The 57,671-nt window shown below is 36.5% G+C and carries 58 protein-coding genes, 1 tRNA gene and 4 pseudogenes (2 of these 63 running past the window's edge); 14 read left to right on the top strand and 49 right to left on the bottom strand.

The features are described from left to right. Both colA and AC1Q8N_RS22425 read right to left on the bottom strand, forming a co-directional pair. A protein-coding gene (gene colA / locus AC1Q8N_RS22430; RefSeq protein WP_493521386.1) for a collagenase ColA crosses the window boundary here: on the bottom strand, positions 1-340 show its 5' end (the start). Its footprint begins 2,576 nt before the window's first position; only the first 340 of its 2,916 coding nucleotides appear in the window; its start codon is at positions 338-340; its stop codon lies beyond the left edge, outside the window. A gap of 203 nt (positions 341-543) precedes the next feature. Beyond that, on the bottom strand, positions 544-1,221 hold the full coding sequence (locus AC1Q8N_RS22425; protein ID WP_098068282.1) for an MgtC/SapB family protein: 678 nt from the start codon (positions 1,219-1,221) through the stop codon (positions 544-546). A 289-nt stretch (positions 1,222-1,510) separates the two neighbouring features. Here AC1Q8N_RS22425 and AC1Q8N_RS22420 point away from each other — a divergent pair, with 289 nt between their 5' ends. Both AC1Q8N_RS22420 and AC1Q8N_RS22415 read left to right on the top strand, forming a co-directional pair. Further along, on the top strand, positions 1,511-2,029 hold the full coding sequence (locus tag AC1Q8N_RS22420; protein ID WP_048543912.1) for a GNAT family N-acetyltransferase: 519 nt from the start codon (positions 1,511-1,513) through the stop codon (positions 2,027-2,029). Next, positions 2,026-2,943 carry a hypothetical protein gene (locus AC1Q8N_RS22415; RefSeq protein WP_048543914.1) on the top strand — a complete coding sequence of 306 codons (918 nt, stop codon included), beginning with the start codon at positions 2,026-2,028 and terminating at the stop codon, positions 2,941-2,943. Before AC1Q8N_RS22420 ends, AC1Q8N_RS22415 begins: the two co-directional genes overlap by 4 nt. 21 nt (positions 2,944-2,964) lie before the next feature. Here AC1Q8N_RS22415 and AC1Q8N_RS22410 read toward each other — a convergent pair whose 3' ends face one another. Both AC1Q8N_RS22410 and AC1Q8N_RS22405 read right to left on the bottom strand, forming a co-directional pair. After that, positions 2,965-3,873 carry a VOC family protein gene (locus AC1Q8N_RS22410; protein WP_048543916.1) on the bottom strand — a complete coding sequence of 303 codons (909 nt, stop codon included), beginning with the start codon at positions 3,871-3,873 and terminating at the stop codon, positions 2,965-2,967. 188 nt (positions 3,874-4,061) lie between these two features. Then, on the bottom strand, positions 4,062-4,973 hold the full coding sequence (locus AC1Q8N_RS22405; protein WP_000488987.1) for a VanW family protein: 912 nt from the start codon (positions 4,971-4,973) through the stop codon (positions 4,062-4,064). Between the two features lie 361 nt (positions 4,974-5,334). Between AC1Q8N_RS22405 and AC1Q8N_RS22400 the strand changes: the two genes are divergently transcribed. Next, a complete protein-coding gene (locus AC1Q8N_RS22400; protein ID WP_001997954.1) occupies positions 5,335-5,676 on the top strand; it encodes a hypothetical protein in 342 nt (113 codons plus the stop codon). A gap of 117 nt (positions 5,677-5,793) precedes the next feature. Beyond that, on the top strand, positions 5,794-6,885 hold the full coding sequence (locus AC1Q8N_RS22395; RefSeq protein ID WP_098077988.1) for a DUF3900 domain-containing protein: 1,092 nt from the start codon (positions 5,794-5,796) through the stop codon (positions 6,883-6,885). 392 nt (positions 6,886-7,277) lie between these two features. Here the strand turns inward: AC1Q8N_RS22395 and AC1Q8N_RS22390 are convergent, their stop codons facing one another. From AC1Q8N_RS22390 to AC1Q8N_RS22350, 9 genes are all read right to left on the bottom strand, one after another. Next, the gene (locus AC1Q8N_RS22390) at positions 7,278-7,625 is read right to left on the bottom strand and encodes a hypothetical protein (RefSeq protein WP_048543919.1); all 348 of its coding nucleotides are present in this window, start codon (positions 7,623-7,625) and stop codon (positions 7,278-7,280) included. Positions 7,626-7,649: 24 nt separating this feature from the next. After that, positions 7,650-7,805 carry a hypothetical protein gene (locus tag AC1Q8N_RS22385; protein WP_048543922.1) on the bottom strand — a complete coding sequence of 52 codons (156 nt, stop codon included), beginning with the start codon at positions 7,803-7,805 and terminating at the stop codon, positions 7,650-7,652. 192 nt (positions 7,806-7,997) lie between these two features. Next, positions 7,998-8,843: an exonuclease gene (locus AC1Q8N_RS22380; RefSeq protein ID WP_048543924.1), complete on the bottom strand. Its 846-nt coding sequence runs from the start codon at positions 8,841-8,843 to the stop codon at positions 7,998-8,000. Between the two features lie 192 nt (positions 8,844-9,035). Beyond that, positions 9,036-9,236 carry a cold shock-like protein CspB gene (gene cspB / locus AC1Q8N_RS22375; RefSeq protein WP_001179147.1) on the bottom strand — a complete coding sequence of 67 codons (201 nt, stop codon included), beginning with the start codon at positions 9,234-9,236 and terminating at the stop codon, positions 9,036-9,038. Positions 9,237-9,452: 216 nt separating this feature from the next. Further along, entirely contained in the window at positions 9,453-10,352 is a 900-nt protein-coding gene (locus AC1Q8N_RS22370; protein WP_048543926.1) for a WD40/YVTN/BNR-like repeat-containing protein, read from the bottom strand. A 16-nt stretch (positions 10,353-10,368) separates the two neighbouring features. Then, the gene (locus AC1Q8N_RS22365; protein WP_001062763.1) at positions 10,369-10,812 is read right to left on the bottom strand and encodes a flavodoxin; all 444 of its coding nucleotides are present in this window, start codon (positions 10,810-10,812) and stop codon (positions 10,369-10,371) included. Between the two features lie 139 nt (positions 10,813-10,951). Continuing rightward, complete coding sequence (locus AC1Q8N_RS22360) at positions 10,952-11,572, bottom strand: acetate uptake transporter (protein ID WP_000070936.1); 621 nt, start codon at positions 11,570-11,572, stop codon at positions 10,952-10,954. Between the two features lie 86 nt (positions 11,573-11,658). Further along, positions 11,659-12,054, bottom strand: coding sequence for an NUDIX hydrolase (locus tag AC1Q8N_RS22355; protein ID WP_493521385.1), 396 nt, complete (start codon positions 12,052-12,054; stop codon positions 11,659-11,661). After that, a complete protein-coding gene (locus AC1Q8N_RS22350; RefSeq protein ID WP_048543930.1) occupies positions 12,051-12,392 on the bottom strand; it encodes an ASCH domain-containing protein in 342 nt (113 codons plus the stop codon). Before AC1Q8N_RS22350 ends, AC1Q8N_RS22355 begins: the two co-directional genes overlap by 4 nt. A gap of 139 nt (positions 12,393-12,531) precedes the next feature. Between AC1Q8N_RS22350 and AC1Q8N_RS22345 the strand changes: the two genes are divergently transcribed. Together AC1Q8N_RS22345 and AC1Q8N_RS22340 are read left to right on the top strand one after the other, a co-directional pair. Beyond that, positions 12,532-13,089: a CatB-related O-acetyltransferase gene (locus tag AC1Q8N_RS22345; protein ID WP_000898178.1), complete on the top strand. Its 558-nt coding sequence runs from the start codon at positions 12,532-12,534 to the stop codon at positions 13,087-13,089. 81 nt (positions 13,090-13,170) lie between these two features. Further along, positions 13,171-14,278: pseudogene (locus tag AC1Q8N_RS22340) on the top strand (IS3 family transposase). A 71-nt stretch (positions 14,279-14,349) separates the two neighbouring features. Here the strand turns inward: AC1Q8N_RS22340 and AC1Q8N_RS22335 are convergent. From AC1Q8N_RS22335 to AC1Q8N_RS22295, 9 genes and pseudogenes are all read right to left on the bottom strand, one after another. Continuing rightward, a pseudogene (locus AC1Q8N_RS22335) lies at positions 14,350-14,436 on the bottom strand (5-deoxy-glucuronate isomerase); the annotation flags it as partial. A 13-nt stretch (positions 14,437-14,449) separates the two neighbouring features. Next, a complete protein-coding gene (locus AC1Q8N_RS22330) occupies positions 14,450-14,689 on the bottom strand; it encodes a hypothetical protein (protein ID WP_048543932.1) in 240 nt (79 codons plus the stop codon). Then, the gene (locus AC1Q8N_RS22325) at positions 14,689-14,925 is read right to left on the bottom strand and encodes a hemolysin XhlA family protein (protein WP_048543933.1); all 237 of its coding nucleotides are present in this window, start codon (positions 14,923-14,925) and stop codon (positions 14,689-14,691) included. The genes AC1Q8N_RS22330 and AC1Q8N_RS22325 overlap by 1 nt, the downstream gene beginning before the upstream one ends. Before the next feature lie 78 nt (positions 14,926-15,003). Then, a pseudogene (locus tag AC1Q8N_RS22320) lies at positions 15,004-15,290 on the bottom strand (hypothetical protein). A 383-nt stretch (positions 15,291-15,673) separates the two neighbouring features. Further along, positions 15,674-16,636 carry a M23 family metallopeptidase gene (locus tag AC1Q8N_RS22315; protein ID WP_048543936.1) on the bottom strand — a complete coding sequence of 321 codons (963 nt, stop codon included), beginning with the start codon at positions 16,634-16,636 and terminating at the stop codon, positions 15,674-15,676. Positions 16,637-16,742: 106 nt separating this feature from the next. Next, entirely contained in the window at positions 16,743-17,861 is a 1,119-nt protein-coding gene (locus AC1Q8N_RS22310) for a lysozyme family protein (RefSeq protein ID WP_098048273.1), read from the bottom strand. A 237-nt stretch (positions 17,862-18,098) separates the two neighbouring features. After that, positions 18,099-18,485, bottom strand: a complete 387-nt coding sequence (locus tag AC1Q8N_RS22305; protein WP_098048271.1) for a hypothetical protein — start codon at positions 18,483-18,485, stop codon at positions 18,099-18,101. A 104-nt stretch (positions 18,486-18,589) separates the two neighbouring features. Next, positions 18,590-19,486, bottom strand: a complete 897-nt coding sequence (locus AC1Q8N_RS22300; protein WP_098077980.1) for a DnaD domain-containing protein — start codon at positions 19,484-19,486, stop codon at positions 18,590-18,592. A gap of 86 nt (positions 19,487-19,572) precedes the next feature. Continuing rightward, on the bottom strand, positions 19,573-19,809 hold the full coding sequence (locus AC1Q8N_RS22295; protein ID WP_098642783.1) for a helix-turn-helix transcriptional regulator: 237 nt from the start codon (positions 19,807-19,809) through the stop codon (positions 19,573-19,575). A 136-nt stretch (positions 19,810-19,945) separates the two neighbouring features. Here AC1Q8N_RS22295 and AC1Q8N_RS22290 point away from each other — a divergent pair, with 136 nt between their 5' ends. Then, positions 19,946-20,374, top strand: a complete 429-nt coding sequence (locus AC1Q8N_RS22290) for a helix-turn-helix domain-containing protein (protein ID WP_048543952.1) — start codon at positions 19,946-19,948, stop codon at positions 20,372-20,374. Positions 20,375-20,396: 22 nt separating this feature from the next. Beyond that, positions 20,397-20,825, top strand: coding sequence for an ImmA/IrrE family metallo-endopeptidase (locus tag AC1Q8N_RS22285; protein WP_000673783.1), 429 nt, complete (start codon positions 20,397-20,399; stop codon positions 20,823-20,825). 75 nt (positions 20,826-20,900) lie between these two features. Here the strand turns inward: AC1Q8N_RS22285 and AC1Q8N_RS22280 are convergent. Both AC1Q8N_RS22280 and AC1Q8N_RS22275 read right to left on the bottom strand, forming a co-directional pair. After that, a tRNA-Ile gene (locus AC1Q8N_RS22280) sits at positions 20,901-20,974 on the bottom strand. Between the two features lie 28 nt (positions 20,975-21,002). Next, positions 21,003-21,182, bottom strand: a pseudogene (locus AC1Q8N_RS22275) (M4 family metallopeptidase); the annotation flags it as partial. Positions 21,183-21,611: 429 nt separating this feature from the next. On the opposite strand from AC1Q8N_RS22275, the gene AC1Q8N_RS22270 reads away from it, so the two are divergent. After that, on the top strand, positions 21,612-21,800 hold the full coding sequence (locus AC1Q8N_RS22270; protein WP_098077977.1) for a hypothetical protein: 189 nt from the start codon (positions 21,612-21,614) through the stop codon (positions 21,798-21,800). Between the two features lie 30 nt (positions 21,801-21,830). On the opposite strand, the gene AC1Q8N_RS22265 is transcribed toward AC1Q8N_RS22270, so the two are convergent. Beyond that, positions 21,831-29,303 carry a DUF7507 domain-containing protein gene (locus AC1Q8N_RS22265; RefSeq protein WP_493521384.1) on the bottom strand — a complete coding sequence of 2,491 codons (7,473 nt, stop codon included), beginning with the start codon at positions 29,301-29,303 and terminating at the stop codon, positions 21,831-21,833. Between the two features lie 117 nt (positions 29,304-29,420). On the opposite strand from AC1Q8N_RS22265, the gene AC1Q8N_RS22260 reads away from it, so the two are divergent. Continuing rightward, positions 29,421-30,170 (top strand): (S)-benzoin forming benzil reductase, encoded by a 750-nt coding sequence (locus AC1Q8N_RS22260; protein WP_493521383.1) that lies wholly within the window; start codon positions 29,421-29,423, stop codon positions 30,168-30,170. A 35-nt stretch (positions 30,171-30,205) separates the two neighbouring features. Here AC1Q8N_RS22260 and AC1Q8N_RS22255 read toward each other — a convergent pair whose 3' ends face one another. The 6 genes from AC1Q8N_RS22255 to AC1Q8N_RS22230 form a co-directional block, all read right to left on the bottom strand. Then, entirely contained in the window at positions 30,206-31,039 is an 834-nt protein-coding gene (locus AC1Q8N_RS22255; RefSeq protein WP_098048266.1) for a GNAT family N-acetyltransferase, read from the bottom strand. A gap of 66 nt (positions 31,040-31,105) precedes the next feature. Beyond that, positions 31,106-32,614 carry an argininosuccinate lyase gene (gene argH / locus AC1Q8N_RS22250; protein WP_098090568.1) on the bottom strand — a complete coding sequence of 503 codons (1,509 nt, stop codon included), beginning with the start codon at positions 32,612-32,614 and terminating at the stop codon, positions 31,106-31,108. 253 nt (positions 32,615-32,867) lie between these two features. Next, on the bottom strand, positions 32,868-33,977 hold the full coding sequence (locus tag AC1Q8N_RS22245; protein WP_098048265.1) for a serine hydrolase: 1,110 nt from the start codon (positions 33,975-33,977) through the stop codon (positions 32,868-32,870). Positions 33,978-34,094: 117 nt separating this feature from the next. After that, complete coding sequence (locus AC1Q8N_RS22240) at positions 34,095-35,027, bottom strand: nucleoside hydrolase (RefSeq protein ID WP_000756434.1); 933 nt, start codon at positions 35,025-35,027, stop codon at positions 34,095-34,097. A gap of 119 nt (positions 35,028-35,146) precedes the next feature. Continuing rightward, positions 35,147-36,586: a sodium/pantothenate symporter gene (gene panF, locus AC1Q8N_RS22235; RefSeq protein ID WP_001104842.1), complete on the bottom strand. Its 1,440-nt coding sequence runs from the start codon at positions 36,584-36,586 to the stop codon at positions 35,147-35,149. Between the two features lie 3 nt (positions 36,587-36,589). Beyond that, positions 36,590-36,868 (bottom strand): YhdT family protein, encoded by a 279-nt coding sequence (locus tag AC1Q8N_RS22230; RefSeq protein WP_000800717.1) that lies wholly within the window; start codon positions 36,866-36,868, stop codon positions 36,590-36,592. Between the two features lie 272 nt (positions 36,869-37,140). Here AC1Q8N_RS22230 and dhaS point away from each other — a divergent pair, with 272 nt between their 5' ends. Continuing rightward, complete coding sequence (gene dhaS / locus AC1Q8N_RS22225) at positions 37,141-38,625, top strand: aldehyde dehydrogenase DhaS (protein WP_000080277.1); 1,485 nt, start codon at positions 37,141-37,143, stop codon at positions 38,623-38,625. A 51-nt stretch (positions 38,626-38,676) separates the two neighbouring features. Here the strand turns inward: dhaS and fabG are convergent, their stop codons facing one another. Further along, a complete protein-coding gene (gene fabG, locus AC1Q8N_RS22220) occupies positions 38,677-39,417 on the bottom strand; it encodes a 3-oxoacyl-ACP reductase FabG (RefSeq protein WP_000395031.1) in 741 nt (246 codons plus the stop codon). 133 nt (positions 39,418-39,550) lie between these two features. Between fabG and AC1Q8N_RS22215 the strand changes: the two genes are divergently transcribed. Beyond that, on the top strand, positions 39,551-39,700 hold the full coding sequence (locus AC1Q8N_RS22215) for a YfhD family protein (RefSeq protein ID WP_001035806.1): 150 nt from the start codon (positions 39,551-39,553) through the stop codon (positions 39,698-39,700). A 73-nt stretch (positions 39,701-39,773) separates the two neighbouring features. Here the strand turns inward: AC1Q8N_RS22215 and AC1Q8N_RS22210 are convergent, their stop codons facing one another. The 17 genes from AC1Q8N_RS22210 to fdhF form a co-directional block, all read right to left on the bottom strand. Then, the gene (locus tag AC1Q8N_RS22210) at positions 39,774-41,627 is read right to left on the bottom strand and encodes a terpene cyclase/mutase family protein (RefSeq protein WP_000928142.1); all 1,854 of its coding nucleotides are present in this window, start codon (positions 41,625-41,627) and stop codon (positions 39,774-39,776) included. A gap of 99 nt (positions 41,628-41,726) precedes the next feature. After that, positions 41,727-42,152: a divergent PAP2 family protein gene (locus AC1Q8N_RS22205; protein ID WP_000447816.1), complete on the bottom strand. Its 426-nt coding sequence runs from the start codon at positions 42,150-42,152 to the stop codon at positions 41,727-41,729. Positions 42,153-42,230: 78 nt separating this feature from the next. Then, positions 42,231-43,172, bottom strand: a complete 942-nt coding sequence (rarD, locus tag AC1Q8N_RS22200) for an EamA family transporter RarD (RefSeq protein ID WP_000535553.1) — start codon at positions 43,170-43,172, stop codon at positions 42,231-42,233. A 91-nt stretch (positions 43,173-43,263) separates the two neighbouring features. Beyond that, the gene (locus AC1Q8N_RS22195; protein WP_000871331.1) at positions 43,264-43,512 is read right to left on the bottom strand and encodes a DUF1294 domain-containing protein; all 249 of its coding nucleotides are present in this window, start codon (positions 43,510-43,512) and stop codon (positions 43,264-43,266) included. A gap of 158 nt (positions 43,513-43,670) precedes the next feature. After that, positions 43,671-44,069: a nucleoside triphosphate pyrophosphohydrolase family protein gene (locus AC1Q8N_RS22190; protein ID WP_000367292.1), complete on the bottom strand. Its 399-nt coding sequence runs from the start codon at positions 44,067-44,069 to the stop codon at positions 43,671-43,673. 42 nt (positions 44,070-44,111) lie between these two features. Then, on the bottom strand, positions 44,112-44,336 hold the full coding sequence (locus tag AC1Q8N_RS22185; protein ID WP_000752391.1) for a hypothetical protein: 225 nt from the start codon (positions 44,334-44,336) through the stop codon (positions 44,112-44,114). A 15-nt stretch (positions 44,337-44,351) separates the two neighbouring features. After that, the gene (locus tag AC1Q8N_RS22180; RefSeq protein ID WP_000632629.1) at positions 44,352-45,401 is read right to left on the bottom strand and encodes a P-loop NTPase; all 1,050 of its coding nucleotides are present in this window, start codon (positions 45,399-45,401) and stop codon (positions 44,352-44,354) included. A gap of 60 nt (positions 45,402-45,461) precedes the next feature. Continuing rightward, a complete protein-coding gene (gene moaD / locus AC1Q8N_RS22175; RefSeq protein WP_000628495.1) occupies positions 45,462-45,698 on the bottom strand; it encodes a molybdopterin converting factor subunit 1 in 237 nt (78 codons plus the stop codon). 4 nt (positions 45,699-45,702) lie between these two features. Beyond that, entirely contained in the window at positions 45,703-46,167 is a 465-nt protein-coding gene (gene moaE / locus AC1Q8N_RS22170) for a molybdopterin synthase catalytic subunit MoaE (RefSeq protein WP_000529379.1), read from the bottom strand. After that, positions 46,148-47,455, bottom strand: coding sequence for a molybdopterin molybdotransferase MoeA (gene moeA / locus AC1Q8N_RS22165; protein ID WP_098642781.1), 1,308 nt, complete (start codon positions 47,453-47,455; stop codon positions 46,148-46,150). Before moeA ends, moaE begins: the two co-directional genes overlap by 20 nt. An 18-nt stretch (positions 47,456-47,473) precedes the next feature. Continuing rightward, on the bottom strand, positions 47,474-48,490 hold the full coding sequence (locus tag AC1Q8N_RS22160; RefSeq protein ID WP_000840959.1) for a molybdopterin-synthase adenylyltransferase MoeB: 1,017 nt from the start codon (positions 48,488-48,490) through the stop codon (positions 47,474-47,476). 24 nt (positions 48,491-48,514) lie between these two features. Beyond that, on the bottom strand, positions 48,515-49,294 hold the full coding sequence (locus tag AC1Q8N_RS22155; RefSeq protein WP_033656377.1) for a formate channel: 780 nt from the start codon (positions 49,292-49,294) through the stop codon (positions 48,515-48,517). 200 nt (positions 49,295-49,494) lie between these two features. After that, positions 49,495-50,511: a GTP 3',8-cyclase MoaA gene (gene moaA, locus AC1Q8N_RS22150; protein ID WP_098077955.1), complete on the bottom strand. Its 1,017-nt coding sequence runs from the start codon at positions 50,509-50,511 to the stop codon at positions 49,495-49,497. A gap of 20 nt (positions 50,512-50,531) precedes the next feature. Next, positions 50,532-51,329, bottom strand: a complete 798-nt coding sequence (gene fdhD / locus AC1Q8N_RS22145) for a formate dehydrogenase accessory sulfurtransferase FdhD (RefSeq protein ID WP_098068969.1) — start codon at positions 51,327-51,329, stop codon at positions 50,532-50,534. Between the two features lie 16 nt (positions 51,330-51,345). Then, positions 51,346-51,690 carry a Na-translocating system protein MpsC family protein gene (locus AC1Q8N_RS22140; RefSeq protein WP_000039582.1) on the bottom strand — a complete coding sequence of 115 codons (345 nt, stop codon included), beginning with the start codon at positions 51,688-51,690 and terminating at the stop codon, positions 51,346-51,348. Positions 51,691-51,806: 116 nt separating this feature from the next. Further along, positions 51,807-52,289, bottom strand: coding sequence for a helical membrane plugin domain-containing protein (locus AC1Q8N_RS22135; RefSeq protein ID WP_000729894.1), 483 nt, complete (start codon positions 52,287-52,289; stop codon positions 51,807-51,809). Positions 52,290-52,301: 12 nt separating this feature from the next. Next, positions 52,302-55,241: a formate dehydrogenase subunit alpha gene (fdhF, locus tag AC1Q8N_RS22130; protein ID WP_098077952.1), complete on the bottom strand. Its 2,940-nt coding sequence runs from the start codon at positions 55,239-55,241 to the stop codon at positions 52,302-52,304. Between the two features lie 297 nt (positions 55,242-55,538). On the opposite strand from fdhF, the gene AC1Q8N_RS22125 reads away from it, so the two are divergent. Beyond that, on the top strand, positions 55,539-57,077 hold the full coding sequence (locus tag AC1Q8N_RS22125) for a spore germination protein (RefSeq protein WP_048544000.1): 1,539 nt from the start codon (positions 55,539-55,541) through the stop codon (positions 57,075-57,077). Then, on the top strand, positions 57,074-57,671 hold the 5' portion of the coding sequence (locus tag AC1Q8N_RS22120; protein ID WP_048544002.1) for an endospore germination permease. Its footprint extends 500 nt past the window's final position; only the first 598 of its 1,098 coding nucleotides appear in the window; its start codon is at positions 57,074-57,076; its stop codon lies off the right edge, out of view. Before AC1Q8N_RS22125 ends, AC1Q8N_RS22120 begins: the two co-directional genes overlap by 4 nt.

Genomic DNA, 57,671 nt, shown 5'->3' with positions numbered 1-57,671 from the left:
GTAGATCTACTAATTGCTGATTGTTTAATTGATTTAATTCAGCAATTGTATAAGTTTTCGCTGCAGCTAATTGCTTACTTTCTTTTTTTACTTCAGGTGGCCTTTGCGACAAATCAGCAAATTGTAGCCTTTTCTCAAAAGACTTATTTTCAAGCACTTTTGATGAATGAGCTAATTCTTGCATTGGCAGTTGTACACCAACTGGCTCCATTTTGAGCACATTCCGATAAGAAACTTGCTCTCCCTTTTTACTTTCTGCCAATGTGCTCCCTTGAAAACTCCCTAACATTAAACTAGCAAAACTTACCCCTACTAACACTTTTTTTGAATAGCCTTTCATGCTCTCCCCTACCTTACATTTTTTAGTGTCCCGCACCATTATTTTACTATTCTTACTTTTTATTCTGTATTGAGAAAAAAATAAGGGAACGTTCACATATGTATCCATACCGCGCAAAATTAACACTTGACTTTATGTGAATTTTATATCAAAAAAGATAGATAATAGCGAAATTCCTGCTATATCTATCCTCGTTTTGAACGCTATGATTTTAACTTTATAAACGTAACTTCCGGTAATGTTTGCATACGCTGAATAAATTCATTCTTTTCTTCTGACGATATATTTTTCAGCTGCATCCCTACCTTATAAACTATTTCTGTACCTCGCTGTAGAGCTTCCACTTCATATGACAGTATTGGAATACCTTTCACTTGTAGAGTTTCTATTATTTGTTGTACCGCCTCATGTTTATTTATACACATTTGCACTGTTATATTTTTCGGAAATAAAAATTGCACCTTAAAAATACGACTCACAATCTCTAAACCAATTAAAACTAGAATCGTCGCTCCAATGCCTACTACATACATGCCAGCGCCAATTGCTAATCCAATTCCTGCTGTAGCCCATAAACCAGCCGCTGTCGTTAACCCTTTCACCGCCTGCTTTTGAATAATAATTGTACCTGCACCTAAAAACCCTACTCCACTTACAACTTGTGCTGCAATACGGCTCGGATCAAGAGCCATATGTTCCTCATTCATAATATCTGAAAAAGCATATTTCGAAACGACCATTATTAATGCACTTCCTACCGCTACTAGGAAATGTGTTTTTAATCCCGCTTCTTTTGATCGAATTTCCCTTTCAATACCGATTATTGCTCCTAACAAACCCGCAACACCGATTCGTATAATCAAATCAAAATTTACACTCACGAGCCTTCCCCCTTTCATTCATTATAGATAGATAAAACAAAAATTATCACACACATCCTTTTATCGATATGAAGGAATTTTGCTAAAATACACTTAATACCCCGCCCGTTTTATGTTAATATTTTAAATATTAACATAAAATAAATAACTTCTAATTTTAAAACTCCACTAATTTTCTAAAAAAACAAAGGTGGATTCCATGAAATGAGGTTGAGAAATTTCGGAAAACGCTTACATTTTAAGCCGTATTTTTTTATACATACTAAATAAATAAAGGAGCTTACTAACAATGAACGTCTCTTTACTTACACCTACTATCGATTTACAAGAAGAATACTTAGATTTTTATAACGAATGGAAAGATAGCGGTGAAACAATGATTCCATGGGTTATCTCAAAAGATCCCTCTAATTTCACGGCAATGATTCAAGAACTTCACGATGCTCATAACGGAATAAACCTCCCTGAATCTTGGGTACCAGATTCTACGTATTGGCTCGTTACAGATCATAATAGAATTGTAGGCGCTGTTAATATACGTCATAGTTTAACCGAACATTTATTTAACGCTGGCGGTCATATCGGTTATGGCATTCGCCCTTCTGAAAGAAGAAAAGGTTATGCCACGAAGTTATTAAAATTATCTCTAGAAAAAACGAAGGAATTAAACATCGAGAAAGTACTTGTCGTTTGTGACGAAGTGAATACAGCTTCTGAAAAAACAATTTTACATAATGGTGGGCTTCGTGATGATGATTTCACTGAGGAAGATGGGAATGTAGTAAGAAGGTTTTGGATTGAGCTATGAAGAAGTCCACCAATAAACATACTCTTGTTATAGAGAAGTATAGTAGAAGTAATGAGCTACAAGTAAAACAACTTATTGATTTATATAATGAAGACTCTTATCTATTTCACTTATTACGAGAGAATAAAACAAAATGTGCGTATATTGCCTACTATAAAAAAGATGTAGTAGGCGTCTTTTTCACGTGGAACAGTAACTTCCATCCATACTGCACATACTTTCGAATGTATACAAATCCGTTCTATTCAGAGCTACACATTGAACAATTTTTATTAAACGAGATTTCAAAAAGAGAAAACTTCAAACTACCATTACAAACCTCTATATGGGAAACATCAGCTCATTTAAAAGCGTTTTTTGAGGAACATAATTTTACGGAAATCCGAAGAACATATATGCCAATATTAGACGTACGAAAAATCATAACTATCGATACAATGCTTCATTCAAATTATGCTGTACAAAGTTTATCAAACATTTTATCCAATAATAGCTTCTTTGAAAAACTAGCCTACGTAGTAAAAACGAATTATGAAGAGACTCACTTAGCAAACCCAGTTGCCTCATTCCCGCTCGAAGCTTGGAAAGAACAGATCTTAGCTGATGATGTGTTACTAGATGGGAGCTTTGTAATAATAGATGAAGAGACTGAAATTATTGCGTACTCTTTCCTCCATACATCAGAAAAGGATAATACGGTAGAACTAGGATGGTGCGGGACTCACAATACAGAAAATGCATCCTTACTGAAACTTCTCGTTTTCAAACAAGCTATGTATGCAAATACACACGGTTATTCTTTCATTCAAGGTGAATTCGATTCAACGAGTATATATGCAATGGAGATATTAAAATCCTTTCCTTTCAATCCTTGTGCTACCTGGATTACGTATCAAAAAGAAATCGGAAGGTAATTATACACCTTCCGACTTCTTTTATGCTGTTTCTATTTCAAACTGTACTGTAATACCACTCGGGTCTACTACAGTAAATCCATTTAAAATCTCATTTATTCCATGTTGTTTTTCTATTAATCTTTCTTTCACTTCATCTAACGCTTCTTTATGCGGCAGTACTATCGTATACACTTTTAATCCAGTTGCATATGCCGGTGGGTGCGGATTATTTACTCCGTTCCACGTATTTGCACCGATATGGTGATGATATCCTCCTGCAGAAATAAATAAGCAGTCATCTTCACGCTGTTGTACTTCAAATCCTACTGTCTCTACATAAAACTCGTGTGACTTCTCTACATCTGCTATTCGTAAATGTACGTGCCCAACGACAGTATTAGCAGGTAATCCATCAACCTCATAATCAACGAGCGTTGCCAGTTCTTTTAAATCTAGCGGCGTACTTCCTCCTGGTCCTTCTCCCCATTGATCACGCGGGCGGTCTGCATAAATTTCTATACCATTTCCCTCTAAGTCCTGTAAATAAAACGCTTCGCTATACGTATGATCACTTGCACTATTAAACCTTGAAATTGGTAAAATTTCATTTGAATATGTATAACGTCCCTCTTGCTCAGCCGGACTATCAATTACATTCTTATTACGAATCACACCAAATAATGCCGACGCAAAAGCCTCACGAGTCGGAACTAAAAAGGCTATATGATATATACCAGTCGTACGCGGCTCTTGCAGTACCCCGTCCTCTAACTTTTCAAGAACAAGTAACGTGTTCTTTCCACCTTTTCCAGATAAATACGCTTTATTCCCCTCTTGCTTAATTACTTCTAAACCTACAACATTCTCGTAAAAAGCAATTTGACGTTCTAAATCTAACACCTTAAATTCAACATGACCAATACGTGTTTTTGGATGAATTTGTACCATGAGTAACTTCATCTCCTTATCCAAATATTTTCCCATTACATATAACCGTTACTATGAAGGATACAACTAAAATCATCCTATGTAAATAAGAAAAGTCAGAATTTACACTTTTTTATATTCATAATAAAAAAGTCACCTCTTCTAACTTTCAGAAAAGGTGACTTTACAAAAACAGTCTGTTCTAATTCTTATCGCATTTTATGTACTTCAGCAACTAACTTTCCGCCCTGAATGCCCATATAAAGTTTCACAGGTGCATCATTCGTGTTTTCAAACACTAAATCTAAGTATGGATATGCAATTGTAGCATCTCTTCCTTGTGGAACGTAACCTACCGTTTTAGAATGTGTCGTTCTCTCTACCATTTTCAAACCAGCTTGATCTGCTGCATTGTATAATGTTGATGATGTTTGACAAACACCACCGCCATATCCATCTACTAACTTACCATCTACAATTTCTTTTCCTAATTGATATCCTTTATCTGGCGTTGTATCACCAATTAATGCATTGAAAGAGAAACTGTCCCCTTTCGCTAATACAACTCCATTTATGCTCGCTGCTGACAAACGAATATTTTCAATACGTCCACCTGTTGAGCCACCTAAATTCGTTTCATATCTACCAATTACCGTGCCACTTCCTTGCGCATCACTTAATGTAGCGGTAGGTTTTTTCTCAACAATAGGTAATTGATATGAAGAATCCCACATACCTACGTTTAATAATTTATTTACTAATTCTTTTTCCATTAATTCATAAGAAGGTTTTCCTTCTTGCCAACTTCCATCAGGTCCTAGACGTGAAGGGACCATCTTTTTGTCAACATTTTTCCCAACTTCCCTAGCAACCTTCTCAACTGATTTTTTAAATTTCGCTTCATCTTCAAAATAACCTAGACTCGACAAATCTAGCTTTTTCACTTCCGTACCTGTACGACCATCTACTAAACTAATAGAATCCTGTACTTCTGCTTTAGCCTCTACCGTGTGGCCACCAATATCACTTACTAATGCAACATCACTTACTTTTGTACCACAGCCACTCACTACAGCTACACATAACACCCCAACTAATATACCCTTTACTTTACGGAACAATATACTCTCCCCTTTTCCCCAATACTACTTTTATGTATTATTTCATTTTTATGTATGTTTTGTTACAATCATTTTACAATATATTTATAAATTGTTACAAGTTATTTTTTACTCTATATAAATTACTCTTTTCTTTTCCAAATGTCTATACATATTTACATAAAAGTTTGAGTTTGATAGAATTGTAACTTTTATGTAACCTCTCCCTATTATCCAGTATATACCATAAAACGAACGAAATTCAAATGTAAAACTCCATATTCGTATTTATAAAAAACATCCTGTGAACATAAATAGGTATTTGCCGTGCCACACTCCGCTTTTACACATACATTATGGTGAATTAACCTATTTTAAAGAAATGGAGGATGTTTTTATGTACCCCTACAATCCATACGATCCATATAACCAAACTGGTTATCAACCTCAATATGATTTACAAGCACAATACCAACAATATATAGATCCAGTAGAACAAGTTAATCCATATGATCAAACTCGACAATTCCAACTTCCAATCTCTTTTCCTGGTGCTGGAAACCGTCAATTAGAAAGACGAGTAAATGAGCTTGAACAAAGAGTACGTCAATTAGAAAACACGGTTGAGCGTCATACACGTAGATTAAACCGCTTAAACCAACGTTTACGTACAGTAGAAAACAGACTGAACATTCCATTTTCAGCATTAGAAGACGGATTTTAATTTCGAAAATAAAAAATATATGAAGGAAGGGGGCTTCCCCTTCCTTATATAAATTGACGAAAGTTTTTTCCATCTCTATACTGATAAGAGTTAATGAAATGAAACAAGGTGATAAATATGGATTTTGAAATAAATTATCTTTCCTTTTATGTTGTACAAGTAGAAGGAAAAGGTGAAGCTGTTGATAAACGCTACAAACATTTTCAAACGTTAGACGCTGAAGAGTATGAAGATAGCTCCTTAAAAGAATTTTTGAATGGTGAATTATTAAAAATTTCAAAGCGAAAAGTAGAACGTCATGCGAAAACAGAACAAGCTCCGACAAAGATCGGTCGCTTCATTGTAGAAGAAGGGCACGAACTTGATTCAAACCCTCATTACAACCTCTTTAATCGCATTCGCTTTGCGGAAACAAAAGAAAACTTCAAAGATATGAGTGAACCTCTCGTTTATACATATCTGGACACAAGCGCTGTACGCGGTGGTGTATTTTTAATTGCGCAAGCAAAACTACGCAAATACTTTGATGATCCATTCGTTTTCGTTATGAAATGTGACTTCGAACCGAAAGTCGCTTCTATTTCAGATGAATCCACACTGATTCGTAACGTTGAAATGGCCATCACAACAAAAAATATGAAATCTATCCAATATCCGTACATGCCTGAAGAAGGTATCGTTGAAGTGGGCGAACTAAAAATTCACCAAGCATCACACGCCCGCTACTTTGAAGACTTCTTAAAATTCGTCGAGTACGAACGCTCTATGCCTGAAATTATGAAAACGCAAGTAATGGACATGGTATACGACCAAATCGAAGATGTATTTGAAGAAGGTACGGAAGAACGCGAACAATTCGACCAAGCAATGGAAGTATGGGCTGCCAGTCCGAAACGCGAAATTATGGAACAATTTTCAACCGAAGAAGTAATGGAAGCTACCGCTCAAATCGTCGAGCATGCTCCTGAAGTGGAATTAAAGCTAAAAGCAGACCATATCTCCGTAAAGGCCCTGCTTGCTGATTTCGGGGATCAAATACATATCGCAAAGGTAAATGACCGGTACGTATTAATGATTGAGGCTGATACACTTACGTTTGAGAAAGGCTTCTCTCCAATTGAGTTTCTGAAGCCAGATGAATTGCAAGATGTGATTGAGCGGATTGAGAATAAGCAACAGTATTCTTATGATCCGAACGGGATTGGATAAAGTGAAACTTTAATCAGTGGGGGTTTTGTTCATCCCCACTGATTATTAGTTGAACCAATCGGGCTTTTACGGGCAGTTGATCCCCCACCTAACTTCGTTGCTTCAGCTGAATTTTAAGGGGGGTCTTACTGCCCGTTAATGCGGGATAAATGCTTCCATATATCTATTTTTACTGAGCGCTGTTAATAAGCGCTCTTTTATTTGGGACATAGTTGACAGTTATATAAAAAAACCGATTCTTCTAAGAATCGGTTTTTCTGCTTTAAAACAAAATATGCTTATTTTTAATCCAAGATGACATTTTTCGCAGGATCCACCAGTAAATGCGTTTCTTGTTGTACAAGTGTATTTCCATTAGAGTAGTCACTATGTATATCGGTAAAATGAAAATTTCACTTCACTACCTCAAATTTATTGTACTCGTAAAAAGATAGTTGAAAACGATATTCTGGATGCTCTCTCACCCAATCGTAAGCTTCTTCTAAAATATCCATTTTGTTTTGTAAGTCATTAAGTTCACTACATTCGTCCCTTTTCTGTTTACACAGAGGGCAGAATCCATTCACTATTTCGGCACTCGTCACCCTAATAGTTTTACTTTCTAAGTCAACTACTAGACGAAGAAGAAGAGAATGCTCTTCTCTTGTAGTCACGGTCATTTCAGCAATCCCATGCTCATCCCAAAAGACTCCGTTTAATTCCATCTGTACGGCGACGTCTTTAATATCCAAGTCTATCACTATCACACCTCCCCTGTATAAAACTCATATTTTACTCTTTAATACACCACGCTTTAAAGATATATTAAGCTTTTCCCAATTCTTCTTCTTTGCTATGGAAGGAAGTGTAATTACTGCTAATAGCGTGGTAAATATTATCCCAAAAACTAAAACTGTTACAATGTTAAAGATTGCTTCCATTTAACTCTACCCTCTTTTATTTCTATGGGCTCTAATTTTATGAATGTATTTAAAAATCCTTACCACACCTTAATTTTCAAAGCAATTATAATGGCCCAATCACAACAAATCAATTCCTATTTAATATGAATACTTTATTCATCCATCAATACAATGACGTTAAATTTATGTAGCTAGAAATAGAGGAGAATGTCATTTAACCTCTACATTCTCCTCCATCTCAGCCAAATATCTAATCTGTCTTTCCGCTTTTCTCACCGCCGTACGAAAATGCTTTTTCAGAAGTTCTACTGTAGCTTCACTTATATAATATCTTTCCGTTATACTTTCCCACGTGTCACTATTTTCAAATGCACTCCAAACGAAAGGACGCTCTGTATTTTTTCTCATTTCTTTAAATACCCATTTTCGCATCTTTTTTTTCGCTTTTTCTGTTAGTTTTCCGTTCTCTACAAGTTCAAGCTCACCATGTCTTTTGTACCGTTTATGAATGTCTCTCTCGCTATATACTTTAAGAAGTATATTCGCTGTATTCTCAGCATCCGCTAAAGCTCGGTGCTGCTTCCCTTCCCACGTTAAACCGAGCTGTTCTACTGCAAATTGTAAACTTGGTGTATGCTCAAATAACTCTTCATACGCTTGGAAAACAAACTTCTGCAAATCAAATTTACTCTCTTTTTCCATACATGGGCATTCTACACCGTATAACGTGCAATCATGAGATAGAAAACGATAATCTTCTCTACCCCATGAAACAAATACAGAGTCTTCTCCGATAAATTGAATAAATTTCTCTATAATTTGCGGGAATTTCTCCACACCAATTAAATCTTCCTTTGTAATTCCCGTTAATTTTGTCGTATGCCGAGTGAGTCGTGCACTCGGCTTTACTAACTCCGAAAATTCTCCAATTACCTTCATTGTACTTGCTTCTATTTTTACAGCTCCAATATCAACTATCTCTGACGGATCTTCTGATTTATACGGCCTGAAATTTCTCTCTATATCGAACACAATAAAATGTGTAGCGTTTTCCAATTTATTTACCTCTTTCTAAATTCCTTTTCACACACATACTCTATTTTCAGTATTTATTTATTCATTCATACACTTTATGCATGAAATACTTCGTCTAATAAACGAAAATTTAATCTCATTATTATATGTACATAGGAGGTTATTCAATAAAAATGCAAAAAAAAGAAGGGCAAGCCCTTCTTTTTTCCGTAATTACTTCTTGTTTACGTTTGTAGCTTGAGGTCCACGGTTACCTTGTTCTACTTCGAAAGTAACTTCTTGACCTTCTTCTAAAGATTTGAAGCCGTCGCCTTGGATAGCTGAGAAATGAACGAATACGTCTTCTCCGCCTTCAACTTCGATGAAACCGAAACCTTTTTCTGCGTTAAACCATTTTACTTTACCGTTTTGCATTTAAAAAATCCTCCTACAATGTACCTATATGTACATATTCATTTTCAACCACTTTACAATAATACTTCAAACATTAAAAAACTGCAACCCCAGAGGAGATTTAACATTGCTATCCTCCTCGGAAGTTACAGCTCATTTAAATCTCTATATTATTAAAAGTAAAATGGTTTAAAGTAACTATATCATATCAATATAATAAAAGTAAAGTTTTTTTTGCTATATAATTTTTTTCTTCCATTGCATCGCTTTTGATTCACCTGATCCAGCTACAACATAACCCTCTTTTTGGTTAACGATGCGCCAGCCATGCCCTTTAACTGAGTCACACACTGTAACAAGTCTTTCTTCTAGAAGTACACGACAAACCGTACTAATCCCCGCCTTATTTTGCGTTGACGTTGTATATAGCACATGTTGATCTACACTCAAGGCTAAATAGCTACTTGCTTTCTGCTCACTTTGACATGTGTGCCAATATGTTTTTTCACTCTCAATACTTTCATCTATTTTACAAAAAGAAATATTCCCGCTAATCCCCTTGCACGATCCACTCGCTGCTACTATATAAGAATTGTGTACAGTCAACGCTGAGATCATCTGATTCATCACGATTTTAATCCTCTTTAATTTACGTGTCTCCAAATTAAAGAGCCAAACACCACCATATTTAGCATGTATTTTCGTACCGATAAATAAGTAATGTTTATATAAAAATAACGATCGAATAGATGGTGCCCCGCCACCATACTCAAGAAATGGATGAATGGTTTCCCATGTCGAACCAAAATCATTAGAACGATACAACGTTTTATCTCCATGAGCAATGACTGTTCCTTGTACATTACTACACACATTCCAACTCGTTGCTTTTGTTGGAAAACGCTGAACCGTCCAGTTCTCTCCGCCATTCATACTACGAATAAAAATCCCTTCGTCACCTACACCATACACTACATTATCTTCGCTATGTAAATCCCTAATTCGTTTTTGAAAACCTTTTAATATTTGTTTCCATTCTCCGTCTCGTTCAATAAATAAGCCATCATATGTAGTAGCTAACATAAGTTTTCCATCTCTTAACTTTGTAATAGCGGTCGCACTTAACATTGTCTCCACGTTGACACTCCCATTCTTAGAACTTCTCAGCAAATGCAATTGCAAAATTACTGCATTTTTCAACATCCTCTTCGTCTTCTGGAGCTAGTTCGATTTTCAATCCTTCTTGCACAAGCTCTGCACCGCGTTCTACAAGTCTTTCTTCAAATATCGTTACCGCTTCACAAAATAGTTCATACGCCGTATCACCTGATCCGAATACCGCTACTTTCTTTCCTGATAAATCTATATTTTCTAAGTCCTCATGGAAATCTTCCGCCTCAAACGGTAATTCACCATCGCCCCACGTATAAGATCCTAAAATGATTCCATCATAGGCTAATAATTCTTCAGCATCCATGCCTTCCATTTCTTGCAATACTACTTCATGATCAAAAGCATCTAAACTAACTTTTATTAAATCAGCAATACTCTCTGTATTTCCTGACATACTTGCATAAGCTATTAAAATTTTTGCCACTTCGGCATCCCCCTCTTACAATAAATGATTCTCATTCTCATTATATTAATAATGAGAATCAATTTCAATTATATTTTTCATTTTTATTTATTCCATACAAAAAAGCACAGATGACTATACAATCACCTGTGCTTTTTTATTACTTTTTAAAAATACCAAACGGCTTTCCAACTGGTAATACAACTTTACCGAAGTGTGTATTTAACACTGCTGCTGCTGAACCATAGAAAGATAATAATGAAATACATAGTTCAGAATACGCTGCTAAATTATGCATTGCATGCGGCATAACACCTAAAGTACTTAATGAAAGACCAATAAATAAGAAATCAATAAGGACGAAAATCATAAATAATACTTTATGTGTTTCCATTGCACCAATTGTCATAAAGATTGTGAAAATCAAATATCCAATAAAGGCTACACCCAGCTGTTTTGAATCTGCAGCTTGTGCTAATTTTTCGCCAAATACTCCAAGTTGAATTAACCAAGTCATTCCAACACCTAACCAAAATAGGCCGTATGCACCGAATGCTGTTGTACCGAACGTATTGTTATGCTTTGCATCGTGAATGCACGCAAAAATTTGTGCAAATCCTCCTAAAAAGATTGCCCACGGTAATACAAGTGAAACGCCATCTGTTAAGCCTAACTTTTGAGATGATGCTACAAGTGTTACCATCGCTAATCCAAATAGACCAATTCCAGATGGATCTGCTGTTGTCATTTTCACATGATGTGTAGTTGTTTGATTGCTCATATAAACCTCCTGATTATAAACATACTCGAATACAATACTTAAATCAGAAGACTATGTCAATGGTTTTTTTTGTATGTTGTCAGACCTTAATTTTTATAATGATTACATATACTTCCGACCACTTCATACGGTTTTATATTCACTTTTTCCAACTCGTGTATCGGCAACCACAACGGAATATAACTCCCTCTATCTTTCAGTTTGAATTCTTCAGCTTTACCACTTCCGAAAACTCCATCTATAATATGGGCATTAAAATAATACTCCGTACCTTTATACTCCACCTTTGCAATCAGATGCTCCACTTCTATATGTACCCCTAATTCTTCATAAATTTCTCGCTTCGTTGCTTCTTCAGCTGTTTCTCCTTCTTCAATTCCTCCGCCTGGAAAAACATAATATGTTTCCCCTTCTCGAGTACGTTTTATAAGAGCAATTTTCCCTTCCTGCACAATGATAGCCCCGCCGCGATTTCTTATCATTTTATTACCTCAATACGAATCGCAACTGTTCCCCACTTTTTTTCTTGTTCTTTCGTATATATTTTGTATGTACTTTCTAGCATTTCCTCTAAACTATCATTTTCACAATCCAATAATTTGTGATCAATTTGTTCGTACATTGTTTTAAAGCTTGCGTATCGTTTTATTTCCGTTACTTTTACAGTCATCATTTCCTCTGTCGTAAGGTTCGTAAATACAATATGATCGCCTTGTTTAATAAGTTGACGTTTTGCATCGTATAAACGTACTTCATATACTTTTTTTCCTAATTGAATTGATTGAAAAGGTTTATTATATAATCCCATTTCGTATATCATTCATTCCACTCCTTTTTATGCATTGCGCCTACTACTATTTTTGTGCATTACCAATTCATACAACACAGTTCGACTTATTCCAAGTTGCATATAATGTTCCATATCCATTACTTGCTTTAGAGAGGATGCTAAATTGGTTATGTTATTTTTAAATCAAAAACCTGAATATAATAAATATGATATTGGTGATTATACTTATAGTAAAGTAGGTCCAACCATTTTTTCTTGGAATGATGAAACAAAATTAAAAATAGGTAAGTTTTGTTCATTAGGAGAAGAAGTCGTTTTTATACTTGGCGGTGAACATCGCGCAGACTGGATAACGACATACCCATTTAATGCATTTTTTAATGAAGGAGCACATATTACGGGTCATCCTTCTTCAAAAGGTGACATCGTAGTCGGCAACGATGTATGGATTGGTTATCAATCCTGCATTTTATCTGGTGTTACAATTGGTAACGGAGCCATTATTGGGGCAAAGAGTGTTGTCACAAAAGACGTACCTCCATATGCAATTGTAGCTGGTAATCCTGCAAAATTTATTCGATATCGTTTCCCGCAAGAAACGATTGACAAACTAGAGAATCTTGCATGGTGGGATTGGGATATTTCTGTAATAAAAGGAGCCATTCCATTTCTACTTTCCAACAAAATCAACGAGTTTTTTACCTCGCCCGAAAATGAATCTATGTGATTAATACAAAAAGAGCATCCTATTCTGAACTGCACCTCCAATTGTTAGACACAGTCTAACAATTGGAGGTGCAGTTTTTCTATGGCTAAATTTACAGCTGATGAAAAAATACAAATCGTTCTACGGTATTTGAACGGAAATGAAAGTTATCGAAAAATGGGTAGAGCGATCGGTATAAGTAACACAATTATTTTGAATTGGGTAAACCAGTATAAACAGAATGGTGTGGAAGCTTTTCTAAAACGTTGTACAAATTACACACAACAATTTAAACTAGACGTACTAAACTTTATGATTGAAAACGGTATGTCCTTATTTGAGACGGCAGCTATTTTTAACATTCCTGCCCCTTCAACGATTTCTGTTTGGAAAAATCACGAGACCAGACGAAGCGCAAGTAGTTTATGAATTAAGGCATAAATATTCGGTGAAGGCACTCGTGGAGCTAGCTAATATTCCACGAAGCACGTATTATAATTTAGTAAAGAAAATGAATCGTCCAGATGTAGATGCCGATTTGAAAGCTGAGATGAAAGCGATTTATGAGGAAAATGAAGGTCGTTATGGTTACCGTCGCATTCGTGATGAATTAACGAATCGTGGTCAGAAAGTGAATCACAAAAAGGTGCAACGCATTATGAAAGAGCTTGGATTAAAGTGTGTTGTGCATATGAAGAAATATAAATCCTATAAAGGAAAAGTCGGTAGAATTGCACCTAATATTTTAGAGCGTAATTTTTATACAGATGCACCGAATCAAAAATAGGTAACGGACATCACAGAGTTTACATTGTTTAGAGAGAAACTGTATGTATCACCTGTATTAGACTTGTATAATGGTGAAATTATTACCTATACAATTGGTTCTAGACCGACGTATTCACTTGTTTCAAAGATGTTAGAGAATGCATTAGAACATTTGCCTGAAAATCACCAACTACTGATGGATTCTGATCAAGAATGACATTATCAAATGAGACAATACGTCCGTACACTTGAATCAAGAGCTATTGTACAGAGCATGTCTCGAAAAGGTAACTGTTACGACAACGCAGTAATAGAGAATTTCTTCAGAATTATGAAGTCGGAGTTCCTCTACATAAAAGAATTTGAAAGTGTAGAGCATTTTAAAATAGAATTAGAAAAATATATAGATTATTATAATACAAAACGGATTAAGGCAGCTTGATAAAATAACCGTGTCTAACTTTTAGGGGTCACTTCATCACTATAAATAGGAGTGCTCGTTTTTATTTTCGTCTATTCCTTTTCGGGCCAAATTTTCGCGTTTGGTTCTAATAACCACTTGTGTTCTTCTTCCATGATACGATCATTCCATGGGTTAATTTGGATTTTTTTTTCAGTTCCTATTGTCATCCTTTTTCATAATTTTCGTATGGTCAAACAATCCACTTGCTGACAAACCGATAATCATTCCTTGAAATATGTTCATTTTGATATCTTGAGACAACAATAAAACACCTAGCATAATGCCAAGCGTCAAATTAAATATTGGAATATATTTTGTTTGCAATCCATTTATTTTTACAATTTGTGATAACCCTACAACAACCCCAATCATGGCCGTAATTTCAATCATTACATACCGCCACCTTTCAAGAGGAAGGTCAGAGCTGCTCCAATTAATCCACCAATAATAAGGCGTAAGATCCATGTTGTATTAGCACTAATCTTATCTAATTGCTTATTGATATTAATAATGTCTTTTTCATTACCTGCTGTCCTCATTTCTAGACCTCTAATCTCTAATCGTATATCTTTAATATCTTGTCTTATTTCCTGAACATCACCTTTCATCTCTTGCAAACCATCCATTATTTCCACCTCTTTCCTACTTCGTATTTAATTAAAAATTAAAAATCTTAATATGCATATACTTGTCTTTTCATCTCATTATTTAATCCCTTCTGGTTTAACGTCCACCTCAATTTGTCCCTCAATAATATCCTCGGTAACTACTTTTGTAGGAACCTCTGTTGCTGGGTTTCCCGTTTTTACAATGGAAACAGTAATTGGACTTCCTCTAAACAGCTCCACGTTGACGTTAAAATTGCTAGCGGTAATAATCCCAAATTATCCACAACGTCATCAATTTCCATAAATTTATTGTCATCACTTGGCATGATTTGATTTAGAATTTGGTTCTGAAATTGATTTTCCTCTGGATGTGTATTTGTCATATCTTCCTCTCCCGTTTTAATTTTGTTTATTGATTTTCTAACAATCTCATTTAGTACGTAAATTTTGCTATGTAGTTTGAAAAATAATATCTTAATTTAATTAAAGGAGTAATATTTACTCTCCGACCCGAAAGAATATTCAGACATTTAATGAGTGCAGTATTTAACAGAAAAACTACCAATTCGGATCACTTACGTCGTAACCTAATATCAAAAATATGTTTCTAGTAAACATATACTATTTTTAAAACACAACGTAGATTGTATACACTTAGTTCAGCTACACTAAAAACAAACGATTTGTGAATTTAAATCTTCTAATTATAAATTTTAATCCCTGTCTATTAGACAGGGATTAGTAGAATAAGAATCAAGCTTTTTATTTAATTAAATACTCCATTATTCGCACATCGTTGTAGAATGTGCACTAAAATTTCCTCTGTCACTTTTCCATGTGGATGTGAGTTCTCATCAATAATTCCTCTTTCTAATCCCCATTTCCATGCATCTCTCGCCCATTCTGATGGCTCTCCATTTTGGTAGCTCACATTAGAGGCGATTGACACTGTACTTCTAGTATCTGAGAATACTTTGTTATTGTATATACGTTGCAGCATGTGTACCAGGATTTCTTCCGTCACTTCTCCATGTGGATGAGAATTTCCATCTACAATTCCTTTTTCTAGTCCCCATTTCCATGCATCTCTCGCCCATTCCGATGGTTGCCCATTTCTATAACTTGTATCAATAGAAACCGATACTACGCTTCCAGTACCTAAGAATACTTTGTTATTGTATACACGCTGTAACATGTGTACTATAATTTCTTCTAAAACTGTTCCATGCGGATGAGAATTTCCATCTACAATTCCTTTTTCTAATCCCCATTTCCATGCATCTTTTGCCCAATCTGATGGCTCTTTATTTTCAGAAGGATCAGGTCCTTTTCCTAAATGGTCTAATGGGTTCACAGCATTACTCTTATTAATATTCCAGCCGCCTTTATGCAGTTCAAAATGTAAGTGTTGGCCACTAGAATCCCCAGTGTTCCCCATAACTCCAATAGTTTGTCCTTGGGTAACAGAATCTCCTACGTTCACCGTTCGAGAACCACTACGCATATGAGCGTATACAGTCTCCCATGTAACTCCATCAATAGTATGCACGATCATAATACATTCACCGTAACTAGATGAAAAATACGAGCGACTAACTTTTCCATTAGCCGCTGCATAAATCGGATGATACCCTGCTTCAGCAAGGTCTATCCCATGGTGATTTGGTCTGCTGCCTCTAAAACCACTTGTTACTCTCGTTGTATCTGTTGGATAAATAAACTTTGCCATACTAATCTTCCTTTCTTTTTTGCACAGTATAATCAAGGTACTTAAATGAGTACCTTCGTTTACTTTTTTATTTGACAAGAATCTTTATAATATGAAAGTCTTATAATTACTTAAATACCCCATTATTTGTACATCGTTGTAGTATGTGTACTAAAATTTCCTCTGTTACTTTTCCATGTGGATGTGAATTCCCATCTATAATTCCTTTTTCTAATCCCCATTTCCATGCATCTCTCGCCCATTCTGATGGCTCTCCATTTTGATAACTTACATTAGTGACAAATGCTCCTGAGCTTCCAGTACCTGAGAATACTTTGTTGTTGTATACACGTTGCAACATGTGTACCAGAATTTCTTCTGTCACTTCTCCATGTGGATGTGAATTTCCATCTACAATCCCTTTTTCTAGACCCCACTTCCATGCGTCTCTCGCCCATTCTGACGGTTCTCCATTCCGGTAACTTGTATCAATAGCGAAGGATACTGCACTTCCAATACCTAAAAATACTTTGTTGTTGTATACACGTTGTAACATGTGTACCAAGATTTCTTCTACTACCGTTCCATGTGGATGTGAATTCCCATCTACAATTCCTTTTTCTAATCCCCACTTCCATGCACTTCTCGCCCACTCTGATGGTTCTTTATTTTCAGAAGGATTAGTTCCCCCATCAAAATCAACATATTGCTTAACAATTTCAGCGTAGAAGAAATTCCCTCCGTTTTTATATCGGTAGCCACCATTGTATGCCACAGCAATAGGATGACTATATCGAATCATTGCGCCAGTGCTATTTCCAAGAGATGGTGCAACAACCGTTTTAGAATACAGATCCGCCACCGGTAATGAATGTTGTTTCTTGTTTGAAGCTAACCAGCGAAGGTAAGCTCGTCCAAAATTATATGATTGAACAATGGCACTTAAATCTGTAATACCATTTTTTTTCGCATCATCAAAAGCTCCTTTTAGATGCTTTACTCCATAATAAATTGAATCTTTAGGATTTTTAATTGTATTCATTGGCCACCCTTGTGATTCACTTGATTGCATAATATCAGGTGTTTTTTCAGAATTCCCGTCACTTTCCACCATAATGATTCCAAGTACGTAAGGAATTAACTCAGGTACTCCTTGTGCAGAACATTCACTTTCTACCATTGATTGCCAACGTAACACTTGTTGTGGCAGATTCTTTGTCGTAACTGAAGCAGCTAATATACTCATTACTAAACATCTCCTTATTTTCCTATTATTTTTGACTAAAAAACTACTGCTTTACTAAATATGACTCTCAGTCAAATACCCATTAATCTATAAGATTACTTCATGTTGCTCACCTTCTTTCACAACAAAAAGAGCAACCATAAAATAGTTGCTCTTTCGTCGAAATCTTATATTACTACTATAAATCACTTTTTCAATACTTTCTGTACACTGCATGTAGCCTACAAAAAGGTAACATTAAACCCCCTCTAAAAACTTGACAATCTTTCTTATTTCAGCATGTTTTCGTCGGATATAGCCTGTACTATAATGCAAGTCAAACGCTATTTGTTCTAAAGTCATTCCATCAACATACTTCATTTTAAGTATTTGATGATCTAATCCAGTAAACTTATTAATTAAAATCTTTAAATCGAACATTTCATTCATCTTATGTCCTAATTCATATTCAATAGCTTCAACACGACCTTCTACCTTAGCACCTTCTGATTCAGTAGTTAATCGTACATGTTGCAAGTCACCACTAGTCCAGCGCTTTAACTCTGCTTTTGATTTGTCTAAGTTAAATTCTATATACGTAATTTCTTCTTCCAGTTTCTGATAATCTTTCATCCAGTCAAGCATCTAATAATCCCCCTACTTTTCTTTAATTAAATTCTGTTTCTTATTAATATCACCAAAGGTAAAGTAACCTTTATTATCCTTTTAATCGAATTCACGAATATTAATTATGATTTATATTTTCTTAGTAAAGCTTTTAATCTCTCACGCTCTTCTTCAATAGTTAACTCATTATTTTGTATAGGCTGCTCTTCTGGAACTTCTTCTTTTTCACGTAGCCATTCTGGTACCAGTTCTTTTCGTTTGGTATACCCTGACCTAGATTGCTTCTTATTCTTACAAAGATCAAACTGTGCATCTAACACAACTACATCATTAATTGTTTTTACTTTTTGACTTTCCCAATTTTTAAGAATTCCACGTACATACCTCCACTTTGGTATATTCTCATCAATTGATCTCTTTACTGCTTCCAAAATTAGTTCACTACCTAATGCTTCGCAAAATTCACCCAGCTCTGCAATAGCTATTTCACTTAACAATATTCCATTCTTCAGCAAAAATTTATAACTTATTTTGAAATCTTCATTTATCAATCTTTGTGGGAGTGATTTTTCCTTATTATCATGATGATGATCCTTATTTTGTGTATCAGTGTTTAGTTTTTTAGTACTTTTTAAATCAGTATTTAGTAGCTTGCGATTTTCCACCAGTAGATTCCCAGCAACAGGATTATCAACAGGTGGGTTTTCCACTGGTGGAAAATCCTCCAATGGGATTTCGTAAATAATAGTCTCCCACCTAACAATTTTGTTTTTTACATCTTTAATAGGAAATCTCTTAATATATCCGTACTCTTTTAATTCTTGCATTCCAGCTCTTAAGCTATTAATACCATCTTTGGCGTGCTGCGATAATTCTTCCCTATAAAACACCCAATCATCTGGAAGTGTAAGTATGTATGCTAATATCCCCTTCGCCTTCCAAGAAAGCCTTTTATCTTTTAAACCCGTATTATTAATAACGGAATAATTATTATCCTTTTTAACTCTAAAAATCCCCATACTATCTACCTCTTCACTATTGTTAAGATCAAATACCTACATTCGAGATTCTGTACTCACTATCAATAACTTCCCCATGATGAAACCTACTTTTTATTCCTTTCAAACCAACACAATATTAAAAAGAACTTTAAGTTCGATTTATTACTAAAAAAAAGAGCATCTATACTCATATCAAAATACTTAGCAATCTTCTTAGCTGTTCCCATTGATGGAGTTCTTTCTTTTTGATCAATCATTCGAATATATCGTTCCGTAACCCCACAATAACCAGCAAGTTCTTTATATAACTTCTTTTCCGGTTCATACATTTTGTTACCAATTAATCCACCTCCGTAAGAACAATTAGTTCTAAATATAGATTAAAGAACTAATTGTTCATTGTCAATGCAAAAAGGAACTTTTTGTGCTAAAATAAATCCAAAGAGAACAATTAGTTTAATTAGAGAGGTGAACAATGTGATAGGAGTTAGAATAAAATCCTTACGAAAAAAAGAAAATTTAACACAAAAACAATTGGCTGAAAAAATTGGAGTATCCCAAAGAATGATAGGCTACTACGAATCAGAAGAAAGATTCCCTCCACATGATGTTCTAACTAAATTAGCGGATTGTTTTTCAGTTTCAGCTGACTATTTACTAGGACGAGCTGTTACGGACGAAACTAAGAAGCAATTAACGCCAAAAGATGAGAAAGACATAGCAAAAAGAATGGAAGAAATAAAAAAAGACCTTCAAGGAGAAGATGGCTTAATGTTCTCTGGTGAACCTATGAGTCAAGAAGCTGTAGAATCACTATTAGATGCAATGGAGTATATTGTAAAACAAACGAAAGTAATCAATAAAAAATACGTGCCTAAGAAATATCGTAAACCAGACGATAACTGATGCGAGCTTAGGAGGGAATACATTGAAATTCGTCATTAGAGATCTAGTCCAACAACTTAGCAACAAATACAACACGACAAACCCCTATGAGCTTGCAGATTACTTAAAAATACATGTACTAACATGGGATTTACATGAAGAAATAAATGGTTTTTATAAATATGAAAAAAGAAATCGTTTCATTGTTATTAATACTAATTTATCTCCATCTATGCAGAGAACTGTTTGTGCTCATGAATTAGGACATGCAGTCCTACATACTCATGCAAATACACCTTTTCTGCGTAAGAATACATTCTTTTCCGTTGACAAATTAGAGATAGAAGCAAATACGTTTGCTGCGCTTTTGTTAATTGACCAAAAGACCATTCAGCCTGGTGATACAAAAGCATGTATAGCATACAAAAATAATATTCCAGTTGAACTCTTAGAATTTTATAAACCTTGCTAAAGGAAAAAAGACATTTTATTTATTAAAAACAAGGAGAAAGCCCCCATTTGAGTGCTTTCTCCTTGTTTTTATAAGTGGACCTTGTAGGACTCGAACCTACGACCGAACGGTTATGAGCCGTTTGCTCTAACCAGCTGAGCTAAAGATCCAGAGCATAAATTTTACTTTATAGGACGTATTCACATATACTACTTCTTTGATCTCAGGTTCCTCAACAAATTTAAGATCGTTCCCGTATAGATTAAAAATCTGGTTCTTTGCATCCTCTTTTGATAGAGTACTAGACTGATTTAAGTCTCCCTGTTGCTGTAAATCTTGAGCACTATCTCCTGAAATGCTTGTAAGTACACCTTCATCAAAATTATTAAGTACTCTTAATATGTTTAAGTTAAAAACAAATCAAGCTATTTATAGCGTAACAAAACATTGAACTCAAGTCATTGAATTTGTATTTCTATATAATAATTGAGTTGCTTATGATATTGAAATTAAATTATTATAGTTATGTTTCAAAAGAATTGGACAAACTAATTCTTAAACTAAATACGGTAAAAGTAGAGGCTTATTTCAATTGCCTAATAGCCTCTTTCCTAAGATCTGTTTCTATATGCTATACTGACTCTTAATTACTTGTAGAAGAAATGATAAAAATAAAGGTTTTTTTATCTATTATTTTGTTTAGTTCTCCTTCAATTAAGTATCTTTCTTTACATTATATTGACTGCTAATCATTATATTATATATTGTAAATATAATGATATAAATAATACCAAGGAGGTTTACAACATGAAAAACATAATGGAACTCCTCAACAATCCATATATTAAATATCCATTAATTGTGATTTCAGCTATAGCTATAATAAAAACAGGTTATGATTTAGGTTCCTTTATTAAAAAATTAAAAATGAGCCCGGTACATACCGGACTCACTTTTATCAAGCTGCCTAATGAAATAACCGTGTCTAACTTTTAGGGGGCACTTCACAAAATGCTCTTTTTGTTTTTATTTCTTATGTTCGTGCAAATGATTACACGGAGAACATTGAAATGGAATTTTCTCTAAGCAATTAAAGTTTGTTTCACAAATTTGTTCGATCGTCGGGACGAACGGTATGACCACAATATTACTTTCTATTATTTGTGTAACAGGCGGTAACACTGTACCTACTTGATGTTCGAAGCGAATACTCGCTTGATTTATATAATTTCCTGAACCACTTGGCGCGCTCTGAACTACTACTTGGAACGAGACTGTGCGTGCTTCACCTGGATTTAAACTTCCTATAAGAAATCCTGATATTGGGTTTACATTTGGCACTGGCGTATTATCAACCGTTACACTTCCAAGGACAAATTGAACACTACTATCTAACATATCTTGAAAACGAATATTTTGTATCGCTGTATCTCCCGTATTTGTAATAACTGTCGTAAACGTAATAACATCTCCTATTGTTGCTGTTTGATGGTCTGCCACTTTTACAACAGTCGTTGAGACATTTTGAGGAATAAACGGGATAACAACTGTATTGCTATCGCCTTCAACTACTACAGGCGGTTCATTTGGATTCACAATTGCAAGCCCACTCGCCGTAGCTGTATTTGTAACTAAGTTATTTATTTGCCCTCCTGTTATTACAACTTGGAAATTAATAATTGCTGCATCATTTGGCTGAAAATCACCTAACGGAATACCTGTATTCGGGTTGGCAAATGGAAAAGGTACATCATTTACCGTTACCGAGCCATTTATAAATAACGTATTCGGATCAATGATATCTGTTAAAACAATATTCGTCACAGGAACTGTACTATCATTTATAACAGCAATTCCGTAAGTGACAACATCTCCTACCATCGCTACTTCAAAATCCGCTCCTTTTGCAACAAATAAGATTGCAGTATTTACCGTTACAATAACTGTATTGCTCGTATCCATCACTGTAACTGGCGGTTCTCCTGGTACTAAAATATATTCTGCTAACGCCCCAGCAAGGTTCACTACTGTACCACCATCTGGAAAACTTGTAATCGTAGCTTCATATGTTACAAGTGCCGTCTCACCCACTGGGATGTCTGGTATCGTAAATCCAGCCTGTGGATTTAACCCTGGTTGCGGAACTCCATTTATCGTTACACTATTTGGAACAAACTCAGCTTCCTGAGATAACACGTCTATAAATTGAACATTCATCGCATCAGCCGTACCAGTATTTAATATACGAACAGTATACGTTACCGTTTCTCCCACTCCAACAATCGGATGATCTACTTCTTTCAGCATATCTAAACTACCTCGATTTACTGGTGTGACTGTCGTATTACTTGAGTTCGTAATTGTAAACGGTGGTTCTCCTGGAATCAATTCGAAATCACCAGCTACTCTCGCTGTATTCATAATGCTACTAGAAGGCGGAATTGCGATTACATTTACTTCAAATGTAATTAATATACTGTCCCCTACTGCAAGATCTGGTAATGAAAAGCCTACAAATGGATCTAAACCTACTTGCGAAATTCCATTTATTTGTACACTTCCAGGAATGAATTCTAAACTAGGTGACGGAACATCGATAAACTGAACATTCGTCGCTAATACCGTTCCCGTATTTGTAACTTGCACACTATAAGTTAACGTATCCCCTAATCGTGTTGCTTGCTTATTTACGGTTTTTATAACATTAAATCTCCCTCTATTTACCCTTGTTATTGTCGTATTACTCGGTTCAGTTACTACAACCGGCGGCTCTCCTGGTACTAAAGTAAAGCTTCCTGTTATATTTGCAACGTTCGTAATGGTTCCTGATGACGGGATGTTTGTAACTGTCGCTTGAAACGTCACGATAACCGTTTCACCAACGGGTATATCTCCAACTCCAAAGCCAGTGATCGGATTTAAATTCGGTTGCGAAATTCCATTTATCGTTACACTATTTGGGACAAATGACGCTCCTACTGAAATCGTATCAATAAACTGAACATCATTTGCTGTTACTGTTCCCGTATTCGTTATTTGAACTGTATACGTTAATACATCTCCAACGAGAGTAGCTGCTCTATTTACTTGTTTAATAACATTAAATCGTCCTCTATTTACAGTTGTGAGCGTCGTGTTACTTGGCTGATTCACTACAATTGGTGGTTCTCCTGGTACTAATATAAAACTTCCTGTAACATTTGCCGTATTGACAATTGTTCCGTTTGATGGAACATTGACAACTGTTACTTGGAATGTAACTTCTACACTTTCACCTGGATTTATATCTGGAAGTGGGAATCCATTATTAGGATTGAATCCAGGTTGTAGCACACCATCTATCGTTACACTATCTGGTACAAATGTAATCGAGGACGGCAATACATCACTATATTGAACATTCGTCGCTACCACTGTACCTGTATTTTGAACTACTGTTGTATATGTGATTGTATCGCCTACTGCAACAACCGGCTGACTTACTGATTTTAAAACATTTAAACCGGGTTCATTAATTTCTGTTAATGTCGTATTACTTGTTATTGTTTCTGTAATAGGCGGCTCTGTTTCACTTACAGCAAATGTAGCTGTAACGTCTACAAAGTTAACAATCGTTCCCCCCTCAGGTATGCTCGTAACCACTTCCTGATATGTGACAAGTACAAAATCATCTACAGGGATATCTGGAACTGTAAAGCCAATGAAAGGATCTAATCCTGGTGCCGGCACCCCATTTATGCTCACACTTCCCGGTACAAATGCTACACCGGCGGAAGTTGTATCTATAAATTTAACATTCGTTGCTGCCACTGTACCGAAATTAAAGATTAATACATCATACGTTAATATTTCTCCAACCGTCGCTACCTCTTTATCGACTAGTTTTAATGGAAATATAGACGCTATATTAATTGTCGTAACTACTAAATTCGTTAATATCGTTTCCGTAATTGGTGGTTCCTGCGGATTTGGTTGTGAAGTAAATGTAACATCTGCATCATTTAATATGACTTCATTATCTGGAATCTCCGTAATCGTCACTTGGAACGTCACAGCAATATTTGCACCTGCATTTAATAACGGACTAACTGGAAATCCTGTTTCTGGATTTAAGCCAAGTTGCTGCCCCCCACCTATCGTTACACTATTTGCTACAAATATCGTTCCTTCTGGTATGACATCTTGAAAGAACACATCTGTAACTGGTATAATTCCTACGTTTGAAATTAGCACAGTATACGTTAATACATCCCCAACCGCTCCAGCAGCAACATCAACTGTTTTTGTTGCTGTTACTTCACCAGGAGGAGGTAACGGTATCGTAACTACTGTCGTATTACTTGAATTGGTTGTTGTTACAGGGGGCTGTAAAGGATTTAATAAAAAAGTGGCTGTTGCAGATGCCGTGTTTAATACGGCTCCGCGCGTGGATGGCGCAACTACTGTTACTTGGAACGTTGCAGTCAATGATGTTCCAGCAGCGATATTAGGAAGCGTAAAACCTATATTTGGATCAAATCCAGGTTGAGGCGTTCCATTTATCGTTACGCTATTTGCTACAAATGTTGTTTCTGGAGCAATTGGATCAATGAAGGAAACATTCGTTGCTGTTACTGTGCCGTTATTTCGAATGACTACAGAATACGTGTAAGTCTCTCCAAGTGCAGCTTGTTGTACAGATGAAGATTTTTGTATATTTAATCGAGCAGTGTTTACTTGTGTCACAACGAAATTACTATTCGTAACAGTCGTTATTGGAGGGTTTGCTGGATTTATAAGAAAACTTGCAGTAACGTTCGATTGGTTTCTTATATTTCCACCGCTCGGAACACTCGTCACTGTAACTTGAAACGTAATCGTAGATGTTTGCCCGACCGGAATATTTGGTACTGGGAAACCTACCATTGGATTCGCGCCTTGCTGAACGACTCCGTTTATCGTCACACTATTTGCTACAAACGCAGCACCAGACGGAATTGGATCTTGAAAAATAATATTCGTTGCAGGAACAGTTCCTGTATTTTGAATGCGAATCGTATACGTTAGCGTATCTCCTATACCTGCTTGGGGTGTATTTACACTCTTCATTACATTAAGTGATCCTACATTCACTCGCGTCACAACAATGTTACTAATCGTTACAATTGTAACTGGTGGCTGGAGAGGACTTACTTGGAAATCAGCAGTTACATTCGCATTATTCGGAAGAACTCTATTTGGTGGTACACTCGTAATCGTCACTTGAAAAGTAACTGTTACCATCCCTCCTACCGGAATGTTAGCAAGTGGAAATCCAATTGTTGGGCTTAAACCTGGCTGAGGTGTTCCATTTATCGTTACACTATTTGCTACAAACGTTGTTCCAGATGGAATTGGATCAACGAATGATACATTTGTCGCTGCTACTGTTCCACTATTTTGTATACGAACTGTATACGTTAACGTATCTCCTACACCTGCTTCAGCAGCGCTTACACTTTTTATTACATTTAATCCTGAAGAATTCACCACTGTCATAACAGTATTACTTGGTACTGTTACAGTTATCGGTGGCTCTGTTGGATTTACAAGAAAATCTCCAGTTACATTCGCATTATTTACGACATTATTTCCTTGGGGAATTTCATCAATTAATACTTCAAACCCAACAATTACACTCGCACCAGTAGGCAAATTATTTAATGGAAATCCAAGTTCTGGATCTGCCCCTTCTTGTAAAACCCCATTAACAACTACACTGTTTTCAATAAATAATGTCCCTTGTGGAATTGAATCTTGAAAAAACACATTTGTAGCTATTACACTACCTGCATTTATGATTTCAATTGTATATACTAAAACATCCCCTACCGTTGCAATATTCGTATTGACTGATTTCACAACTTCAAAGTTCCCTGATTGTACTGTTGTATTCACAACATTACTCGGAACATTGATTGTTACTGGTGGTTCACTCGGATTCACTTGAAAACTCGCTGTTACATTTGCTTGATTTAAAATATCTTCATTTTCTGGATCCTGTACAATTAATACGTCAAATGTGACTACAACTGTTTGAGCCGCAGGAATATTCGGAAGAGAGAATCCTGTATTCGGATTCAATCCACTTTGTGGTACTCCATTAATTGTTACAGAATTTGCAACGAATGAAACAGCGGAAGGAATAGGGTCTTGGAAAAATACATTTGTTAACAGTACGTTTCCTGTATTTTGGACGGCAATTGTGTATGTTAAAGTATCCCCTACCGCCGCTTGCATTGTATTCACTTCTTTTATTACATTTAAACCGCCTGTATTAACTTGTGTCACAACTGTATTCGTTTGTCTATTAATCGTTATCGGTGGCTGATTCGGAATAACGACGAAATTAGCAGACACATTTCCACGATTTGCAATCGTACCTCCTGATGGTGTAGATGTCACTCGTACTTGAAAAGTCACTGTCCTACTTCCGCCAGGAGATATATTCGCTACGGTAAACCCAGTCGCAGGATTTGCCCCAGGTTGTGAAACCCCATCTACAGTCACACTATTTAGGATAAAAGTCGTTCCAATTGGGATTGGATCTTGAAAAATAACATTCGTCGCAAGTACATTCCCAGTATTCTCAATTGTAACGGTGTACGTAAGAACGTCATTAACTGTCGCAAAAGCTCTATCTACTGTTTTTCTCGTTCTTATATCAGCTATATTAATTGTAGTAAATACAGTATTACTTGTCGCTTGGCCTGAAATTGGTTGTTGACCAGGTACTGGAGTAAAGTTAAATGTTACACTCGCACGATTTGGAATTGGATTTACAAGCGGATTAGATGTTACTCGAACTTGAAAACGCACTACCGTCGTTTGCGAAGCATTAATACTTCCTAGATTAATACTACTTGCTGGATTTGCTCCTGGACGTGCTACCCCATTTACCGTGACACTATTTGTTATAAACGTTGTTCCAGCAGGTATACTATCAACAAAAATAACATTATTTGCAGCGACATTCCCATCGTTCGTGACATTCACTGTGTACGTTAATACATCATTAATTGTTGCCGTCTGTAGATCTACAGATTTTTGTAAACTTACATTTGCACGATTTACCGTCGTCTGTACTGTATTTGAAGAAGCTGTACTTGTGATAGGAGGACTTCCAACAAAAGGACGGAATTGGTATGACACCATCGCACGATTTGAAATTGGATTCGGATTCGGGAATGACGTAACTCTCACTTGAAACGTGACAACTCTTTGAGCATTATTCGGTATCGTTCCTAAATTAATTCCACTAGCTGGATTGGCGCTCGGCTGAGTTACTCCACCTACTGTAACACTGCCTGCTATAAACGTAGTTCCATTCGGAATACTATCTTGTAATACAACGTTTTCTGCACTTCCTGTCCCTGTATTCGGAACAGTAATCGTATAGGTAAGAATATCACCTACTGCTGCAACGGTTTTATCAACAGATTTAACAGGATTTATAATTGGCCCTGTCGCATCAATTTGAACACCAAAACCAGCTGCAGCATATCCATCTCCATTTGTAACGAAGCGAACAGTCGCTGACGTTTGATTATTTACTAATGATGACGAGGCATCTACATTCGTAATATCCCATCCTTGTCTTCGGACGGCTAAAGCTATCCCTAACGGCTGATTCAAATTTCCAAAGGTGCCAGTTGTATCTAAATTCCCACTATCATTACAAATTTGTGACTGAAAGAAATTATTTGCAGGATTTCTCGGTCCGAATACAGCAACTGTAGCATTCGCATTCGGCCCAAAGCGAAGTTGATCTCCAACAATGTTAGAATCACCTTCTTGAGCAGTTACGAGCACCCGTCCTGTTACAGCTCCTGTGGCTGGAGTAGCAAATCCTGAAATAGTAGCATCCACTGGTGGTGATGAAGCATCGATAATTTCTTGACCTGCATAAACTGATAAATTCCGAAGTGGCAAACTAGCATTTTGATACACAACCTCAAGTGTCCAACCAGCCGAACGACTAATAGTTGGATCAAATGAAGTTCTTGCAGCTGGCACTGCACCTGTAGTATAAGTTCCTGCCCCACCTGCACTAACAAGATTCGTTACATTGGCAGAGCGCGCATAATAAAACTGGTTCCCTACTGAACCTTGCTGCGCAGTTGCAGGATCTGGTGTAACAGAAAACGTTCCTGCCGGTGTTGTAAATGTAATGTTATCATTTAAAAAAGCTGAAACATCCTCTGTATCGGTCCGGTATGTGCCGGCCCATACTAGTTCTGCGTATAAAATACTACTCCCTGCCGGAAGATTCAAAATTGCACTTGAAGAATTTAATGGCCAGTCATTCGTCGTTCCTGCTGGGAATCCAGGTACTTGGAGCGATGTATTTACCGTTGTAAATACATCAATCGTACCGAAGTTATTATTTGGTGCAGGCGATGTAGGACTTAGTCCTAACGTGTTCCCAGTGAACGTGACGGCACCAGTTACTGTTGTTGTAAAGCGATTCATAAAAGGCACACAATCATCTCATTTCAATTATAGTAAAAAGTGCTCTATACTATAAAATGTAGACAAACTATACAATGTACGTTGTCCAACAAAATTCCACATATATGGAGAGGAGTTTACTACACTATGCGCTACGTTATCATAACAGGAACTTCACAAGGTTTAGGTGAGGCAATCGCCACACAATTATTAGAAGAAAATACAACCGTCATCTCTATTTCTAGAAGAGAAAATAAAGAGCTTACTAAACTCGCAGAACAATATAACAGTCATTGCATTTTTCATTCCTTAGATCTTCAAGATGTACATAAATTAGAAACTAACTTTAACGAAATCATTTCATCCATTCAAGAAGATACTGTATCATCTATTCATTTAATTAATAACGCAGGTACGCTCGCACCCATGAAACCAATAGAAAAAGCTGAGAGCGAGCTTTTCATTACAAACGTTCAAATTAATTTACTTGCACCGATGATTCTTACCTCTACTTTCATGAGATATACGAAAGACTGGAAAGTAGATAAACGTGTTATAAACATTTCATCTGGTGCAGGAAAAAATCCTTATTTTGGATGGGGCGCTTATTGTACAACGAAAGCTGGTGTAAATATGTTTACACAGTGCGTAGCAACCGAAGAAGCAGAAAAAGAATATCCAGTAAAAATCGTCGCTTTTGCACCTGGTGTTGTTGATACAAGTATGCAAGCACAAATTCGTGAAACAAATAAAGAAGACTTCATAAATTTAGACCGCTTCATCGCACTAAAAGAAGAAGGAAAACTACTGTCACCTGAATACGTTGCGAAAGCAATTCGTAGCTTACTAGAAACTGAGAGTTTCCCGCAAGGTGAAGTCATTCGAATTGATGAATAACAAAAAGGCACGCTCTAATAGCGTGCCTTTTCATTTTATTTCTCTAAAAATATAAGTACAGACTCCGCAATTTTTTCATAACCAATTTCTTGATAAATTTTATTAGACGTAGGGTTTGCTAGATCAGTATATAACGTAGTCGTCTTATATCCTTCATCTAACATACGTTGACTAAGTGCAGCGACACAACTAGATGCGTACCCTTTTTTCCGCGCTTCTTTCGGTGTATATACGAAATTAACTGTTATATTGTTTGTAGTTGGTCTCGTTTTTGCAGCTACAGAAACAAGCTTCCCATCTACTTCTAAACCAAATAGACGACGGTTCGTAATTAATGTATGAGCGGTTTGTTTCGCTTCTTCTTTCGTAGTAGGAAGCCTTACATCTTCGCAAAATTGATAAATCCACTGTTCTATTAATGTTAGCTCATCACTACTTACTTCTCGAAATACTCCATCTCCGTTCCACTTTTTCTTCACTTGTTTTAATTCATATATACCTTGCTCCATTGCAACAGTAGTTTTCTTATTTTCTAACACTGCAATCTCTTCCGCTAATTTCTGTACAATTTTCTTATTACCAATTAATCCAGGAACATTTGAATATACTTTCGTTAATTTTTTTGCAAGTTCCACGATATCCTCTTCCGCAATTTCAGACGTAGCAACAATGATTTGTTTCTTTTCTTCTGTTTGAAGAAATACAACTGCAATTTCTTCCTCTTGTTTTGCTACCCCCATAAATATCGGTTGTTGGACCATTTGTAATACACCTAATATGAGATTATTTTCCTGCTCATTCTTTTCTAAAAATGGTGTAACCTCTTCTTTAAAATTAAGAATCTCTTCATATACATGTAATTGAATCATCGACAATCTCTTCCCTCTATTTATAGTTTCATTAAGTATTGGCGATTAATTCATTAAATCCTTCTTTTACGATTCAATACTATGCGAAGTTAACATATTCAAATCAGTTTCAGCTTGTAAAATTCTCTGTTTTTCTTTTTCAAATACCTCTTCTTCTTTTTGAAATGACTCTTTTCGATTTTTAATCATACGCTCCATTTCTTTTTTACTCGGTCCACCGTATACATTTCTTTTTTGAATAAATGCTTCTGGCGATATAATTTCATTCCACTCTTTTTCTAATAAATTCACTTTCAAATTTTCTTGTAAGTATACATTTATGTCTTTGAAATTTAATTCATGTAACTCCTTTTTCTGCTCCAATGACATATTCGCAATCGCACTTGCTGCATGATGTGCATGCCGAAATGGAATGCTATAGTTTTTTGTTAAAACATCTGCGAAATCAGTTATCGTAATTGCATGTTTATAAGAACGACTCTTCAACGTTTCTTCTTCTACTTTCATCGTTCGAATCACTGCATTCATAATACAAAAAACACGAATGGTCTTTTCAATCCCTTTATATAAATACGGCTGCAAATCATCTTCTGTATCGACAATATCACCAAATGGTGTATTATGGATCATTTGAAATACTGTAAATGCTTCTCCTAAAGCGCTACTTGTAATCGCACGGGCATGTTCAATGGAAACTGGATTTCGCTTTTGCGGCATAATGCTACTTATTTGTACATATGGCTTTGCAACAGTAATACCATCATATTCTTTCGTCGCTAATAATAAAAAGTCATGAATCCATCTGCTCGTATTCGTCATAATTACCATAAGTAACGAGCTAACTTCTAATAAATAATCCGCTCCAGCAACAGCATCATATGAGTTCTCAATTACATTTGTAAACCCAAGTAAATTGGCAACTCGCTCTCGTTTAATTGGGAAACTTGTTGTAGAAAGAGCTGCGGCTCCCATTGGAGACTGATTTAAAAGTTTGTACGTTCGTTTCATTCGTTCTAAATCTCTCTGCATCGTATCATAAATCGCTAACGTATAATGACCAAATGTTGTGGGCTGCGCTGGTTGTGTATGTGTATAAGCTGGCATAATCGTTTCTTTATGATCAGCAGCAAGTTGTAGTATACTTTCTTGCAATAATAAATGATGTTCCATTAATCGTAATACATATCGTCTTAAACTCATACGATACATCGTTACACCCATATCATTTCTACTTCTACCAATATGCATATTACTTACAAAATCGCTTTTCGCTTCTTGAGAAATTAAATGCTCCACTAAAAAAAAGAGATCTTCATGCCGCTCTGTATAGAGCAATTGCTCTTCTGGAATTCCTTCTACCTTTTTTAATGCGTGTAGTATAACTTTAGCTTCTTCCTTTTTCATTAAATTTTCTTCAGTCAGCATCGTGATATGCGCTTTATGCACTTGAAACATATCTTTCAATAAGTAATTTCGCTGAAAATGAAATACATGTTGTAATACGCAATCTACATATGTTTTTCCAGGGAAATCAGCGCCTTCACTCTTTATAAACTCTTCTTTACTTTGTTTCATCACCTTTTCCCCTCTCACCTAAGTATTACTACCCATCATACCCAGAGATAGGAAAAAAGTGCTTGTACATAAAGTGAAACTTTAATCAGTGGGGGTTTTCTTCATCCCCACTGATTATCAGCCCTCACCAATCGGACTTTTAGGGGCAGCCCGACCCCCACCTAACTTCTTTGCTTTCGCTGAATTTTGAGGTGGGGGTCTTACTGCCCATTAAAGCGGGATAAAAATAAACTCGATGCTCTCTACACCGAGTTTACTTAATAAAAGTCGCATCATACTTATCACTTTGCAACACTTGGAAATGTAAGTTTGCTAAATGTTTCCGTATTTCTGCACTGTCGTCCTCATTTAAATTATTGGCTAAAAACACTATTTCTGTACAGTTCCCACGTTTATCCATCGCATAAACTGCTTTTGTAACTGTCCATGGTGTATAACCATTCTTTTGCCCTGCATGTCTAAATGTTTTACGATATTTTTTAGCACTCATATCCGTTTCAACGATATTAGCCCACACTTTTTCTTCTGCGTCTGTTAGGCCACCTTTATGATTTGCCTTTTGAAGCAGTACCATATAATCGTTTGCAGAAGCTGCTGGTAATCGATCTGACCAAATTTTATCGTAACGTTCCTCTAAATAAAGAGGTATGTCCTTCTGTAATAATGGTCCCTTCTTTTTTAAGCGCTCATGAATAATCATCGCATATTCACGATATTGCTCTTGAGACATTTCTTTTAATTTTTTCTCTATTTTATATTTCGGAACATGTAATTCTTTATGCAAATATCCAGGGATGTATAAAGATGAAACAATCGGAAATAGCGGCTGATGTGCTGGAAGGGATAAACTTTGTAAATTTCGATTAATATTATCTAACCCTAACACTTCCATTAAATATTCAGCATTCGCATTCGAACTAAACTTAACCATTCCTTTTGCCACTTCTTCTAAAGAAACTGCCCCTTCTGTTATCTTGTCTGTCTTTTGCAAATACCTTTGCCATCTATCTTGTGCACCGCCATCTGTATTCGGCACATAATAACGATTTATATCATTAATAGAAATGAAACTAGACGGATCAATTTTCCCTTCCGTAACTTGTTTCGTATATTCAAGCGCCACAATTAACTTCATCGTACTAGCAACTGGCAATACAACATTTGGATTTACAGAATAAACAACTTTATCGTTTCTCTTCACGAGAAGCGCACTATTTTTTTCATCTTTATGTTCTTCAATAAAGGATGCGATATACTGGGCATCATCATTATTTGAACTCCACACTTTTTTCACTAAAAAATTACCCGATATTAGCAAAACGAAAATACCCACAATCACTGCGCATACTATAGTTTTTTTCAAGTAAAATTCCTCTCCTATTGTATAACTCTTCTCTATCTATCTCTTTCAAACAAAATAATGGAGATGATTATTTTAGTAATCATCTCCATTATTTTAACTTGTATTCTCCTATTATGTCTACGTCATAATTTTCACGAAGTCTTCGAGAAATTTTTTATAGTGCAATGACCAACCAATTCGCACCCAATTCTTTAAGGATTTTGCATCAGGTTGTGGACGGAAATCAGCAATACTTTCTCCCTTTGCAATCCCCACTGTATCTACATCGACACGACGGTACACATAATCCAAAATAGACGGATTCGCCGCAACCATCATTGTAACAACATCATGTACTGGGCTACCTGTTATTTTCGGATTTAACTTTTTATACGCTTTATAATAATACGTAAATATTGGTTCAATTAATTTATTAAAATTCGTTTTAGAGTGTTTCGTAATATATTTCACCATTTCTGGTGTAATAATTGCTTCAGATGTAACGTTAAGTGGCACTAATGTCAAATTCTTGGCATTTTGCATAACTAATTGTGACGCAATCGGATCACCATGAAAATTCGCCTCTGCGACTGGTGTCACATTGCCGGGCATTAAAAAAGCACCACCCATTATATAATATTCTTTCACATACTTCATCATCGGCTTTTCTAAAATAAATGCTGTTGCTAGTGTCGTTGACCTACCAGCATCAACAATGATTAATTCTCCTTTATACTTTTCAAGAATATCAAAAAAAGCACAAAAAGGTTTTATATTTGGCGAAAAAGCTTTTGGAGGTTTAATTGGCCCTAAACCGTCTGCCCCATGAATTTCTGGATAATACGTTGTAACATCTCCGGATAAAGGAATTTTCGCACCATTAATAACAGGTATATCTTCCCGCCCTGCCATTTGCAGCAAATATGCTGCATTACTTGTCGCCTTTTCTTGTGTTACATTTCCATATCCGGTTACAACACCAACAATATCTATATCAGGATGCATAATTCCATACATGATGGCTAAAGAGTCATCAATTCCTGGGTCTCCCAAAAATAACACTTTTTTCATCGACCTCAACTCCATCCCCTCAATTGTTATTAATTTATGAATAACCTTACATATACAGAATAAAAAAGAATAAATTCACACAAAAAAACGTAGTCCTCTATAAGGACTACGTTCTTCCTCTAACCTATACTGTTTTTCTTCACAGCACTCATACTTCCAATGATATAAGCGATAAACGCAAAACAAATTGGGAAGACAACTGTATGTATACCGAACGGATTTGGATAGAAAAGATGAATACACATATATGAGCCTACCCCAACTAAAATAGAGGCAAGCGCTCCTGTTGCATTTCCTTTTCTCCAATATAACCCTAATACGATTGGCCAAATGAATGCTGCTTCTAACCCACCGAAAGAAAATAAATTTAACCATATTAAAAAATCTGGTGGTTTAATTGCTGCTGCATAAACGAGCAGCCCTACGATACCAGTAATCCACAAACTTCCTTTTCTAATCGTACTGTCTGCTGCATCTTTATTTATGTAATTTACGTATATGTCTTTAATAATTGATGAACTTACAAGTAACAATAACGAGTTTACTGTAGACATAATTGCTGCCATTGGCGCAGCTAAGAAAACTCCAGCTAGCCAAGGTGGCAACACTTCCATCGCGAGTAGCGGCATGACTTTATCCGGTACCGTTATCCCCGGAAGTACGACTCGCGCAAATACACCTGTTAAATGCATACCAATCATGATTGTACCTACAACAACCGTTCCAATTATTAACGCTTGGTGCATAGCTTTTGAATTTTTATAAGACATGGCACGCACGCTAATTTGCGGTAACCCAACAACACCAATTCCAATTAAAATCCAAAATGATGTCACATATGATTTCGTTAAACTACCATCCGCTCCGAATGGTGTAATTAAATTTGGATTGATTTGAATAAGCTCCTGCATAATCTTTTCAATTCCACCACCAGCAATGACAGTAGCAATTAAAATGATTGTCGTTCCAACTAACATAATGATTCCTAATAACGTATCTGATAAAGCAACTGCACGAAATCCACCAATTAATACGTACACAAGTACAGAAAAAGTAAATAAAAATAGTGCTGTTGTATAAGATAGACCCGTTAGCGATTCAATTAATCGGCCACCGCCGACCCATTGAGCTACTGTTGCTGAAAATAAGAAGATAATAATACATAACGCAGAAAGTATAACAACTGCTTTATTATTGTATCTTCCCTTTAAATAGTCGATAAGAGTAATGGCTTCCATCTTCCTAGCGATAATTGCAAATTTTTTACCGATAACCGTTAAAACGATATACCCTGTTACAACTTGAATCGCAGATAATAATACCCATCCGAGGCCCATATTGTACGCAATACCTGGACCACCAATAAAGCTACTAGCACTACCGTACGTAGCAATCATTGTCATCGCTAATAATAAACCGCCAAGTTCACGCCCACCAAGAAAATATTCTTGTAAAAATTTATTATTAGCAGTCGCTTGTACGCGTCTTGAAGCATATACACCAATTAAAAATACAACGATAAACGAAATTATCATTGGAATGATTACATACCAATTCATCTATTATTCCTCACTTTTTTCTTCCTCATCGAGTGAAATATCTTGAAATACAAAACGAACAACTAAACTAAGTAAAATAACCATAACGATAAATCCAACGATACAGCTATAAAAAAACCATGCTGGAAAACCGAATACATATGTATATTCACTTGGATTTTCACTACCAAGCCCATAAGCAAATCCGTACCATATTATAAAATTGATAATAGCAAGTCCAAGACCAATTAACGCTTCTCTATGGGCAATTCGAAAGCGTGGATCATCATGATAATTCTTCATTTTCTCCCTCCTCTCACGATGTATTATTGTACCATTGTTCTTCTAGTTTTTCCTACTAGAAAGCAAAAACAAGCAGGATTTTTTATAATCATATAGAAGTTTCTCTTACATTACATATTTTTTACAATTGTAACACAAATGAAATTTGAATTTTCAGTATTTGTTAATTATGATTAAAATTAGAGGCTTTCCATCTAGTTCCCACATCCTTGATTTCGGAATAAACGCCGTCTCGTACTGCGTTTACATTATATTTTCAAGGGGGTTATACAATGAGTCAACTAGCTGTAAATCTTCATGAAAAGGTAGAAAAGTTTCTTCAAGGTACAAAAAAGTTATATGTGAATGGATCTTTTATCGAAAGCGCTTCCGGAAAAACATTTAAAACACCTAACCCAGCAACCGGCGAAACACTTGCCGTCGTTTCTGAAGCTGGTCGAGAAGATATTCATAAAGCTGTCGTTGCAGCTCGCATGGCTTTCGACGAAGGTCCTTGGTCTCGCATGAGCACTGCTGAGCGAAGCCGTCTTATGTACAAGTTAGCTGATTTAATGGAAGAACATAAAGAAGAGCTTGCACAGCTCGAAACGTTAGATAACGGAAAGCCAATCCGTGAAACAATGGCAGCAGACATACCACTTGCAATTGAACATATGCGCTATTATGCTGGCTGGGCTACGAAAATCGTTGGTCAAACAATTCCTGTTTCCGGTGATTATTTTAACTATACACGCCATGAAGCTGTTGGTGTCGTTGGTCAAATTATTCCTTGGAACTTCCCACTTCTTATGGCAATGTGGAAAATGGGAGCGGCGCTTGCTACAGGATGTACAATCGTTTTAAAACCTGCAGAGCAAACTCCACTATCCGCTCTATACTTAGCTGAATTAATTGAAGAAGCTGGGTTCCCGAAAGGTGTTATTAATATCGTTCCTGGATTCGGTGAATCAGCTGGACAGGCTCTTGTTAATCATCCACTCGTTGATAAAATTGCATTTACTGGTTCTACTCCAGTTGGTAAACAAATTATGCGACAAGCATCTGAATCATTAAAACGCGTTACACTTGAGTTAGGCGGTAAATCACCAAATATCATCTTGCCAGATGCTGATTTATCTCGCGCGATTCCTGGTGCACTTTCTGGTGTTATGTTTAACCAAGGACAAGTATGCTCTGCTGGATCACGCTTATTTGTTCCGAAGAAAATGTATGATAATGTCATGGCTGACCTTGTCCTTTACTCTAAAAAATTAAATCAAGGTGCTGGCTTAAGTCCAGAAACTACAATCGGTCCTCTCGTTTCTGAAGAACAACAAAAACGTGTAATGGGCTACATTGAAAAAGGAATTGAAGAAGGTGCTGAAGTACTTTGCGGAGGAAGTAATCCATTCGATCAAGGCTACTTCGTTTCTCCTACAGTATTCGCTGACGTAAATGACGAAATGACGATCGCAAAAGAAGAAATTTTCGGTCCAGTTATTTCTGCAATACCTTTTAACGATATTGATGAAGTAATTGAACGTGCAAATAAATCACAATTCGGCTTAGCGGCTGGTGTGTGGACAGAAAATGTTAAAACAGCACACTATGTTGCAAGTAAAGTACGTGCTGGTACTGTATGGGTAAACTGTTATAACGTCTTTGATGCAGCATCTCCATTTGGAGGATTTAAACAATCCGGTCTTGGCCGTGAAATGGGATCTTACGCATTAAATAACTATACAGAAGTGAAGAGCGTTTGGCTCAACTTAAATTAACGAAAAAAGAACCTGGCCTATCCGGTCAGGTTCTTTTCATTATGTATTCCTTTAAACTTGTAGTCCTCCGCTCACATTCAATACTTCTCCTGTAATATAGGATGCGTATTCTGATGCTAAAAAGGCTGCTGCGTTCGCAATATCTTCTGGCGTTCCAATTCTACCAACTGGAATTGCGCCAACCATCTTTTCTTTCACTTTATCTGGTATCGTTTTTGTCATATCTGTATCCATAAACCCTGGACAAATCGCATTGCACGTAATGCCGAAGCTTCCAACTTCTTTCGCCGCTGTTTTCGTTAAACCTACAACTCCTGCCTTTGTAGCAGCATAATTCGCTTGACCTATGTTTCCTTCTCTACTAATTGAAGATATATTAATAATGCGTCCATACCCTTGTTGTCTCATGTAAAGAAGCGCTGGTTGCATACAATAAAAAACACCTGTTAAATTTACTTGCAGTACTTGTTCCCATGCAGGTTTCTCCATTTTATGTAACATTGCATCTCGCGTAATTCCTGCATTATTTACTAAAATGTGCAGTGTACCAAATGTTTGGACAGCGTATTCAATTAAGGACTTCGCATCATTTTGATTACTCACATCACAACGATACTGCTTCACTTCATATCCTTCATCTGATAATTCACGTGTCGTTTTTTGTAGCTTCTCTTCATTTACATCGCTAATTAATACTTTCGCCCCTAGTTTTGCATAAACCCTTGCAATCTCTTTTCCAATTCCCTGTGCAGCTCCTGTTACTACAGCTGTTTTCCCATTTAAAAACTCCATCCCTATCCCTCATTTCTATTACTTATACTGTATATTTCGGCTCTTTGCTTCCCAATTCCTCTTTGTATAAAAAAGTCTATTTGTGTCAAACTAACTTTGCAACGTCGCATAAAACACAAGGAGATTGTGTCGAATGAACAAAAAAAATTTCAAGCAAAACAAAGCTGCTGATGGCATTGATGTTGAGTTCTCTCGCGAACTCGCTGACCACAATGACTTAGAAGCAAACGCACGTGCAAATGCCGCTGATGCACGTCAAAAACGCCAGTCAACAGAAAAATAAGGAACGCACAACCTTATTCTTTTCAACAGGGACCTACTACCCAACAAAATAAACCGAGAGATATCCTCTCGGTTTATTTTCTATATTTTTTTATATAATGTGCCAAAGTAAGTAGCGGATATATATAGGCATAGCTATGATAACGAATATAAAACCCACCTGGCAAACCTGTTCCGGTAGGATATTTTTCATTCACATAAGGATTCGCAAGCAAATATGAAATACCTTTTCGAATAGCTGGTGTTTCTTCATCATGGTAAGAAATGAGAGCATCTAACGCCCAAGCTGTTTGGGATGGTGTACTAAATGGTAAAGTAACGAACCTTTTTTCCACGCTACTGTGGCACGATTCCCCCCACCCACCATCTTCATGCTGTATATGTTCTAACCATAAAGCTGCTCTTTTCATTGATGGATTGCTAGATGGAATTCCGAGTGACCGTAAACCAGTCATAACAGCCCACGTACCATATATATAACAAATCCCCCATTTCCCATACCATGATCCATTTTCCTCTTGCACATTCATTAACCAATTTATCGCACTTTGTTTTTGTTTCTCAGGCAATTCATTTTGCGCGTATGTCCCGAAAAGCTCTAACACTCTTCCTGTAATATCTGGTGTAGAGGGATCTGTAATCATATCGCTTGCATTTTCGATTGGTAAATTTGCTAATAAATTACTCGTCACACCTTTTTCAAACGCTCCCCAACCACCATCATTATTTTGTAATCCTTTAACCCAATTAACCCCTTTCTTCCAAGCATTATCTACATTTTCGTTCCCTCTACTTCTTGCCAACGCTCTTAGCACAGCTGTTGTATCATCGACATCTGGAATTGTCGTATTCACATCCGAAAAACCCCAACCGCCTGGAGTCAGCGCCGGAGCATGTACGCTCCAATCAGCTTTTTTTGTATGCTGTTTTTTTAATACATACGCTGTTGCATGTTGAATCATCTTATTATCTTTCGAAGCGTGGGCCTCTTGTAACGTATAGCTGAGTAAAGCCGTATCCCATACAGTTGAAGGAGAGTTTTGCAAATGATTCCCTCTTTCCATCTTCCATATATAAGATGTTATCCCTGCTATAGCTTTTTGAATCATCGATGATTGAAGAGAATGTCCTAACGCGAGTAAAGCATAAATCATATAAAATGAGGCAGTTGCGTAACTATATAACGTTCCATTTTCATCAATACGCTCTTTCATAAAACGTTCGACTTCCTCATATCCTTTATGGTGTAAAGAAAGTGGATACGATATAATTTGTTTTACATCACTTAATAACGTTTGAAACAACGGAGACCGCTCCTCCCGAAACCATTCCCCGCCCCCGCCTGCGATATGATTTAAATTTGGCAGTAACTTTTTTCCTACTCGAAATCTTTTATTTAAACAAACCATCATCGGAATTAAATGGATACGTGCTGAGCTACTCAATTCAAATATACTGAGGGCTGAATCATTTTGCAGAAACATAATCGGTGTTGGCAAATGAAAAAGCGAAGGGTATTCATATTCTCCATGAATTGCTAATAAAAACTTCGTCATAAAATGAGCACGCGCCACGCCTCCACGTTCCTTAATAAACATTTCGGCTCGCCTCATATTCGCATCTTCTTTTGTATATTTTTTTGAAGCTAGTAAGGCAGTATAAGATTGAATTGTAGCAGATAAATTGCCACCCACTTCGTCTTCATACAATTTCCATGTTCCTTCATTTGTTTGAAGTGATGCTAATCTTTTTACAAACGGTTCTATCTCTTTATCTCTACCTAATAATTTTAATAAAAAAATCATATGGCAATCTGTTAATGGTGCTCCTTCAAAACAAAACTGCCACGTACCATCTTGCCGTTGCATCGTTTGAAGTGCAGTTGTTCTTCTCGCTATTTCTTCATGCACTTTTTCATATAATAACAAGTTACTCACCCACCCTTTCGAAATCCGTATAACGATATTCAAAAAGGTAGCTAAATATGTATGAAAACAAAGAAAAACAGAACATATAAAATGTTCTGCTCATAAGCAATATCCCACTCCGACAATAATCCCTACTAAAGCACCGACTACTACTTCATACGGTGTATGCCCGACAAGTTCATTTAACTTCTTATATTCTGTTTGTCTACCGTGAAAGAACTCATTCAATATTTTCGCTTGTTTACTAACTGCAAGTCTTACTCCTGAAGCATCATACATAACAATTATTGCAAAGATAGCAGCAATAGCAAATAAGGTACTTTCCACACCTTCCACAACGCCAACACCTGTCGCAAGTGCTGTAACAGTTGAAGCATGAGAACTCGGCATCCCACCTGAAGCGAAAAACTTTGCAAAATCAAATTCACCCGTTTTGAATAATTTAAAGACTACTTTCGTTAATTGTGCTAGAAACCATGAAATTACAGCGGCCATAAGCGGATCATTATGTAAAATTGTTTCCACGTTCTCAGCTCCCTACTGACTATAATGGAAATCTATATAGTATCAGTATAAAGAAAAATGCGTAGAAAATACTACGCATTATGATACTTTTGCTGATTTATTTTTTATAAATTTCGGTTGTTTCTGCACTAAAAACTTTGTTTTCGCTATTGAAAACACAAATAATGCAACCCATATACAGAAAAATGCCATCATATGAGTAGATGTGAAATGTTCACCAAATACGAATACACCTAAAATTAAACTAATCGTTGGTGCAATATATTGTAAAAATCCTACCATATAAAGCGGAATAAGTTGTGCTCCTTTTGCAAAATAAAAAAGTGGTAAAGCTGTAACAATGCCTGCTCCTATTAATAGTAACGTCGATGACATGGAAATAGATCCAAATGAACCGAATCCATGCGCTCCTGTCATAACGAGATAGATAATCGCAAACGGCGTCACTAACATTGTTTCCATCGTAAGACCAATTGTCGCATCATAGTTTAACAATTTTTTTGTTAATCCGTATAATCCAAATGAAAAGGCAAGTGATAAAGAAACCCACGGAATAGATCCGAAACGGACTGTTAAAATGATAACCCCTATTCCAGCTAAACCAACTGCAACATATTGCCAAAAGTTTAACTTTTCCTTTAAAACGACTGTACCAAGTAAAATACTAATAAGCGGATTAATATAATATCCAAGACTTGCTTCAATGACATGATTATGATTAACGGCCCATATGTAGACAAACCAGTTTCCGCTAATCAAGACTGAAGCTATTGTTAATGACATTAATAATTTAGGTCGTTTAAAAAGATTCACGAACTCCCCAATAAACTGACGAAACCTTTTCGTAACACCTAACACAAGTAACATAAAAACGAACGCCCAAACGATGCGGTGTGCTAATATTTCATCTGCTGGAACTTCCTCAACCCATTTCCAATAGATTGGTAGGATTCCCCACATCGTATAAGCACCAGCCGCATATATAATCCCTTTTTTTTGCTGTGCTGATTGACTCCCCATCTTCCCTTTTCTCCTCTTCTCATTTTTCTCCATTATACGGTCCCGCATGCTCACTTTACCAATAATCAATCTGCAATTCTTTCGACATTTCTCATACAGCAAAAAGTAAACATACTGTTATAACGACAAGTAACGGTATACCGAAAACAAATTTCTTTTTATGTGTTTTATGGTGAAACATATACATACCAATCCAAGCACCAACTGCGCCTCCAGCTACCGCTGATAAAAACAACGTACTTTCTGGCGTTCTCCACTGTTTCTTCTTCGCTTTTCGTTTATCAAGCCCCATAAGGCTAAAAGCTATAACGTTAATAATAATAAAATAAATCCATTTCATCGCTTTCTCTCCCTATGAAAAATTCGCTTAATGGTAACATGAAAAAACGATGGAAACAACTGAAGAACTCTTTTTATTAATTAGTTACCTTTATATTTAAATAACCAACTAAAATTGCAGTTAAAGCAATTAAATAGAAAGATATTATGAGCAGAATCTTATATTGCCTTCCCTTCATCCACTACCATATCATCGAAAAAACTTCTCTCAATCTCTTTTTCATCAAAATGCAGAACTACAATTAGTCCTACATATAAAGAAACGAAATTTAGAAACCATTCCCCATTATCATCTTTCTTAGCTAAACATTTAAATATCTCTTGAAATTGCATACGTTCATCTGCAGCAACAACCGGGCGCACACCAAAATATTTCAATACGAAATGTAGGTTCAGCTGCACGGATAATGATAAAATATATTTTAATATCTCCGTATACTCCGCACTATCTTTTTGACTATACAACTTCACAAGCTTTTGATGTAAAGTAGAAATCGATAATTCTTCGTCAGTCACTTTAGTTGCTTCTATCGTTTCAATCATCTTTTTCATATCCATTACATTCACCTCCTCTGCAAAAAAACAAAAGCCAAAGCGTATTTATTTTATAATCAGCAATAATTGAGTATTTCTCATCTCTCGTTCTTCTTCACTAACTAAGTCATACTTTTTTAAAAGATGAAAGATATCATTTAATATTTCCTGTGAATGATTACCTTGCAAAAATCCCTTCAATCCTGTAAAAATCTCTTTAGGCAAAAAACTCTTTTGACTTTCAAGCTTATTCATTACATCTTCCATAGAATGATCGATATTACACGCCATACTAAACTTCCCCCTCTATCCTCTATAAATAATATCCTCCGCTAACGATGTAAACACTTCTCCTACAAGAGACTCTTCATCATATACAGATGAACCATTATTTTCTTCTCGTTTTGCAAAAGGTATTTGTGCAATCACTTCTGTTTGCAATTGTTCTGCAAGCATTTCGCCGCCACCTTTTCCGAAGAGATAATTTTTCGATCCATCTTGTTCTTCATAATAAGCCATATTTTCTACAATCCCTAAAATCTCGTGTTTCGTATGTTTTGCCATAACACCTACTCTAGATGCTACGAATGAAGCTACGTTGTGTGGTGTTGTAACGATAATTTCTTGCGCCTGCGGGATCATTGCTGCAACATCAATAGCTACATCTCCTGTGCCAGGTGGTAAATCAAGAAGTAAATAATCTAATTCCCCCCAGTGCGTATTCGCAAGGAAATTTTGAATCCATTTATTTAACATCGGTCCGCGCCACATAACTGGGTTATTTCCTTCCGTAAAAAATCCCATCGACATAATTTTAACACCGTGACTAACAACTGGAATTGCTGTTTGATCAATCATCGTCGGTTTTTGATTCGTTTCCATCATAGCTGGAATGCTAAAACCATATATATCTGCATCTAATATCCCCACTTTTTTGCCCATACGAGCTAAAGCAGTGGCAAGGTTAATTGTCACCGTTGATTTTCCAACTCCACCTTTACCGCTCGTTACAGTAATAAATCGTATCCCTGAATCAAGGCGAAGCATGCTCGGCATTCCAGTTTCTGTTCTACTATTTTTCTTTAACTTCTCTGTTAGCGCAGCTCGTTCTTCTTGTGTCATAGAACCAAATGTCAAATCTACTTTAGATGCACCAATTGCCTGAAGAGACTCTTCCACATCTTGTTGAATTTTTGCCTTTAATGGACAACCTTGAATCGTTAGCACTACTTCAAGTTTAACCTCTGTTCCATTCATTTGTATATTTCTAACCATATTTAATTCTACAATACTTTTGTGTAACTCCGGATCCTCTACATGTTTTAATGCGTTCATTATTTGTTCTTGAGTAATCATAGAACTCATCCCTTCTCGTATTCGAATTTATATACAACATCTTCTTGGCGAAAAAGCTTATTATCCCCCACTAACGGGCGGGATTAATGCGACTATATCTCCAGCTTTTATCATCTCTTCATCCGTTACAAACTCTTCATTAACAGCCACCATCACTCTATCAAGCGATTGTAAGCAGCAGCTTGCTTTGAGCCATTCTTTTAATTGCTGAACTGTCATTTCTTGCTTTTCTAAAATTACTAGTCGATCCGATCCGACTTCCTCACGTAAATTTGCGAACAATAAAATTGTAATCATCTTCTCATTCTTCCTTCTTCGGTTTTCCATCCGGATATGCCGTATTTTCAATTTGATCTCCAATCCACATCGTTCCATCTTCCCAAAATTCTTTTTTCCAAATTGGGACGATTCGTTTTATACGTTCAATCGCGTATTCATTCGCTTCATACGCTACTTTACGATGCGGTGATGAAACTGCAATAACGACCGCAATGTCCATGATTTCTAACCGCCCTACTCGGTGCGTAATTGCTACTTTTGCGTCCGGCCATTTTCCATTAATTTCTTCACCAATTTTCGTAAGTTGTTTTACTGCCATCGGTTTATATGCTTCATACTCTAAATGTAATGTTCGTTTTCCTTTTGTTAACTCTCTCACCGTACCAATAAAAGTTGTAATTGCACCTGCTTCTCTTCTTGCGACTTTATTCGTTACTTCTTCAACTACAATCGGTATATCTACAATCTCAAATAGCGCTTGTCCCATTAGAAACACCTCTCACTTTATAAAATGCCCAAGGCCATTCACTACCTTCGTTATCTTCCAGCAAGAGAACATCTACGAACATATCTTTTTTATAACCTCTCGTACCACCTGGAAGTACAATAAATATATTTGTCTCTGCTAGAGAAGAAACCGAGCTAGATTTATCAAACCCTGACGGATAAGCAATTAATTGCCCTTCGTTATATGTCAGTTTTGCTCGCACAAATCTTGTAAATGGATTTGGTTTTAAAAAATCTTCTCCTAATAACGCTTTTTCTCTTTTTACATGTGCTTTTTCACTAAACATATACGTCCGAATACACGGCCTTACAAATAATTCAAATCCTACGTAACAAGCAGATGGATTTCCTGATAAACCAAATAATAACTTGCCATTTAATTGCGCTACAGTCGTAACACTTCCTGGCCGCATTGCAACTTTATTGAAAAGAACCGATGCACCTAACTTTTCGTAAATAGCTGGTAAATAATCGTAATCCCCTACTGATACACCGCCTGTTGTAATGAGCATATCCACTTGGCTTAACGCTTCTTTTACAGCTGTGAAACATGTATGAAAATCATCGCTAAACTTCCCAAAACATTTTACTCTTCCGCCCGCTCTTCGAATTTGAGACAATATCATATACGTATTACTATTTCGGATTTTCCCTGGCTGTAATGAATCATTTACATCCAGTAATTCACTACCAGTCGCTAACAATCCAATTACAGGCTTTCTCGCCACTGGTACCTCACTATATCCGAACGTAGCAAGAAGAGCTGAAATCCCTGGATGAATGTATGATCCTTTTTTTGCAAGAACCGTTCCTTTACGAGCATCTTCACCTTGAAAAGAAATATTGTCGCCCATTTTGAATGATCGCTTCACTTCCATATAATTGTTGCCAGCTTCCTCATATTGACGAGTCAGCTCTAACATAACAACCGCATCACACCCATTCGGAATTTGTGCTCCCGTCATAATTCGAACCGCTTGAAACGGACCTACTTTCTCATCGAATAGCGATCCTGCGCCAATTTCACCAACTACTTTAAATACAATTGGCGTTTCATAACCCGCTAAATTCGTATCTTCTGCTCTAATAGCAAACCCATCATACGGTGAACGATTGAATGAAGGTACATCATGGTCAGCTACTAAATCCTCCGCTAATATACGTCCGTAAGCTAATTCAATAGGTAGTAGTTCCTTTAATCCCTCATTAGTAAATCCCATTACTTTACGAACAGCTTCTTCAACCGTAATTGGCACTCTTCTTTCCATTATTGACAACCCTTTCTATTAACCGAATACGCGATAATATAATTGTTTCGCTTTCGAAATATCATTTGTACCATGAATGAAAACACGACCATCCCGAAAAATAACGACGCGGTAATCATCTAGTTGGCAAGATAGTAAATACAGATTCCGCTCTACTTTCCCTAGTTTGTTTAATACTTTTTCTATATCGTCAAAATCGTACTTTCTATTTTCTACTGGCCTAATTTGCACTGTATTTCTTCCGCATAAAGCAGCTACCTTCGTTTGGTTTTCGTATGATAAATAAGGATAAGTTCGATTCGAACCGCACGAAGGGCAATCGTCTGTTTTGCTTTTCCCTAGTTTTATAAAATGGTTTTGATTACTCCATATATCAAACATGAAAAATGTTTTTCTAATTGCTGAGAAATCTCCTACTAAAATTTTGAATGCTTCCGCCACTTGATATGCTGCGACAACTTGAACAGTCGGGCTAATAATTCCAGCTGTATCACATGTCACACCTGTAACAGGAACGTTCTTCAGCACACAATGTAAACATGGTGTCTCTTGCGGAATAACCGTATAACTCATACCGTACGATCCAACGCAAGAACCATATACCCAAGGAATATTATGTTTTTGTGATAAATCATTTATTACAAATCGAATATCAAAATTATCTGTTGCATCAATTATTACATCTACATTTTTTAATAGGTCTTCCATATTTTCTGCAACTGCATCCATTACGAAAGCATGTATTTGTACTTCCGAATTAATTTGTTCTAGCCGATTTTTAGCAGCGATTGCTTTCGGTATTTTCTCTCTCACATCTTGTTCAGAGTACAATTGTTGCCTTTGTAAATTACTCCATTCAACGTAGTCACGATCAATAATCGTCAACTTGCCAATACCTGCACGTACGAAACTTTCGGCACTTGCACTTCCTAATGCGCCTGCTCCTACAATTAACACATGTTTATTCCGAATTTTTTCTTGCCCTCTACTCCCAATTGGTTTGAACAACTGTTGTCGTGAATACCGCTCAGCCATTACATATCCTTCCTCTCACGAACTCTATTTCATATTAGAATGTTGTTTTTGATAACAAGCAAAATAAGCAAATCCAACAAATCCAGCTCCCCCAATTACATTTCCGATAAAAACAGGAACAAAATTTCTAGCAAGATCCATCCACGTCAGATGACCTGCAAAAATAACTGCTGAAATAACAAACATATTTGCTACCACTTGCTGAAATCCAATCACTACAAATGCCATAATTGGAATCCAAATTCCGATTATTTTTCCGACAAAATCACTCGTCCCATAAGCGAGCCAAAGCGCCAAACAAACGAGCCAATTACACCCAATTGCTAAAATTAAAGTTCTCCCAAATGATTCATGTAACTTTCCTTCTGCTATCGCTACCGTTTTATTTAAATAATCTCCCTCTGTTAATCCGCCAAGATGACCGAAACAATACGCTACGAAAATAGCTCCTACAAAATTCATGAAAGTAATCCAAACCCAGTTATTTAGCACACTAACCAATGTAATTTTCTTTGCATATAGCGCCATAGATAGTGACATCATATTTCCGGTAATTAATTCTCCTCCTGCTAATACGACGAGCATTAATCCAACAGGGAAAACCGCTCCTCCTAAAACATTGACTAAACTACCCCAGCGCTCAGGTAAATTACCTAAAACACGAATGTTAAGCAAAAAACCTAACGAAATAAACGCTCCTCCTAAAAAACCGAGAATAAGCATTGCTGGCAACGTCTGACTTACTTTTTGAACACCGGCCTCAATTACAAGCTCAGCAATTTGTTCCGGTTTATGAAATGCCATTACCAATTCCTCCATTTTCTCCAAATAAAAAAGCAGCTTCAAAAAACCTCCTCAAAATAAAGGTTTTTGAATGCTGCTTAATTTCTCTGCACATCTTTTACAGAGATATCAATCATCACTTTTACTATAGAATAGAAAATCTACAAACGTTGCATACTTTCCATTTTGTATATACTTCCTCAAAGCGTCACTCTTATATATCAACCACCAATATGTGACATTTCAATTTTAGGCGATCTTTTTTTACTTGTATGACTTAAGCGTTCATCTGAATAACGATCTTCTCGGTTGTTCCATATATCACGTACGATATCTGTTATTTCCTCGTCAGTGTATCCAGATCGAAGTAGTTCCCTCAAGTCATTTCCTTTAGAAGCGAACAAACAAGTATATAATTTTCCCTCTGCAGAAATACGTGCTCTCGTACATGAGGAACAGAAGGAATCTGTTACTGATGAAATAATACCTATCTCTTCTTCATTTCCAATATAACGATAGCGAGTCGCAACTTCACCTGCATAATTTGCTTCTATCCGTTCTAATGGCATAACTTGATGAATGGCATCTACTATCTCTTGTTTCGAGACGACCTCTCTTAATTCCCAACCGTTATAATTCCCAACGTCCATATACTCAATAAAACGAAGAATATGCTTATTTTCCTTAAAGTATTGCGCCATCTGCAAAATATCTTGTTCATTTTTCCCTTTTTGAACGACCATGTTAATTTTAATTTTCATACCAACTTCAGCTGCAGCCTGTATGCCTTCCAGGACCCTTTGCACTTTGCTTCTATTGCCATTCAAATAGAAAAACCGATCTTCTTCTAAGGAATCTAAACTAACTGTCACACGTGATAAACCCGCCTTATATAAATCAGGAGCAAACTTTTTCAGTAGTGATCCATTGGTTGTTAAACCTATATCCTCCACACCCCCTATTTTATTAAGGCGCTCAATAAGCTGCGGAAGTCCTCTTCGAAGTAACGGTTCTCCGCCCGTAATTCGTAACTTTCTTACACCTAAAGAAACAAAAATACGTGTTATCCTTTCAATCTCATCAAAAGATAAAATTTTATCATTAGACAAAAACGAATAATCAGGACCAAATATTTCTTCCGGCATACAATAACGACAGCGGAAATTACAGCGATCAGTAACAGAAATACGTAAATCCTTTAAAGGACGTTGTAGTTTGTCTAATGTGACAGATTTCATATTTATTGCCTCGCTTTTACTTATTTTATATTTAAAACACGCTCCGGATGCGTATATACATTTAAGGATTGATTTCGAATAAACCCTATTGTTGTAATACCTAATTCTTCAGCCAGCTGCAAAGCCAACTCAGTTGGAGCTGATTTTGAAAGTATAATTTCACAACCAATCTTTGCAACTTTCAATAATATTTCCGAAGAAATACGACCACTAAAAACAATGATTTTATCACTTATAGAAATATTATTTTTTAAGCAATAACCGTAAATTTTATCTAACGCATTATGTCTGCCGATATCCATTCGGCTTAAAATAATAGCATTCACATCACACAAAGATGCATTATGAACGCCGCCTGTATGACGAAATGTCTCTGCAGATTGCTGCATTTCTTTCATTAATCGAAAACAGTCTTCTGCAGCAACCTGTACATGTATGCCATTCATTTTTTTCGCGCTTAATGCATCATTTGCAAAAACAAACCCTTGTCTACTCATACCACAGCATGAAGTAATATAACGTTTATTTTGCATTTGTTCGTAATACGGATTCACTTTTTTCGTTGTGACATGTACAAATCCTTCTTTCTCTTGTACCCATATGTCATCAATATCTTCATACTTCCGGATGATTCCTTCAGATGCTAAAAAGCCTATTACCATATCTTCTATATATTCTGGAGTACTAACCATTGTAACAAACTCCTGTCCGTTCATTTTAATCGTGACAGGAAACTCTGTTACAATACTGTCCTCTATATGCTTAAACGCCCCTTGTTCATAACGAAAGATTTCTCTTTCTACCTGTATCGGTTTCACGATCAGTATCCTTCTCTCACGTTATATTTTTATCAAAAACAAATACCGAAACTGCAATATCCTCTTCTACTTTCATATCTGAAAATAAATTCACTAACTTCGCTCCAACAAGTTCCTCCAAATGTTCACGGGAATTCGCAGCATACACTTCTTGAATCATTTTCGTTCTAGCCATATGAACCATTTCCGCACCGTCCATCGTACTTGAAATGAATTTTTCAGTAGGTGTTAAGTTTCCGTAAAGGGTCGCAATCGCCATATTTTCAGCAAAAACAGTATGAATTCGTTCCGGTCCTTTTCCGAAAAGTTCCTTTCGAAGTTTTCGTATCATATCATTAAATTCATGTACTTTTTTTGACATACAATTATACCTCCAAAAAATCCTCATTTTACTTTATTATATATTTTACCAAAATGATCCTTCCGCCCAAAATATTTCGTACAAACATTTGGGCGAAAAGATTCACTTCATGAAGATTATTCGTCTTTTAACCCTTTACCCATACCTTTTAAGAAATGGAGCCCAAACCCGATAGCACGGTTAATGTCTGGGTCTTTCAATACTTTCATAAGATCGAATACCCCTACTTTTTTATTACTCTCTAGATGTTCATTACCTTCTTCTAGTCCTACTAATAAACTACCTATAAGCTTTTTCGTAAGTTCCGGATCAAGTTCTGTTAAAGCACCTGCAGCACCCATCATATTATTAATTAAATTTGTAACAGGTTCACGAGTTACTTGACCAAGAACTATCTTTGCGATTGGTTCTTTCGCCTTTAACATAGAATTTGCAGCTTCTAGCATTCCGATGTCATTTAATTCACCAACAATATTAAACATTTGATTTAAAGCCTCTTCATTATTAGCTAGGAGCTCTTTTAAATCATCTAATTTTTGCTGTTTTATTTCTTCCTCAGTTAATTCTTGTTTTTGAATCATTTTTATAGGTGCAGCCATATTTTTCTCCTCCTACTTATCCGTTAAATGCACATACCCTGGACGTGCCCACTTACGATGTACCTCAATGCCAGCTTGAGGGTGACGTTTTTTATTACGTGGGTTCGCTTTTGGCATCGGATTTGCGCCATCAACTTCTAGCACTTCCATACGCACTTTCGTCTGTTTATAAGCAGGTGTGTTCGTACGTACGTCCACAGCAGGACCTGTTAAGAAATTAATTGCTGTTTCATTATCTGTAGAGTTCATCGGTAAATATAACTCATTCGCTTTTACACGATCTGTTACAAGTGCACGTAATTTTAACGCTCCAAAAGGAGAGATAAGACGAACTAACGAACCTGTTTTCACTCCACGTTCTTTTGCAAGTGCTGGAGAAATTTCAACGAAAACGCCAGGTACTTTCGTTTGAATACCTGTTGATTTATTTGTCATATTTCCTTCATGGAAATGTTCAAGCATACGACCGTTATTAATGTGAAGATCGAACTCTGCTGGGAATTCAGCTGGACGTACCCAATCAGCAATCGCAAAACGAGCTCTTTTATCTGGGAAGTTAAATCCATCTTGGAACAGAAGTGGTGTATTCGTTCCATCAAAACTTCCCCAATGGAAACTATTCCACCCCTCAAGTACTTCATAGTTTGCTTGTGAGAATAGTGGTGATAAACTTGCCATCTCAGCAAAAATTTCACTTGGATGGCTATAATTCCAGTTTGCACCTAATTTATTCGCAATCTCCTGCACAATCCACCAATCTGGCTTCGCATCTCCAAGCGTAGGAAGAACTTGATACAATCTTTGTACACGACGCTCTGTATTTGTGAAAGTACCTTCTTTCTCAAGAGAGGGTGCTGCCGGTAATACAACATCTGCATATTGAGCAGTTTTAGATAAGAAAACGTCTTGTACAACGAAGAAATCAAGGCTTGATAACACTTCATGTACGTGGTTCGCATTAGAGTCTACAAGAGCCATATCCTCTCCGACAAGATACATAGCTTTCATTTTCCCTTCATCAATTGCGTGAAGCATTTCAATATTATTAAGACCTGGTTCACTATTAATTTTCACTCCGTAAGCCATTTCAAATTTCGCACGTTCCATATCGTTCGTAACGTGCTGATATCCAGGAAGCCATCCTGGTAAAGTACCCATATCACAAGCACCTTGTACGTTATTATGACCTCGAAGTGGATATGCCCCAGCACCTGGACGACGATAATTACCTGTTGCAAGCAGTAAGTTTGAAATCGCCGCGGAAGTATCCGATCCACCTGTATTTTGCGTTACTCCCATACCCCAAAGGATACATGTACCATCTGCATCACGAATCATTTCAGCCATTTGAATAAGTGCTTCTTTTGAAATACCAGTCATTTCTTCTGCATATTCAAGTGTATATTCTGTAAGACTCTCTTTAAAATCTTCAAAGAAGTTTACATTCTCATCAATAAATCGTTGATCATGCCAGCCTTGGTCAATCATATATTTCGTAACAGCCATTAACCATACTTGATCTGTTCCTTGTTTTGGACTAATAAAGACGTCTGAACGCTCTGCCATTTCTGTTTTACGAAGATCAGCCACAATTAATTTTTGTCCGTGTAATTTATGCGCACGTTTAATACGCGTAGCTAAAACAGGATGACCTTCTGTCGGGTTACAACCTACAATAATAACAAGACCAGATTTTGCGATATCTTTAATCGTTCCAGCATCTCCGCCCATACCAATTGTACGGAATAATCCGTCTGTCGCTGGCGATTGACAATAACGTGAGCAGTTATCAATATTATTCGTTTCAAATACTTGTCGAGCTAATTTCTGAATTACATAATTGTCTTCATTCGTAATTTTAGATGAAGAAATAAAGCCGACAGCATCTTTACCGTACTCTTCTTTAATCGATCCTAATTTACTTGCAACTACATTTAATGCTTCTTCCCATGTAGATTCAACAAACGTTCCATTTTTACGAATTAAAGGTTTTGTAATTCTTTCTTTAGAATTTACGAAATCCCAACCGAATTTCCCTTTTACACAAGTAGAAATTGCGTTAACTGGCGCATCAGAAGAAGGTTGTACTTTAAGGATTTTACGCCCTTTCGTCCACACTTCAAATGAACAACCTACACCACAAAATGTACAAACTGTTTTCGTTTTCTTCGTACGAGTATCACGCATGGCCGCTTCCACTTCTGATACCGCAAAAATGCCGCTATATCCAGGCTCAACTTCTTTAATTAAATCTACCATCGGTTCAAGAATATCTGGTTTTAATCCCGTCATAAATCCAGCTTCACCGAGCATCGTTTTCTCCATTAAAGCGTTACAAGGACAAATGGTTACACATTGACCACAGCTCACGCATGAAGAATCATTAATATTTACTCCTTCATCCCAAATAACTCGTGGACGTTCCGCTTCCCAGTCTATTGATAACGTTTCATTTACTTGTAAGTTTTGACACACCTCAACACATTGACCGCATGCAATACATTGATTAGGATCGTAGCGATAAAATGGATGCGTCATATCAACTTCACTTGCATCTACTTTTGGTTCATAAGGATATTTTTGATGTTCAATCTCCATTAATTCTGCTGTATTATGCAGTTTACAGTTCCCATTATTGTTGTCACATACTGTACAGTATAATAAATGATTTTCTAGTAACCGATCCATTGCCTCTGTTTGTGCTTCTTTGGCATGAGCAGAATTACGTTCAATGTTCATACCTTCTGTCACTACTGCCGAACAAGAGCGCACTAACTTTCCGTCAACCTCTACAATACAAGTGTCACATGTTTGAATAGGATCTACTTCTGGCACGTAACAAATTTGCGGATGTTCAATCCCGTTCTCATTAATAACACCCAATATCGTTGAACCAGGCTCCGCTGTATACTTTTTTCCGTCAATTGTAATATGAACCATGTTGTTATTCATGGTCTTTCCCCCTTTTTGAGAATAAAAAAAACTCCACCACGAAAATATACGCACCACATTTCGGCACGTTATTATCATGGTGGAGTAGTTTATTAGCACATCTTGCTAAAATACCAATCCATTTATTCATAAATAAAACGATAGATTCATAACAGGTCATATCACGATTCCATCTTTAACACTATAATTATAGCGTTAAAGATGGAAATATACAATATAAAATTTAAACTACGCATATGTCAGCACGGAACTATCCATAATAACCCATATAAAACATAACAAGGAGTAAGCAAACAAATGGGGTCTTTTAATAAATGGATACGTGGTGAAAAATCTTTCTCTGCACAAGAACAAGCTGATCACCTTTTAAATAAATCTATCTCTTCCTCTCTTTCCCTTAATCTAAAGCACTTGTCCAAACTTTTTAGCGGTATTCCAGAATTAATTACACGTACTTTTCCGTTAAAAAACGGAAAAGAAGCTGCAATTATATATATGGAAGGACTTGTAGACAAAACCGTTATTAACATTGATATTCTTCGCCCTCTCCTATTTAAAGAGTGGAATGAAGTTGATTGTTGGGAATCCTCAGTTACAGTCGGGAATATAAAGAAAGTTCAGCAGTGGTCCGACATTGAACATTCCCTTTTACATGGGAAAAGCATTTTATTTATAAATGGACAACTTACAGCATTAGAACTAGATACGCAATCGGCGCCAAAAAGAAGTATTGAAGAACCTACAACAGAAACTGCTATAAAAAGCTCCCACGAAGGATTTAATGAAGTAGCGAGCGACAGTCTTGCACTTATTCGTCGATATATTCCAAATCGCGAATTGAAAGTGAAGGAATTCACTGTTGGTGAACGAGCTACTTCAAAGGTTTTTTTGCTGTACTTAGCAGATGTTGCAAACGAAGACGTTGTACAAGAAATGGCATGCCGTATCGAATCAATCAAAGTGGATGCCATTATTACTACCGGAGAATTAGAAGGGTTTGTTGAAGATAATTCCTATACTCTCTTTCCGCAATTATCAATAACCGAACGCCCTGATACAACGGCCCATCACATTTTGGATGGACGAATTGCTGTTGTTGTAGACCGCTCACCCGGCGTATTAATTGGACCTATGACCTTTTCATCTTTTTTTCAGACGATAGATGATTACAGCTTCCGGCCAATGATTCCATCTTTCATACGACTACTTCGTTTTACCGGACTATTTATTGCAATATTTGCTCCAGCTCTTTATATTGCTATGATTTCCTTTCATTATGAAGTGATTCCACTTAAATTATTGTTAACAATTGGAGAATCTCGAGCTAAAATTCCTTTCCCCCCCATATTAGAAGCACTTTTGATGGAACTAGTACTTGAAATGCTCCGCGAAGCTGCGGTTCGGCTTCCTGGTCCCGTTGGACAAACGATTGGAGTCGTAGGAGGGATTGTCATTGGACAAGCTGCTGTCCAAGCAGGAATAGTAAGTAATGTTATGGTTATCGTCGTATCTATTACTGCAGTCGCTTCTTTTATCATCCCTAACATGGAAATGTCAGCAGGAATTCGACTTCTTCGCTTTCCAATGATGATAACCGCTTCTTTGTTTGGGGTCATTGGAATTATGGTCGGGATGGCAGTTATCATCATCCATATTCTTTCTATGGAATCACTTGGTGTTCCTTATGGTAGTCCTTTTTCTCCGTCATTTGCTTCAGATTTAAAAGACATTCTTGTACGTTTACCATGGAAACTAATGAAGAAACGACCACTATCCCTCAACTTAAAACAAGAGAATCGACAACGCGATATAGAAGAAACGGAGGAAGATAAGTGACAAAGCGTGCAAAGAGGGAGATTAGTTTATTTCAATACATTTTAACGATTAGTGGTGTTCAAGTAGGGTTCGGTGTACTTACACTGCCACGTGAAGTTGCGCAAGGGGCGAATACAGATGGCTGGATGTCTATTATAATAGGATGCGCTATCACTACTTTAGTCAGTCTATGTATTGTAAAAATTATGGAAAAACATCCCGGATATACTTTACTTGATGTGCTAACTCGTTATCTTGGGAAGTGGCTAGGAAGAGTAGGAATGATTTTTTGGATTTTATATGCTGTTCTTGCAGCTGTATCCTTAATTTTTTCCCTCTTATACGTTATTCACATTTGGATTTTACCTAGATCTCCAATGTTTTTAATCATGATGTTATTATCTATCCCAATGGTTATGCTCGCATGTAAAGGTGTTCTTATTATTAGCCGCTATGCTGTTTTTACTGTCTTATTTACACTCTGGATGCCATTGCTCTTATTTATCCCACTTAAAGACGGGCATTGGGTTTATCTGCTTCCTCTCCTTAAAGAGGGATGGCTACCAGTTTTCAACACCGTAAAATCAACTATTATTGCCTTTCTCGGATTTGAGT

It is taken from the genome of Bacillus sp. GW823-FHT06B01 (assembly GCF_058952315.1).
This window is presented reverse-complemented; position numbering and strand designations above follow the sequence as displayed.

Excerpts from the sequence above, each read along its gene's own strand:
- AC1Q8N_RS22350 (WP_048543930.1), bottom strand. The coding sequence starts at position 12,392 with ATGATATACGAAATGGGATTATATAATAAACCTTTTCAATCAATTCAA.
- moaA (WP_098077955.1), bottom strand. The coding sequence starts at position 50,511 with ATGAAATCTGTCACATTAGACAAACTACAACGTCCTTTAAAGGATTTA.
- AC1Q8N_RS22240 (WP_000756434.1), bottom strand. The coding sequence starts at position 35,027 with ATGAAAAAAGTGTTATTTTTGGGAGACCCAGGAATTGATGACTCTTTA.
- AC1Q8N_RS22395 (WP_098077988.1), top strand. The coding sequence starts at position 5,794 with ATGGATTTTGAAATAAATTATCTTTCCTTTTATGTTGTACAAGTAGAA.
- AC1Q8N_RS22190 (WP_000367292.1), bottom strand. The coding sequence starts at position 44,069 with ATGGATATGAAAAAGATGATTGAAACGATAGAAGCAACTAAAGTGACT.
- AC1Q8N_RS22255 (WP_098048266.1), bottom strand. The coding sequence starts at position 31,039 with ATGATTCAATTACATGTATATGAAGAGATTCTTAATTTTAAAGAAGAG.
- AC1Q8N_RS22215 (WP_001035806.1), top strand. The coding sequence starts at position 39,551 with ATGAACAAAAAAAATTTCAAGCAAAACAAAGCTGCTGATGGCATTGAT.
- cspB (WP_001179147.1), bottom strand. The coding sequence starts at position 9,236 with ATGCAAAACGGTAAAGTAAAATGGTTTAACGCAGAAAAAGGTTTCGGT.
- moaE (WP_000529379.1), bottom strand. The coding sequence starts at position 46,167 with ATGGGACAAGCGCTATTTGAGATTGTAGATATACCGATTGTAGTTGAA.
- moaD (WP_000628495.1), bottom strand. The coding sequence starts at position 45,698 with ATGATTACAATTTTATTGTTCGCAAATTTACGTGAGGAAGTCGGATCG.
- AC1Q8N_RS22385 (WP_048543922.1), bottom strand. The coding sequence starts at position 7,805 with ATGGAAGCAATCTTTAACATTGTAACAGTTTTAGTTTTTGGGATAATA.
- AC1Q8N_RS22345 (WP_000898178.1), top strand. The coding sequence starts at position 12,532 with ATGTTATTTTTAAATCAAAAACCTGAATATAATAAATATGATATTGGT.
- AC1Q8N_RS22400 (WP_001997954.1), top strand. The coding sequence starts at position 5,335 with ATGGAGGATGTTTTTATGTACCCCTACAATCCATACGATCCATATAAC.
- AC1Q8N_RS22330 (WP_048543932.1), bottom strand. The coding sequence starts at position 14,689 with ATGATTGAAATTACGGCCATGATTGGGGTTGTTGTAGGGTTATCACAA.
- AC1Q8N_RS22135 (WP_000729894.1), bottom strand. The coding sequence starts at position 52,289 with ATGGCTGCACCTATAAAAATGATTCAAAAACAAGAATTAACTGAGGAA.
- fabG (WP_000395031.1), bottom strand. The coding sequence starts at position 39,417 with ATGGAGTTTTTAAATGGGAAAACAGCTGTAGTAACAGGAGCTGCACAG.
- AC1Q8N_RS22325 (WP_048543933.1), bottom strand. The coding sequence starts at position 14,925 with ATGGATGGTTTGCAAGAGATGAAAGGTGATGTTCAGGAAATAAGACAA.
- fdhF (WP_098077952.1), bottom strand. The coding sequence starts at position 55,241 with ATGAATAACAACATGGTTCATATTACAATTGACGGAAAAAAGTATACA.
- AC1Q8N_RS22125 (WP_048544000.1), top strand. The coding sequence starts at position 55,539 with ATGGGGTCTTTTAATAAATGGATACGTGGTGAAAAATCTTTCTCTGCA.
- AC1Q8N_RS22310 (WP_098048273.1), bottom strand. The coding sequence starts at position 17,861 with ATGAGTATATTAGCTGCTTCAGTTACGACAAAGAATCTGCCACAACAA.
- AC1Q8N_RS22155 (WP_033656377.1), bottom strand. The coding sequence starts at position 49,294 with ATGGCATTTCATAAACCGGAACAAATTGCTGAGCTTGTAATTGAGGCC.
- argH (WP_098090568.1), bottom strand. The coding sequence starts at position 32,614 with ATGAAACAAAGTAAAGAAGAGTTTATAAAGAGTGAAGGCGCTGATTTC.
- AC1Q8N_RS22415 (WP_048543914.1), top strand. The coding sequence starts at position 2,026 with ATGAAGAAGTCCACCAATAAACATACTCTTGTTATAGAGAAGTATAGT.
- AC1Q8N_RS22270 (WP_098077977.1), top strand. The coding sequence starts at position 21,612 with ATGAAAAACATAATGGAACTCCTCAACAATCCATATATTAAATATCCA.
- AC1Q8N_RS22410 (WP_048543916.1), bottom strand. The coding sequence starts at position 3,873 with ATGGTACAAATTCATCCAAAAACACGTATTGGTCATGTTGAATTTAAG.
- AC1Q8N_RS22315 (WP_048543936.1), bottom strand. The coding sequence starts at position 16,636 with ATGGCAAAGTTTATTTATCCAACAGATACAACGAGAGTAACAAGTGGT.
- moeA (WP_098642781.1), bottom strand. The coding sequence starts at position 47,455 with ATGGAAAGAAGAGTGCCAATTACGGTTGAAGAAGCTGTTCGTAAAGTA.
- panF (WP_001104842.1), bottom strand. The coding sequence starts at position 36,586 with ATGAATTGGTATGTAATCATTCCAATGATAATTTCGTTTATCGTTGTA.
- AC1Q8N_RS22140 (WP_000039582.1), bottom strand. The coding sequence starts at position 51,690 with ATGTCAAAAAAAGTACATGAATTTAATGATATGATACGAAAACTTCGA.
- dhaS (WP_000080277.1), top strand. The coding sequence starts at position 37,141 with ATGAGTCAACTAGCTGTAAATCTTCATGAAAAGGTAGAAAAGTTTCTT.
- rarD (WP_000535553.1), bottom strand. The coding sequence starts at position 43,172 with ATGGGGAGTCAATCAGCACAGCAAAAAAAAGGGATTATATATGCGGCT.
- AC1Q8N_RS22195 (WP_000871331.1), bottom strand. The coding sequence starts at position 43,512 with ATGAAATGGATTTATTTTATTATTATTAACGTTATAGCTTTTAGCCTT.
- AC1Q8N_RS22300 (WP_098077980.1), bottom strand. The coding sequence starts at position 19,486 with ATGGGGATTTTTAGAGTTAAAAAGGATAATAATTATTCCGTTATTAAT.
- AC1Q8N_RS22260 (WP_493521383.1), top strand. The coding sequence starts at position 29,421 with ATGCGCTACGTTATCATAACAGGAACTTCACAAGGTTTAGGTGAGGCA.
- AC1Q8N_RS22230 (WP_000800717.1), bottom strand. The coding sequence starts at position 36,868 with ATGAAGAATTATCATGATGATCCACGCTTTCGAATTGCCCATAGAGAA.
- AC1Q8N_RS22305 (WP_098048271.1), bottom strand. The coding sequence starts at position 18,485 with ATGCTTGACTGGATGAAAGATTATCAGAAACTGGAAGAAGAAATTACG.
- AC1Q8N_RS22360 (WP_000070936.1), bottom strand. The coding sequence starts at position 11,572 with ATGAGCAATCAAACAACTACACATCATGTGAAAATGACAACAGCAGAT.
- AC1Q8N_RS22420 (WP_048543912.1), top strand. The coding sequence starts at position 1,511 with ATGAACGTCTCTTTACTTACACCTACTATCGATTTACAAGAAGAATAC.
- AC1Q8N_RS22355 (WP_493521385.1), bottom strand. The coding sequence starts at position 12,054 with ATGATAAGAAATCGCGGCGGGGCTATCATTGTGCAGGAAGGGAAAATT.
- AC1Q8N_RS22185 (WP_000752391.1), bottom strand. The coding sequence starts at position 44,336 with ATGGCGTGTAATATCGATCATTCTATGGAAGATGTAATGAATAAGCTT.
- AC1Q8N_RS22180 (WP_000632629.1), bottom strand. The coding sequence starts at position 45,401 with ATGATTACTCAAGAACAAATAATGAACGCATTAAAACATGTAGAGGAT.
- AC1Q8N_RS22160 (WP_000840959.1), bottom strand. The coding sequence starts at position 48,490 with ATGGCTGAGCGGTATTCACGACAACAGTTGTTCAAACCAATTGGGAGT.